Genomic DNA, 50,248 nt, shown 5'->3' on the forward strand with positions numbered 1-50,248 from the left:
CCTGCTCGGGGCATTATTGAAACAATTAGAAAGTTTTAGATAAAGAGGAATCCCGTTAAATCAGCGTTTAAAGGGATTCCTCTTTTTTTCGTATCCATAGAAAAACATAGGAAAATGATTTTTCTTTACACTTTTTTTGCACTGTCCTGTGCGGTGTAATCCTTTAGACTCGTGATTTTGTCGAGAGCAATTTCAATTTCATTATCAGTTTTTGCACGATACTCGTCGATGAGGTATGAGTAGATTCGAGTGGTGGTCCCGAGGTCAGAATGTCCAAGTCGCTTAGAGATAGCATAAATGTCGACACCCTCAGCGAGTAAATAGGCCACATGAGTGTGTCTAAGGGAATGAAAGTGAAAGCCATTTCGGGCAATATCAAGATCACTTAGGAGCCTTCTCAGTGTCTGATTCACCGCATTAGATGTTGGAATGGTCCCGTATTGATTAGTAAAGACGTATTCATCGCGCTTGTGTTCCTGCATATCTTTTAAAACGTTAGTAAGTTGCTGATTGATCCGAATCACTCGGACGGACGATGCTGTCTTAGTGGGAATCTGCTTTTTGGTGGATTCGTTCCAGGCGTGGTTGACAGAAATTGCCTTGAAGTTCAAATTTATATCTTTCCACTGTAATCCCTGAATCTCTCCCAGTCGCATTCCAGTGAGTATCGCTGTTAGAATCATGGAACGTGAGGTGAAATTGTGACTGGGATTCTCTAAGATGGCTGCGGTCAGTGTCTGAGTCTCTTTCATGTTCAGGTAGTCAATCCTGTGGGTGCGACTGTCGTCCCATACTAGCTCAATTCCATCGGTAAAGTCCTTGACGATTAGTTCTTCATAGATGGCATTTTTAACACAAGCCCGTATTAAGGTGTTAACTTTGTGGACGGTATCCCGGGCATGTTTCTTGCCGTAAGTGGTCATGAATTTCTGATAGTCACGTCGAGTTACCTTTTCGATTTTTGTGGTCTTGAAGTATTTTTTGAGTTCACGGTAAGTGATCATGTATCGGTTTTGGGTCCGAGGGGAGACCTTAGCCAATTTGAAATCCCGGAACCACTTCAGAAAGTACTCTGAGAAGAGGTGAGACGCTTTTTCACCCTTTAAAGGCTCTCCTCGTGATATTTTTCCTTCCCAATCTGCCGCCAGTAATTGGGCGGCTTTTTTGGTGGCTAGGCCGCCTTGATTAGCAGTTTTATACTTTCCGTCCTTATCCTTATAGGATACGCGTATTTGCCATTTACCGTAGCGCTTGGTAATACTTGCCATTTTCACTCCTCCAAACAAACGTGTGTTCTTTGTGACGATTAAAGAAAAGCCCTGAACGGGCCCAAGTACATATTTATCTTTTAATGTCACTATTTTTGGGACAATGCTTCTCCCGGAATCGAACCGAGGGGAGTCACCAGACAGAAGCTGTTAATGTCGTGTAAACCATTTAGAACTGTTCGTTCGTGCATAATATAGTTTTGATCCGTGGCCGTTTACTTTCAAGAAATAGCCGTCCTTTCCCATGTGATAGAAGGGCGCAACATGGATAGTTTTTCCATAATGTAATTTTAGATGATGACCCAGGCGATTAGTTGCATAGCAATCACCTCGGATGAATTTATATACGGTAATGTTGCGAGTGACATACGCACGTTTATAGTGACTGGCATTTGCTGAGGTACTGATAAACATGGTTAAAGCAATTGCTGAAACGAGGGTGATCCAGATTTTTTTCATAATTTCCTCCCGATAGATGTATTTGATTAATCTAAACTAGTAGCTCGTGAATCATCCTTTAAAACGGTTACTACCAGTTTCATAATGCTTGTTGTTTACGTATTTGCGACCATATACTTTCCAATTCGTATAGGTTCCATTTTTTATGTGGATAATTTGGCCACGGTGAAGCTTAAAACTACGAACGCGATGAGATGGCGTATACATGGTACCCTTAGTGTACTGATAGATTCGGATAGATTTTGTAACAATGGCAGTATAGGTACTGACAGAATAGCTGTCAGACATTGGGATTGTTAGATGATTTGTAAACTTTCACATTACGAGTGAGAGTTACCCAGCGTTCATGACCGGTTGGAATAGATGAAGCAGAAGCACTATCACTAGTTGCAAATACTATAATTAGTGAGAAAAGTACCAGAAATGCAGTAATGATATTTCGATTTTTCATAAATTAGTAGCCCCCGTTAGCGTAGCGGTAGTAGTGCGCTTTTGTAACTTTGTGCATCGATGCCATACCAACTAAACGCACCTTATGGTAGCCCGTTTTTCTAATTTTAATGGTCGGATAAATTGTATTTCCTAATGTGAAACTAGTTCGGAATTTATAAGTATTACCACTTTTTGAGACGCTACGAATATGGTACGAATACACATCGGCCTGTGGAGCTCCTTCATGTAGTGACTTCTTGGTTACCCATAAAAGGTGATTATCACCTATATAATAGCCACGAAGACTAGATGGTGAGGTAGATGCTGCATGAGCAGTCAAGCTTACTGCTGATACAGAAACGAAAGCAATTGTTGTAACTATAAGAGATAGGATCCTATGTTCCTTCATAATTTCCTCCCGTGGTATGTAGTCAGCTTTTAACGTCATCGGGTGTGGACACAGTAATTAAACAATGCTTTAACCGTGCGTAGCATTGCCAATACTATTTTCTAATGCTAGGGTTTCACGATACTCATTCGCTTCAGGCTTTTCTCTGAAGTCAACTGTCATATCTTTATATTTTTTAAGCTCGTTCTCTACCTCTCCGATGGTTATAGAGAAATATTCTTTTCTGTTGTTTACTTTATTGACACGATTACCTGTGAATTTGTTATGAAGTTCCGATTCTAATTTGTAAGCATCTTCACTGAAAATTAAAGCGTGCACATCGAACTTAAAAGGGACTGACGCGCTGCTTAGTTCATTAATCCTGTCCATAGGTTCTAATCGACGTGTCACACCAATTTTAAAAATGTTTCTACCAAACGATCCGATATTGGAGATAATGTAGACATACCCGGCAGTTGCATGCTGCTCGCGGTAGTCAACTTCAGTCTTTTGGTTCTGCTGTGCTTCTAGTTCGTTTTTAAGCTTTTGAATTTCTGCAAGCAAGTTTTGGTTAGAGGGTTCTTCTTTAGACTTTTCTTCTAGTTCTTGAATTGCTTGAGTATAATGTTTGATTTCTTTGTCGATTTTCTTACGTTTTGAAGCAATTTCGCGTTGCAATGCTTTTTCTTCACGCTCTTGGGCACGTTGCTCACGTAAAATTTCTTTTTCTTCCTGGGATTTCTGGCGATAAGCAAAAGCAAGGTTCAATTCATCTAGCTTCAAGTTAAGATAATCAATCTTTATAGCGACGTCATCAACGCTGTACATCTTATTGTGTTGTTCAAACGATCTCGTGATACGCCTACTTATTCTATCGTAGTTAGAATAGGTTGCTTTATTAATAGCCTCAGTGCATTCGTTATTAAAACTTCTAAGAATGGACTTTATGCTATTTCGAGTCATTTTTCTGCCTTCGGCTTTGCTATCGTTGACTATCCAATTCGGATTATAAGTAACCGCTGTCTTATCTTTAATCATAGCCTTCTGTTGCTCACGCAAATTTATAAGCGTGTCTTTGTATTCTAACGACGTTGAAAAATCGTATTGTGGCCTGTATAAGCCGTACGAACTCATTTCTAAATCAGGCTCAAGGTCGCTAATATCTGCCCGAATATTTTCTTTTTGATCAATTAGCTGACCAATCTCATTTTTAAGCTCCTTAACTTCGGACTTATTTGTTGCAATGATTTTTTGGAAGGTAGATTGCAACTTTTTTTCGCCTTCAGATAATTTAGACAGCTTTGCAGTTTTTAGAGTTATAATTTTATCAAGTTTTATTGGTTCAGCTTCGTGAAGAGATAGCTTGAGGCTGGCCTTTTCAGACAGCTCTTTATTTTTCTGAAGAGCTGTCTGAATTTGTGACTTTAAGTGGGTGCTATTCATAAGCATTTCTTTTTTTGACTGTTCCAGTTCTAAGTTGTTCTTTGATAAAGCTTCGTTAGCTTCTTTTAAATGAATGATCTGTTTTTTGAATTCAGATATTCGAAAAATATCCCTTATTGACATCTCGTAGTCCCTTCAATCTAAAACATGTTTGTAGTGCAGTCCATATGCAAGACCAACTTCATGCAGGTATGGCAGTTCAACGCCAACATCATCGGCCGCTGGATAGTCGGACTCCTCACACGCATATTCGCGACGTAAACGGTCCATGTCAGCCCGTGTCAGCAAGTGAGTAAATCCCCAAACACGAGCCCGTCGTTCCTGTTTCATATTCTCTAACGATCTATAATCGGTAATGTCGCCAACCGAAGTTTCAACATGACCAATTTCCTCTAGTATCCATTGACATAGTTGGTCGGGTGTTTTTCTTTCGTTAAGGGCGACCTCATCACCGATTGCCAGGCCGCTCAGGCGCACTGGTAACCTCTTGAAGCTAAAAGCAATTTCCGAATATTGCGCCATTAAGGTTTCAAGTCTATTCAATAAACTCAGTCCTTTTCATGACGCTTTTTGTACTGCGCCTTTTTGAACTCAATATAGTCTCTTATTTCTTGGCGTTCTTCTTCGGTTAAATCAGCTAGATCGCCATCAATATGGGCGGCAACGGGCACATCACCGAGGTCAACTTTGTGACCTAAAAGATAGTCAGTTGTTACTCCATAGTAGTTAGCTAGCTTTATAAGCATTGTGTTGTCGGGCTCGTTGCGTCCATTTTCCAAATGAGAATATGCAGCCCTACTAGTTCCAATAGCTTTTGCTACATCATCTTGCGTTCGATCGAGTTGATTGCGCAAGTACTTCAAACGAGTTCCAAAAGTAGAAGAAGCCATTAATAGTCCTCCTTAATTGATATTATACGTATCATTATAGATACAAAAAGTATCTGGTTCAATAAAAGATACAAAAAGTACCTTTTTTCTATTGACGATACGTAATGTATCGTGTATCATTATGATTGTTGATACGTTATGTATCGGAATTGAGGCGAAAAAAATGATTCGAAAATGTCTAAAAAGTTCTCGTGTAGAAGCTTGTCTTACTCAGGAAGAACTTGCTAACGAACTTGGTATTGCTGAAATAACAGTTAGAAAAATTGAAAACGGTGCAACGAATCCGAGCGCTAAATTAGCTGTTAAATATGCTAATTTCTTTGAAAAGGATTTAGCAATCCTATTTCCTGATATATTTTTGCTTAATTTTGATACAAATAGTATCAAAAAGCCTGAGGAGGTGAGCTGATGAAGAAACATGAAGTGATTCATTTTTACAAGTCAGGTGGTTTTAATCACTTGGTAAATGTCTCTGTTGATGATAATTTGTTTGCCGCAGTTACCTTTACTGATAGTGAGATGAAACGAATTGAACAAAAATATCCACTAGCAAAGGATAATCTGTTTGCACTAGTGGACGGTGTAGAAATTAAATTAAAAAGCTAAAGACCGAATTTGTTTTCAATTAGCTTAGCTGCAACTGAGCTAAAAATGTTTAATGAAGCAGAACCCATCTTAGAAGCAATTGTAGATTTGGTTTCCTCCCAATTCGTGTTATCTCGGATATTGTCGAGAAATTCATGACCTTTGTACGTAATCTTCGTAAAGGCATAAGCATCAGGCATCTGTTGATACTTTCTGCCATCAACGAAGCCACCATCTATCAGTTCGATAAAAGTATAGTAAAACGTATCTAGGTCAAAAAGATCAGAGATATTAGAGGATTCAATTACTTGCTGCAAGTCCGATTCCGAGCCGCCGTCATAAGGAACGAGTTCTAATAGTAAGAGCAAATCTCTGACACATTCATGATTAAGTTTCATAATTTATCACCTCCTTCAAGTATCAATTGTACCAGAGAAGGTGAGTGATATCGGTAGCCTGAGGAGGTGAGCTGATGAAGAAAGAAGAATTCCAAAGTGCAGTTCTTACAGAACTTCGTAGCTTAAATAAAACGCTCAAGGTTATCGCTAGTAACCAAGAGCGTCACGAAACGTCATTGTCATCGGATGAATTGTCCAAAATAGTCAAAAATGACATCCGGCAAAGCATGAGAAGCGTAGAGAAAGAATTACTTAGCTGATGTGTCGTCAACTAAGAACTCTTCTAGAAGGTTATGAACTGCTCGAAGAGTGGATACTTGAAAGCTGCTGCTAACTTTAGTGGCGATCTTTGATGCTATGAGATTACTATCCGAATTATTGTTAATGATTTCGGTTACGGAATCTCCAATTGTTGATACAAACTTTTCAGTATTCTGGTCGTCCAAGGCAGTTTTAACAATTTTGTTGAAGCGCTCTTCAAATTCTGCTTTTTCCATGATTATCACCTCCTTACGCACTAATTGTACCAAAAGAGGTGACTAATATTATTTTTTCCAAAGAACGGGGGTGACACTATGCTCCAAGTTCTAGCAGCAGGATTACTAATTCTTGTGATTGGAAACTACTCATCAAACTAATAGGAGGTGTCAAAATGACACGGCAAGAAAAAATTGAAATGGTAGCTGGCACGTCAAATCATCCAGCTAAGTTCATTGAAGAACTAACAGCTGATAACGATCAGCTATTAGAAAACTTAGTTGTGGTTGCTAAGGCACAAATTGCTAATGAGACAGCTGACCAAGTCTTTGAAGCTATGGCTTAAGTATAACGATTATGGCTGTCAAATGCCTTACATCAAATTGACAGTTAGAAGGAAGTGACAGCATGCAGAATAAATTTGCCGAACAATTAACTTTGGATCTGGCAGGAGTGGTGCGTAGGGACGTCGCTCAAAAAGTTCATATCTCCGATGGTCAACTGACCCGTTTAGCGAATGGGCAGCGTACTGGCGACAAGGGGATGCGAGCTGGGTTGGCACACGCGCTGCATAGTATCTTGTTGGCATTCTCTGGCGCCCGTAAGGATTACGGTGTTCTTTCTTTCTTGAAGAGCAGCAAACGTTATGACGATGTTATGGCAACACTCTTCCAGCAACGCAAAGAAGAGGACGATCGGCGTGAATTAGAAGAAGCGTTCGATCAGGCCATGACGACTAAACCGGAAGCTCGGTCGTCACAGCAAATCTTACTCATACGAGACTATTTTAAAGAGTATGCCGAAGAGATCATGTCTGAAAACACCGATATTGTAGCCAAAGCAGAATATGCTGGAATCGATATCCATCAAGTTTTTGACGAAGCCAATGCACGAGTAGGAGGGTGACAAGATGAAAGCACCACAGGTAATTGAATTTAAGGCTCGGGCGGTGGTACCAGATAGCTTAGAGCTAGTTGAACGGGATGAACTTGATAGTCTTCGCAGTCAGGCACTTACAGGTCGAACTTGGACCATGCAGGATTTACGTGAATGGGCCGGGAAAAAGTCAACGGACTGGATTAAGGACAACGTTTTATACAATCCCCATTATTCACGCGAAATTCAAGACATGATTGACCGACATGAGATTCATGAGGCTACAGGAAAAGGCTCACGTTGGCTGTTCAAGGCTGGTCCCATGGCAGATTTCTTAGATCGTCACTGGGAAGAATTACCGTGGTAAGGAGGAAGAAAAATGATTTTGCAAAGCATTTACGATTTTTGGTGCTTCTATTTTGGTGAAGCAGCCACGTGGATCGGCAGTATTGTGGGCCTTTTCTACGCCGGTTACCGCTTCCGTAAACACGTTGAGACGGTCGGTGGCTGGAAGTCTTGGCGTAATGACTATTTTGGATTGGAGGACAAAAAATGAAAATTTGGCATAAAAAAAGAGCCCTGACCTGGCCGTCAGAACTCGAAGATAAAAAGTATCTCTCATACTTCTTTAGCGTTAATTCTACTCCGAAAGGTGGCGTATGGCAATGGCTTTAGGAGGTACCTCGTACATGTATGACCGTAAGTTTGGTCAGCAAGCTGTCACACGAATTAACCAGCCAGACCCAAGCATCCAACGCATCGACACGGATGAAGGCTTTATGAAACGTGTTAAAAAGCAAGTCGTAAGCACGGCCCTACGAAAATCGGAGGTAATCTCATGGACATGATGACAAATGTGCCAGGAACTTTTATGCCAAAGCCAATTGGCGTTTCTAACCTATCAGAGCTGGCGGATATTAAATCCGAACTTTTTCAAGAGGTTCAGCGGTTAGCCGAAGACAATCGGCTGGACGATGAAGAAATTGACCGGCTTTATAGTATCAATGACAAGCTGGTTGCTTGGCAGCCAGAGCTTGAGGAGGAAAAATAATGGACCAAGTAAAAGAAAGACCACGTCCCAAGGTCGAGATGACCTACAAAATGAATCGTTACCAGTGGTTGGAACATCGCCGCAAAGGCATCGGCGGTTCTGATGCCTCAGCTATCCTAGGATTCAACAGCTGGCGGTCTCCATATGAAGTATGGGCTGATAAGACTGGTCGATTGCCTATCGATGATACTGGAAACGAGTTTACTCATTGGGGAAACATCATGGAACCTATCTTAGCTCAGGAGTTTCAGCGCCAAACCGGCAAGAAGGTACACCGTCAAAACAAAACGTTTGTTGACCCTGAGTATGACTTCCTTCGGGCAGACATCGATCGGGATATCGTTGGCGAACCCGGATTCTTGGAAATCAAAACAGCTATGGAGTTCAAGTCTTCAGAGTGGACGGACGACGAAGTTCCACCCGCTTACCTGCTACAAGTTCAACATTACATGATGGTTCTTAATCGTCCTTACTGCTACTTTGCCACGTTAATTGGCGGTCACCACTTCTTGACTAAGCGAATTGACCGGGACGACCAATTAATTGCTACTATGCGTCAGCAACTTATTGACTGGTGGGAGAAGCATATCATCCAAGGCATTCCGCCAGAGATTGATGGTTCCGATTCAACTACCAACGTCTTAAATAAGCTTCATCACGAGACTGAGGGCCAACCAGTCATCTTAGACGATGATTTGGACAAGCTACTTACTCAACGTGAACAGCTCAAAGAAGGGCTTAAAACCTACACCAACGACATCAAAACTACTGAAAACAAGGTCCGAGCGGCAATGCTTGCGACCGAGGTTGGTACATCGACTAACTTCGTTGTGACCAATCGGATGAACAAGCGCGGCAACCGCGTGTTGCGGATTAAGGAGAGATAAGAATGGCTACTAACAATACTTTAAACCAGGCTTTAAACACTCAGCCTCAAAAAGTTAATGCTAAGAATGCATCAATCAAGGTTCTACTTGAATCACCGACGATTCAAGCCAAGTTTCAAAACGTCTTGAAAGATAAGTCTTCAGGTTTCGTTAGTTCGGTTCTTAACGTCGTCAATTCCAACGGATACCTAGCGGATGCTCAACCAATGTCTATCATGACGAGTGCAATGGTCGCCGCAACGTTGGACCTTCCTATTGACCCCAATCTTGGGTATGCCTATATCGTCCCATTTAAAGCCAAGAATAAAGAAACGGGACACTACGAGAAAAAGGCACAACTCATCATCGGGTATAAGGGATATATTCAACTGGCGCAACGCTCAGGTCAGTATCACAAGCTGAACGTTGCTCCAATTCCCGAAGGCGCCTTTATCTCATGGGACCCGCTGGCAGAAGAACTCAAGTATGACTTTTCTAAGCAGACATCAGATAAAGTCGTTGGTTACGCTGGCTACTTTGAACTACTGAACGGTTTCACCAAGACTGTTTACTGGACGCGTGATCAGGTTGAAGCTCATCGAATCGCCAATAATAAGGCCAAGGACAAGCGAGCACTTGCTGGTGTATGGCGTGACCACTACGATGCAATGGCTACTAAAACTGTTCTACGGAGCATGCTAGGCCGCTGGGGTATCTTATCTATCGAAATGCAAAACGCTGTCAGCAAGGACGAGAAGCCGCAAGAGCTGTCAGATGATGGTCAGTTAGTAGAAGACCGGTTAGACATTACGGATGATGCCACAAGTGATGACAGCGATGGTGCTAAATCAGAAGACAAGCCCACGCCTGTCAAGCATACCAAAAAGTCAGATAGCGAAAATACTGATTTGACTAGTCAGGAGCAGCAAGATATCTTCAATGCCGTCAACGGTAAGAAGTAAATAGATTATAAGCGGTGGGTGGGCGGCGTAAGGAGGTGGCAAATTGAATTATTTGGTTCAGATAAAGGCATTCTATGATCGGCTCGAAGTCGAACCCCTCAAATCATCGGAAATTGCTTTATGGTACTCACTAATGTCCATAAACAATAAGACCGCATGGTCTGAAACGTTCACGGTAGCCTCATCAGTGTTATGCCAAAAATCTGGAATTAAAGAAGCCAACTTCTATAAAGCACGTAATCTTCTTCAGCAGAAGGGGTACATCGATTGGAAATCTCGAACAGGTAATCAAGCTGCAATTTACCATCTTCCTAAGCTGTATGAACAACTGCCTACAAATAGTATAGACAATCACACAGACAACTGGGGAGACAGTAGTAGAGACACCTCTATAGGCAGTAGTAGAGCATTAACTAAACTAAACAAGACTAAACAAAAAGATGTAGATGATGACGTGGTTGCTCGCTCGAACGTGTTCGACAAGTGGACGGCCCTCTGGGGATTTCCAAATGCCATCGCCTTACCAGAGCTTAACGGGTGGCTTGAGCAACTGTCACCTGACATCATCGACTACGCTATCCAGATTGCTGGAGAGCACGATGTTCAGTCGCGTGGAGCGCTTAAATACCTGCGTGCAGTTATCGATGGATGGCAGCAGCGTAACATCACCACGCTTGAGCAGGCCAAGAAGGCGGCTGAGGAACACGACCAGCGTATGGCTAATGGTCGCCGCTCGAACACTAAGCCAGCGCACGCCAAGGAGACCTTGCCGGACTGGGCACAACGGGATAGTGGTCAGCCCAAGGCACCAGCTAAGAAGCTTAGTGCTGAGCAACAGGCGGAGTTAGATTCGCGGATTCAGAAACTTCGGCAACGAAATAAAAAGCAGGAGGCATAGTATGACAAGTTTACGAGATTTAATCACAGGCACCACTAGCGACAACGTCGCGGTTAACGCTCGAGGACTCCACGACTTCTTGGAAGTTGGCAAGGATTTCTCTAACTGGTTCAAAGATATGACTGACTACGGTTTTACCCAAGGTGAAGACTTTACGCCAATTTCGGCGAAAAGCCATGGTGGCCGGCCTCGCATCGAATATGCGATGACTTTAGACATGGCTAAAGAGCTCGCCATGATTCAACGGACTGAGAAAGGCCAGCAAGCACGACGGTACTTTATCTCAGCTGAAAAGCAGTTAGCTAAACAGGAATCAACGAACAAGTTACCAGTGACGCCGCGTGAACAGATTAAGTTACTGCTGCAGGGTAACGAGGATACCAATCAACGTGTGGATCACGTTGAAAGCCGTCTAACTGACCTAGAGAAGAATCAAAAGCTGGATCCTGGCGAGTATAACTGGTTGGGACGTCGTATCAACCGTGCGGTACGCGATTACATGGGGATGCACAACCTAGTACTGAGTAACTCGCAACGTTCAAAACTGTTCCGTGACATCAACAGGGGTGTCTGTGAGGTGGCTCACGTCAAGACGCGGACACAAATTCGTGAGGGATACTTCGACGACGTGTCGGACTACATCAGCGACTGGGTGCCATCTACCGCGACGCTGGCAGTCATCAAGCAAATGGGCAGCGACTTGCCAGTTGCTCAGGAGGCCTAGAGATGACTTTTGAAGAGGCACATAAGCTCCTGCAGGAGCAAAGTAATCGTGGAACCGATGTCTGGTATGGACCAAGCTTAGAAAAGCATAGTCGTGTTCGTGGTCAGCTGGAATGGGGAGCTGTCGAGTTAGTCCTCTATCAGCTAGAAAAGAGCTATGAACGCAAGGAGGCGCCACATGATTAAGTATCCTAGTGGTGGTATTCCACAAGGACGAAGCTATAGCCCTGATGGTGATAAGGAAATAGTCAAGCCACTCAAGCACAAAAAGCGTGGACCGGGTCCAGAACATGTCATTCAGACGCAAATCATCGCTATGCTGTCGATAAATGGATGTCAGGTATGGCGTATCAACGTCGGTAGGGTACCCATGAAAGACGGACGGTTCTTTAGCGCTGGCCCTGAGAAGGGTTTCCCGGACCTATGCGGATACCGCAAGTCAGATGGCAAGATGTTTTTCATCGAAGTCAAGACTGATAAGGGGAAGCGGCGCCCGGCACAAGAGTATTTTGCGAAGGAAGTTGCTATGGACCCGGTCATCTACGGAGTGGCCCGCAGCCCTGAAGAGGCGCTGATGATTGTGCAGCGGGGACTAAATCGAACGGAGGACAAAAAATGAAACCTGAAAATGTACGCCTGGCATTAGCCAAGCTGATGGACCTGAACAACAAGAAAAGTGAGCCATTTGACATCGATAGTGGCGGTAAGATTCGCAGCCTTAGTTTCGATGAGTTACGGGATGAGAACTTCGAGCTGCTGGCTGACATCGCCGACTTCTTGGGGATGGAAAACTTGTACCGCGACCCCGACTCAAGTGATCACTTTGCGAGTTAGATTGACGAGCAGCATGGGCTGTCACGAGTGTCAACTTTCATGGGCGAGGACCCACTATCTGGGGCATACACCTACATGGAAGGTGAAGGCAGCCTTGTGGCAACAGAAAAAGCCAGTCATCAATGGCTGGCATGTGGAGGTAATCAAAAGATGAAGTCTTACATGGTTAAAGGTAAGCGACAGTACCGCGAGTTAATGCAGCTACTGTCTGATGAGGGTTACTGTTGGCTACCTGGAACGGTACAGGAAACAGCTGAAAGCGAGCCGTTACCGGTAGACGGAGCCTATGTAATCGTTACAAGTGATAGTCACACAATCTGGTGGCGGCTGCCTGAGTGGGACCGGGTGCCTGGTGAAGGGCTGCCGATTCCTTATGAAGATTGGCACGCCATCACGCGTACCAAGTGGCTTAAGGCTAAGGAGGACAATCATGAGCAAACGGCCTGATATCACAGCGAAACTCAGCCAATTGGTTGAGAAACGGCTTGATTCACAAAACATGTACTGGTCACCTGAGGTAAACTTCGATGGCGGCAAAAAGCGGGTAGACTTCGTTGGGTTCCATTCGAAATTGGGTGCCCCGGAGGCGGTAGCAGTGGAATTAGGACAATTTGAGTTCTATGAGGTCAAGTCGAGTATGGCAGATTTCACATCTGGACATGGGCTGACCTTCTACGGTGATAAAAATTTTCTGGTGTGTTTGCCCGAACTGGCCCAGCAGCTGGTGGAGCAGCAAGCTATTCCGGAAAGAGTCGATATGATCCTTTGCCCCGACAAGAGCTGGAAACGGTTAGTACCTAAGATTGACCGCATGAGAGTTGGACTGCATCGAGAACGAACCGCAGCGGAAATACTGTGGGCGATTGTGAAAACTCACAGAGAAAGTGAGGAGGTATTTGATGAGTAAGCAACGGAAGCACACGAAAAAGTCCACCATGCGCAAGAAGAAGCGTCGTATGGCGGAACACGCGCGGGAACACCAAGCTGAGGCTAAGGAAGGTAAACAAAAATGATTAAAAAATCAGGAGAAATCACGTTCAAAATTGTTGATAAGGAGTAAAAGTTATGTCACTAAACAAGAAAATGGCAGCTGAAATTAGAGCTGCTTACGCCAATTATGGTGATGATCCAGATAAGTGGCCGGAAAATGTTAAAAAAGAAATCCGCGGTCAAACTGAGGAAGGACACACGGCAGAAAACAAGATCCTACGCCACATGATTTTACACGGATTCACCAACAAATATATTTCACAAGAACGGTCCAGGACACCTCAATATATCCAGAAATTACGTGGCAGAATGCGAAGACGTGACGAATTGGATTACCAAGCCACACCAGATGAATTAACACAGCTAAAATATAACGTCAAACACATGAATCGGCCTAACAATCAAGGAGTCGCTAGCGTTATGGGCCGCGACAAAGATTGGGTGCGCTGCATGCGAGTGAAGCTACGGGAGGCAGAACAGTGAAGTACGGCGATAAGGTATGCTACCACCGACACCATCACGTTAAGCAACCGGCCACATGGCTATGCTGGATTACTCGTGGTGATAGGCGGTTAGCGATGGTAAAAGTTAAAGGCAGTCATAGGCATATCGAGGTGGCACCGAGTGATGTTGAGATTGGGAGGGCGAATGATGGTACCAAAATTCAGAGTGTGGGACGAAACGCAGCATAAAATGCTACAAGTCGACTGTATAGATTTTATAGATGGCAAGGCTTACTGGGTTGAAGCTAGTCCTGCTGATGGTAATGTGCAAGGTGGAAATGATGGCCCTATTGGAGACAATAGACTGCTTAAATTGGAGCAATATACCGGCCTGAAAGATGCCAATGGCGATGATATTTATGAAAATGATTTGGTGTCACTTGATCCAGATGATGCACCTTATCAAGTTATTTTCGATGAAGGCAAATTTGAATTGGATAACGATTATTTGGGGATTGTTTACGATTTAAGTGAAACACATATGGATTGCGATATTGTCGGCAATGTGCATACGAACCCAGAACTATTGGAGGCACAGCATGACACACGAACAGATTGAGTATCGCAATTACGTGCTGCAAGGCATGGCAAGCTATGGTGGCGATGTGGCACAGGCGTTAGTGTGGTGTGGCAACCACTTTAACAATCTTAGCAACAGCAAACGCAACGCGATTAACAAGCTGTCGGCGAAAGAACGCAACCAGGTTATCCATGAGCTGACGATGTTTATGTAGGAGGACGTATGGATAAAAAACGCGACGCAATGAACGGTAACCAACGTATGCTGCTTCACTATCTGGAATCATTGGTACCAGAGGGCGATGTATTGATGGGGCTAGCCGAGTTTCAATCAAAATTAAGTGATCACAGCGTGCCTAAGGAAGTTTACATTGCTTTGGGTATGCTGAGCAATGCTGAGTTTAATAACGTGCTACACGAGCTTACACGGCCATTTTAGATAGCAAAAAAGGGCTGACGCAACAGCCCTCACCCAATTCGTTCTTACTCAATGGTCAACAAATTAATTATACCATTGATAGGGGCTGAAAGGGTTGGCTGAATTAGATTTTGACAATATGAACATGGGAAGTCTCTTCCCAGAGGTAGATGTTGGAGCAACTTTGCAAAACGTGACACACTTTTTATCCGTAGTATTGCCTAAGATGGTTCGTATCAGTGGACAATCAATGAGCGACTTAAAATCACCTAGCTATGATGGAATGCCAAAATCTCAGCCATCAGGTAATGCGACAGATTCAAGAATTGTGCGGCGACTATATGCCGAAGAAGTCGTTAAACGGACAATCCAAGCAATTAAACACTGTGATAAAGATTGCCAGAATATCTTAGATGAACTATATCTACAAGAACTATCAGATACCATGTGCTTTATGGACTTAGGATTTTCTGAGTCCAGCTATTTCCACGTTTGGAAGCCAAAAGCACTATTACAGTTTGCCGATTGCTACATGCTTGATGATCTCCATATTTTTAAAAAAAGCAGTTTTGATGCAGTTTGAATGCAGTTTTTGTGCAGTCAGTCTGCAGGCACTAGCCATATTTAAGGGTTATTCTAGTATCATCGAAAGAATTAAGAAACACACGCATAGCTCAATAGCAGAGCAGACAGTAATTGCCTGACGCGGGTTCGAATCCCGCTGCGTGCATTGGCGAGCATTACAAATTGGGAGGCGACTCCCCTTCATTTAAACGCATGTTCAGCTCGCCAAACTCCTGCATAAAATTGGCCGGCCTGCATAACCGGTCTTTTGGACCTTTAACTCAGTCGGCTAGAGTAGACGGCTCATAACCGTTCGGTCGTAGGTTCGAATCCTACAAGGTCCATTGACCCTAAACAAATTTTTGCTTAACACTGGGCCATAAAAACTAATCTGAAAAGAGGTGAAAACTTCTCTCAGTTAGTTTGAAATTAGTCTGAGGAGCCGCCCTACCACAAACGGCTCCTTTTTTGTACATATATGAGGTGACTGAGATAAAGAGTTATTGAAGTGAGTAGCGTGCCATATACTCTTGAAAATAAAAACAGTAATATGGTATTCTGTTTTTCGAGGAGGAGATATCTTTGAATAAACTTGATGATAAGGATATTCGCGCGGTATTAAGAAAGATGGTTTCGGCGTACAAGAACGCGAGAGTCTTTGATGAATATACAACATATTCTGGAAAATCTAGAGCGGACTTAGTGGCAATAAATGGTCATGTCAATGCTTTTGAAATTAAAAGCGATTACGACTCGTTGAATAGATTAGAAAATCAAGTTAGAGAATATGACCTTAACTTTGAAAGAAATTGCATAGTTGCAGGCGAAAAGTATATAGAAGAAGTCTCCAAAATAGTGCCCGATCATTGGGGAATAATCATGGCAAGACGAAACAGAGAAAATAAAGTTAGCTTAAATTACAAAAGAGTGGCCAAGTTGAATCCCAATCTTGATTTTGTTTCATTTACTGGCCTATTAGAATCATCCAAATTGAGAAAAATAATTCTCGATAACAATTTTTATGCAAAAGCAGGACTAAATAGGGATGCGGTCAATGGTATGTTTAAATATGATCTGATTGCTTATCTAGATAGCAAACTTAGTAAATATCAAAAAAGCACTCTAAAGGGAGTTATTCGTGCCAAACTAAAAGAGGAGTAATACGCAATCGACCGTTGCATATTGCTCCTCTTCTAATTTACTCAGCGCACAAAACAATGTGATGCTCTATCCCTAAAGAGGCCCAGGTAGAAGGGTTGCCACGATTGGTGTCAGTTGAGTCGCGTAAATCGGCTATATATCTATCTGCCCAACAATGTGTTTTACTGAAGTTAGCAAAGTTAACTATTTCGTCACATACTTCTGAAAGATTATAGTTTCCCTTTCTTTGACCATTGCGAACTAAGATGTATCTGTCAGACGTTGTATATTTTATCTGAACATTAGATATAATTTTTTTATCGGTATAATCTATTTGTATTGGCGATACAGTTGTGTAGTCTCCAAAATTAATTTCTAAATTAGATAGTTCGAAATCTCTTGAACAATCTCTTGAAATAGATTTAAATAGTTCATAATCAAAACGGGGGCATTCATAATTTTCGGTAGATTTTGTTGGGATTATTGCAGGAATAGAACCACTTAAAATAAACACTCTTTTAGAAGCATGTTTAAAAATAGTAAGAAACGACGTAACAAGCTCTATATCTTCTTGTAGATAATTACTATCAACATATCCGAGATCTAAAATTATATTATTAGGTATTTGGGATATGTGAGATTTAAGCCAACTGAGAAAAAAAGGATTCTCAAGATAGTCTTTATTAACTTCAATATAATCAATTGAACCCATTTCAGATAACACGTCTTCTGATTCCAGCAACGATGCAGGAAAGGCAATTTCTATTTTATCAAATTCAGTATTGTCTGAAATCAGTTGGTGCAAATATTTAATGTCAGATCCCTCTAATTCACGGGTATCAATAAGAAATTTGCCATTATATTTAGATGATATTTTTGTTAAAACATCTTCAGTGGCTTCGTTTATTTGGAGCAACGGAAGAATGTTTTGAATATCATCTAGTTCGGCTTGTTGTAAAGCTCTCAGCTCGCCTTGTTTATTTTTTAGTGCTGGCATGTACATTAGTATCTCCTCCTTATATGTGTATTATCGTGTGATAATACATATTAAGCAAGGATTTGGTATCGCTTTCTTTTTAGCTGCTTGACTATCAAAAATACGGATATATCACGAGACAAGAAATAGAGATTGAGGATCGCCTAGATAAGTGAAGCGTCGTGCTAGATAGCATGGCGTTTTTATTTTGCCTAAAATAAAAAGACCAGCCAAAGCCAGTCTGCCAGTCTTTGGGTACCTAATCATCCATGTTTACGACAGTCACGTTGGCTTTAGCCTTACGTACAACATAGGCAGTTGTAGAACCTAAGACTAGACGTGAAAGAGCATCACGTCCTGTTTTACCAATAACAATTAAATCAATATCATATTCGTTAGGAATTGTTGTAGCAATTTGTTCCTTAACAGATCCAGAAGCTTGAATGGTCGTTGCATCAATGCCTAGATCCATTGCTTGATTCTTGGCGTGATTTAAAATAATGCTACTTTGTTTTTGAAAGTTAGAAACCAGGTCTTTAACTGCACTAGATGTGGTAGCTTGTGGATAGTTGAAGACACCATTCATGTCGATAACATGCGCTAGGATGAGTTTACTACCGCTTAACTTTGCCAATTCAATTGCATGTTTTAAAGCACGCTGAGAGTTCTCTGAACCATCTACAGGTACAAGGATATTTTTATACATAACCATTTGCCCCTTTATTAATAATTTATACAACTAAATTATATCACTATTACAGTAGGAGGTGGCCAGCATGGGCCAGATGGTAAATACAAAATTTGGCCTTGTCAGCCGCACAAAAATAGGCACCCCAGGGGGCGCCTATTTGGATTGATGAACTATTGACCAGGAATAGCAATGTAATCTGTATCGTCATCTGGTGATTGTTTCTTCCACACACCATTAATTAAAAATATTTCGCATTGGCTAATGATTTCCTTATTTTTATCTTTGGATATGAATTCGATAATCGATGTGCAACCTTTTTCACGTAGACAAAGCGGAATGTTGTCGATTACTTTTATTTCAGTTGTTAATTCTTCCATATAGAAAAAACCTCCCTTAATATTGAATAATTTATCATCATAAGAATACCACTTTTTATGATTTTATAAAGTATGTAGAGATGACGTAATTATGGATACCTGTGTTGCAAAGGAAAACTGATGGTGCAAATTTATGATGTTGCTTAGACCATTAGCAACATAATGATTTTTCTAAATAGATAGAAGGAGGGATGCCCAATGTGGCAACGAAGTGTTGAAGATTTGATAGTGGGACTTACGGCGCTTGCTGTGGGTATCCTGATAGGGTGGTTGGCCTGCTTATGGTAAAACACAACCAAACACCCATGTATTGGCAAAACGGCTCATATGCGTCTAAAACGGGCCATAAAATTGAACGCGATTTGGACCCGTGGGTCAGAGAGCAGTATGCAAAGCATCACTCGCAAAAGAGTGGTGCTTTTTCTGTTGAAGAAAGATTGGGAAAGGATGCCCAAAAGGTAAAAGCATCATCAGATGGAGACCAATAGTAATTACAAAACAACACGGATGTGGGGAGGTGGTGAGCACGGTTGTCAAGACTAAGAAATCCAGACCGGGACAAGGCTAAATCGATTTGGCTGGAATCCGGGAAACAGGAGCCGCTTAAAGATATTGCCGCAGAGCTGGGTGTGTCCGCTTCGACGGTCCGTAAGTGGAAATCGACGGACCATTGGGACGAGAACGCGAAAAGGAGCGCTCCGATTCAAACGGAGCGTTACGATTCACTCCACGAGAATCATAATGCAGTTGGTAACCATGGCGGGGCGCCGCCGCACAATCATAATGCGGTCACTCATGGCCTGTTCGCTAAGTGGCTCCCTGATGATACCAGCGATATTCTGCAGGTTGTGGAGCAACAATCGCCGGCAGATATTATCTGGCAAAACATCACGCTGCAGTACACGGCAATTATCAGGGCACAGCAAATTATGTACGTTAACGATCACAATGATCTAAGCGATGAGATTTCTGGTTCAGGCATGGGAACAACCTATGACGTGCAGTATGCATGGGACAAACAGGCTACTTTTATGGCGGCACAGTCCCGGGCAATGGGTACGCTGGGCAATTTGATCAAGCAGTTCGTAGCGATTGCTGATGAAAACGACATCCGCCGCAAGCGTATCACGTTGATGGAGGCCCAAGTTGACAAGGCTAAAGCAGAAGTTGCTCAGCTTAAGCGTGACAGCGACCGCGATAACCTACCACTACCGACATTCGTTGATGACGTACCGGAAGATGATGAAGAGATTGGAGGGAATGCCGATGGTAATGACAGCTAAGCAGCCGAAGATAAAGATTAAGTACCTGATTGGTCATGGCTACAATGAATTTTGGCGTGATCGGCACTTTTATCGAGTGGTCAAAGGTTCTCGTGGATCTAAGAAGTCTCGGACGACTGCACTGAACTTCATCTATAGGCTGATGAAGTACCCTTGGGCAAATCTCTTAGTTGTTCGCCGTTACTCCAATACTAATCACGATTCTACTTACACAGTTTTAAAATGGGCGATTAACCGACTTGGGGTTAGTCGCCTTTTCAAATGCAACGAAGGAAAACCAGAGATTACGTACCTACCTACCGGCCAGAAGATTATTTTCCGTGGACTAGATGATCCACTGAAGGTCACCTCAGTGGACGTGGATACGGGAATTCTCAGCTGGGCTTGGTTTGAAGAAGCCTACGAGATAGAGAACAGCGACAAGTTTGAAACCGTCGTTGAGTCAATCCGTGGGAGTTTAGATGATCCCTACGCTGAGCACCAGTACGTCCCAGCTGACGAGCTAATCAAGCGGGAGAAGTGGAAGAAGGAGTTCTTCAAGCAAATCACGCTAACCTTTAACCCTTGGTCGGAACGGCATTGGTTGAAACCAATGTTCTTTGACCCGGAGACACGTAAGCCAGATGTCTTTGCTCGAACGACTACCTTTAGGGTCAACGAGTGGCTTGATAAGCAAGATAGGCAAAGATACCTAGACTTGTATCGAACTAACCCTAGACGGGCTCAGATTGTCTGTGACGGCAAATGGGGAGTTGCTGAGGGACTTGTATTTGAAAACTGGGTTGTTGAAGACTTTGACGTCAATAAGGTAGTAGCAGAGTCGGATGGCGTGGGGCATGGAATGGACTTTGGGTTCACTCATGACCCCACGACCTTTGCTGAAGCTGCTATTAATCGTGAGACCAAGGATATCTGGATTTTTAAAGAGCTGTATCAGAAGGCCATGACGACACAGGACATCTTCGATTGGTTGGACGATAACCACTATCTGAAATCAGACATTGGCGCTGACTGCGCTGAACTCCGTTTGATTGATGAGTTACAGGCTAAAGGCGTGCGGCGTATGCATGCGTCGATTAAAGGCCCTGATTCAATCGACTATGGAATCAACTTCTTGCAGGGCTATCGAATCCATATCCTGCCTAGTTGTGTGCATGCGATTGAAGAGTTTAACACGTACGTTTTTGACCGTGATAAGGACGGAAACTGGTTGAATAAGCCGGTAGACGCCAATAATCACTTTATTGATGCACTTAGATACGGACTAGAAAAGTACATTATTCAATACGAATCACTAGAGAAGCGCTTCGGCGTTGTATAAGCAAGGAGGTGAGTGAATGAGCAAAGATATTGTGGGACTTGATGGTAACCCGTTGATTATGGACTTTATGCAGACCAAGCAGGCACCAACGACAGGAACACGACACCCAGACCCCTTCCGCATGCAGCAACCGGGGATAGGACACCATTTGGGCAACTACGAGTTGGAGCAACTGTATCGGGGTAATTCGATGGCCCGAAACATCGTGGACATTCCCGCTGAGGATATGACCCGTAATGGCTGGCATATCAAGATGGACGACAATGCCCTAGCAGCTAAGTATGAGGCACGATTAAATGAACTGAATGCTCAGAAACGATTCAAGGACCTTTACCGATACTCACGGCTTTACCGAGCGGGGTATATTGCTATCAGTACGACCGAGAGCTGGAATTATGGACTTGAGGACCCTTTGAACCCGGACAGACTGTTGCGAATCCCATTTCTTACGGCGTTTAGCTCCAAGAAGGTCAACGAGACCAAGTTCGATGATGACGTCTTCTCACCAACTTACGGGCAAGCTCTAAGTTATCAGATCAACAACGGAACCGCTGACGTGCAAGGGTCAAATTATTATGGGGTACAGCAGGTAGATAAGTCGCGTTTGCTTCGCCAACAAGAACTGCGGTTCGAAGATGAAACGGAAGGTGTCTCGCTATTGGAGACCATTTACGACATCTTAATGACGATGGATACAGGGCTCTACTCGGTTGGTGAGATTCTTTACGACTACGTTTTCAAAGTCTTCAAGTCTCCATCGGTTGACGACACGAGCCCCGATAAGCTGTTGCAGGTCGGGGCGGCTGCTTCGTCCAAGTTTAGAACTGAGTCCACCGCATTAATTAGTGACAAGGACGAGTTGACCAAGGAGTCAACCAACGTCGGTGGCATTGACAGCCTACTTGATTTCTTGTGGGAATACCTTAGCGGCGCGGCCCGCATGCCTAAGTCGGTTCTTAAAGGCCAAGAGGCCGGGACACTGACTGGGGCACAGTATGATGTGATGAACTACTATAGCCGCATTGCTTCGGACCAAGAGAACAAGATGCGACCACAGCTGGAATATTTGCTCAAATTGCTTATGCGAGCCAGTGATGAGTGCGGCGGATCGCTAGACCCCGACACCGTTAACTGGTCCATCGAATTTAACCCGCTATGGTCGGTTGATTCGCAAACCGATTCGCAGATTCGCTTAGCAAACGCTCAGGCCGACCAAATTTACATCCAGAACGGCGTACAAGGACCTGAAGAGGTTCGAGAGGCACGTTTTGGTTCCAGTGGCATGGACCCGGATGGTTCCGTTGATATGGACAGTATGAGTGATGACGAGCGCCGGGCGGTAGTTGAGGCTTATCGCAAAGAACATGGCGGTGATTAGCCATGAGAGTGCCACACACGCGTTATCCACTAAGAATTGAGAAATCATACGCACATACTGTCGGTAAGGCTGTAGGCCAAGTTGAGAGCACTACACTACTGTTGCTTAAGTCAGAGGTCAAGCCAGTAATTGACCGAGGAACTGTCAACGACTCGCTTTACAACGACGACATGATCGACTGGGTTGAATCCCTAATTGACCGGTTAAAGGAGCTGATTCTTGGTTCTTTTACAGATACTGACGCGAAGCAAATGGTTGAGCGGTTTATGTCGGCTATCAACACCAGTAATCGTGCCAACGTGTCGTCACAGATTCAGGCTCACGAGTTGGTGAAGCATGCAACGTTGCTTCCTAGTGGTAAGCCAGTAATCATGGCAATTAATCCAGTCGCAGGGGATGCGCAGCTTGACGGCTACGTCAAAGGTAAGATTGCCGAAAATGCCAGTTACATCAAGGGTATCCGCGATGATTATGCGACGAAGATTGAGCAGATTATCTACCGTGGCGTCACAAAGGGGCAGTCTTATGGTGAGATGGCGGAAGCAATCCGTCACCAAGGCAAGATGAGTCGCAATCGCGCCGCTTTCATTGCCCGGGACCAGTCCGGGACCATCTACAGTCAGATGACCCGTACTAGGCACCAATCAGCTGGAATTAACCACTTTCAATGGCGTGGAATGATGGACGAGCGTGAACGTGCCAGTCATGTGGCACGTGAAGGCATTATCTACAACTACGACACGGCTGACTTGCTACCCGGAGAAGATTATGGGTGCCGTTGTACTGGTGATCCGGTTTTTGATGACGAATTAGATGACTCAGAAGAATAACGAAACGAAGGGAGGTGAAAGTATGGCAGATACAAATTCATCTAGTGCCGCAAGTACGTCAAGCTCTGCAACACCTAGCTCTAAAATCGCTACTAGCATGTATGCTTCGAGTACGACACCAGCAGCACCAGCAACTGAGCCTAAGAGTACGGTCAAAACCGTGACCTTAAAAGAAGGCGACAAGCTATGGCGGGTTGCCACTGATGCTGGTATTTCACTGGACACACTTGTAAATATTAATGGCTTGAAGAACTACTCGGTTAAGCCCGGTAAGGTTCTGCAATTGCCATAGGAGGTGATTGCATGAAATTTTATGATCGTGCTGAGCTTGGCAAGTATACTGAAACGCCCGAAGGTTACTTACATGGGGAGTTTCCCATCACAAGACCGGGTGTTTTCCCATACTTACGCCCCAATGGTCAAAATGGGGATGGCTTGTCGATGGTGGCGAAGCTCCCTGATGAGGTTTTCTCAAAGGAAACCATCGAATCTGCCAACAATAAGCCATTGACTAATGACCACCCAAACGTGGGTGTCGATGTGCGGAACTTCAAGACATTATCTGTAGGGATGACCGACAGTGACGCCCACGTTGAGGACAATAAGCTGGTAGTTGGGGCGACCATTACAGACCCAGACATGATTGCTCAGGTTAAGTCGGGTAAGCGGGAACTTTCTATTGGCTTCAATGCCGATGTTCCCACGGAGTCCGGGGAGTACGGCGGAGCCCAGTATGACGCCGCTCAGCGCAATATCAAAATTAATCATATTGCTATCGTAGATAGAGGCCGCGCAGGTCATGGAATCTCAATCCATGACAGTGCGGCCTTTGTTATGGGCGATAGCGATACAAATACAGGAGGAAAACACATGGCGAATTTAATCATCGATAGCCAACAGTTCGAAGTGGACCAGCATGTTGCAGATGCCCACGACGACTTAAAGAAGCAAGTGGCCGCTAAAGAGGCTGAACTTGCAAAGCTAAAGAAGCAATTGAATGGGGCGAATGATGAAGCAGCAAGCTCTAAGAAGGAAGCCGACTCACTCAAGGGTGAACGGGATGCCTTGAAGACTCAGCTTAAGGATGCTCAAGATAAGCAACTTGACCAAGACACCTTAGACAAGCGCATTGACGCACGGCTTGCACTTCAGACTAGCGCAGCTCGTTTTGTTGGTGATAGCTTCGACTTCAAGGGGAAGACCGACCGGGAAGTTAAGGTAGCTGCTATCAAGACCACCAATGATTCCTTCGATGAGAAGGACAAGTCCGACGACTATATCAATGCATTCTACGATTCTGCGGTTTCCTTGGCAGATAAGAAAGGGTTCACTCACACGTTGGGTGGCCAAGGTGGGAATCAAAACGAAACTGACTCGGTAGATAAGCTCAAAGGCGACCGAGCCAACGCCTACAAGTAAAGGAGGGATAACTCATGGGATTAATTCCACGACCACAAATGTACATGGACCCCAACATTGGGTTGGGCAAGATTGCCGACATTCGGCATACAGAAGTTGACTCAGCGGTTGCTGCAGGAGTAGTAGCTGCCGGGGCCGCCGTTCAAATGAGTTCGGGGGCTGTTACGACCGTTAGTGATGGTAAGTTCTATGGCGTTGCAGTAGCCAAGGACTACGTCGATAACTTGGATGATTCACCACAAACGTCTAAGTACAAGGCTAAGCAAATGGTTCCTGTTTTGCGTAAGGGGACCATCAACGTTGCCATCACGGCCGATGTTACGGAAGGTCAACCAGCTGCTGTTGACGGAACGACTGGGAACTTCAAGCCAGCCGCAGGCGCTGACACGATTGTGGGGACGTTTAAGACGGCGGGTAAGTTTGTTGCCGACGACGCCACTGCGGGCTCAACGGCCCAACTTCAAATTAACTTGCCATAAGGAGGCGACAGTAGATGCCACAAGAATTAGCGATGATTGAAAATCGCGACTTAATCGCGATGGAAAAGACGGTGCTTAAGGCACCACAAGAAGAATTGATTGGTCGGTCACTGTTTCCGACAATTCCGGGGGTAAATCCCGGGGCAGAGACCTACGGGTACAGCCTGATGACCCGGCACGGTGCTGCCAAGGTTATTGCCAACGGGGCCGATGATTTGCCAATGGTCGACGAAGACGTTAAGCGATCTTATCAGCCAATCTACACCATTGCCGCTGGTATTCACTTCACGTATCAGGAAGTATTTGCCGCTCAAATGGCCGGACAACCGCTTCAAACGGATAAAGCTGAAACGGTCCGCCGGGCAATCTCTGAAAAGGAAAATGACATCATCTTCAACGGGGAATCAAAGGTTGGTATCACTGGTCTGACAAACCTTGAAGGTATTCAGGCAATGAACGCTGACAAGAAGTTTTCAGAATCTACTGGGGCAGAGATGCAAGAGACTTTGCGTAAGGCTAAGTCCTTAATCACTGTAATTCCAGGGTTCAATCAAGCACGGTTGAAGCTAGTCTTAGCACCAGCTCAGTATGAGTCCTTGAACTCACGCTACAGTGACTACGACTCTCGTACCATTCTGGAAGTCATCAAGGCCGCCGGCTGGTTTAATTCCATCGAAACAACCTCTGCTTTAGTTGGTAAGGGGTTGGATAACTCAGAATGTGCGATGATCTTTGATTCCACGGCACAGACTGGCGGTTTTTTGCTCCCTCGTGACGTCACGCAGTTCCCACAAGAAGCGCACTATCCTAACACGATTGTGCCTTATGATGAACGGACCGGTGGCCTGGTAATCAAGACGCCGTACGCCATCGTTAAGCTGTCAGGAATTTAAGGAGGACGCCATGTTAGTTAAAAATAAGGGTAAATTCATTCACAACGTTGGTGGGGTGCAACTGGTCCCCGGTTCTAACCAACTCACCAAGAAGCAATCCGAAGCATTCAACGCGGCTATCAAGTCGAACAAGTTGAATGCTTTTTTAATTGAAAAGGGCACCTTATCTGCTGTTGAAGGTAAAGGTGGCAAGGACGTGCAAAGCGTTACTGACATGACCCTTGACCAAGCGCTGCCTGAAATTGCTGACACCGTATCGGTTGAGACACTGACCAAGTGGTTAGCCGATGAACAACGCGGTGCCGGTCGTAAGAAGATGGTGGACACGTTGAAGGCTCGGATTGCTGAATTGAAGACCCCAGAAGATGAATAGAGGTGGTCTAAGTGGATGAAGCGGATAAGAGCACCATCCAGAATGTTCGATTGATTCGGTCGGATTTATCGAAGGTAAGCGATGATACTATTCAACTCGCGATTGATGACGCTTGGACCGAGGTTCAGAACCGCGGCTTCCCCGCACAGTATCAGGAGCAAGCATGCCGTTATCTAGCAGCAAGCCTGATCAGTCGTGAGGATGATCGTGTTTCTCTGAAGCAAGTTGGGGATTTGAAGAAGCAATATTTCAAGGGTGTCAACGCTTGGGCCGACCGGTACAAATACTTGTTGAGCCAGTTCGGTGATGGTGGCCCCCTCAGAATTGTGGTGATTTGATGGAAGATTTTGACAGAATCCCAGATGTCGAACGGGAGATGGCAGAGTTAAGTCATCTACAGTTGCAGGTTGGGATATTTGGTGATGACGGGTCGTTTATGCAAATGATTGCGTCTGCAAACGAATACGGTGCTGATATTGAGCCGAAGAATGGTAAATGGCTGACAATTCCCACCGAAAATGCACCCAAAGGAGCCAAGGCTCAAGACATTGAGGGCCTTTTTCGACCAAAGGACAAAAATATTCTTGCTGTCAGTGATGGTAAAGGTGGACTTATCCCGATGTTCTATCTGGCAAAGAAAGTTCATATCCCAGAGCGTTCCTTCATTCGGTCGACTTTTGATGAAAATGTTGATGATTGGGTTGAGTATCTTGTTGATCAAGTTATCGAGCTGGGGATGGGTGATAGCGGTATTACAGCTAGAAAAATCATGGAATCTTTAGGTAATCGCATTCAACGGAGTATCGTGCAAAAAATACGCTCCATTGAATCACCTGCCAATTCCCCCATAACTATTGCTCGTAAAGGTTCTAACTCACCACTGGAAGATACAGGTCATCTTATTGATGCTGTGAGATATAAGGTGGTGAACGTCTGATGTATGAAGAGTTTGCCGACATGCTAGTGGAATTTGGAATCCCACTGCTAGTGTATCTACCTGCCAATGGCGAGGGTGGTCACTTAGAGCATGGAACTTGGGTTAAGGACCCTGAATCGCCACCAGTTGAGGTCAGTGAGCCACTGGTGGTGCCATCCAAGACATCACTGTACAGCATGGAGGTTCAGCATAACGCGGGTGGGGAGACGCAATCTTACGATGCTGTTTGGTATTCAACGATGGAGGCCGCTAAGGGAACAGTTGTTGAAAATAAGCGGACCGGTCGAAAATACGTTGTTGACCACGAGCGGGATTATACGGATTACTCTGACGTGCACGAGTACGACCTGAAGGGGGCAAGTAACCATGACTGACGGTTCTTTTGAGTATGGAGAACTAGCCGACGTTCTAATAGATGAAGTTAAGTCTTTAGTGGGATGTGACCTAGTTGAACAGGATTTTTCTGGGCCGCAACGCGCTTACCCTTTCTTCACTTATAAGATCACTACGCCTTACATCAAGGACATGGAGCAAATGAATAACGGCGAGATGTTCGATTTGACGGTCTCAATGACTTGCTGTAGTGACAACAGCATTAAGGCTCAATACCTCGCTATGAAGCTCTTTAAGAATCTCAAATCTGATAACGTGCGTCGCAAACTTCGAACGGATCACGATATCGTCATTGCCGATGTTGATTCTTTCGACAACCGAAGCGTTTTTCAGTCCGTCAATTATGAACGGCGCGTTGGGTTTGATTTACACCTTCGAGTAGTGGATGGCTTCCATGAAGATATTCCAACCATCGATAAGATTAACTTAGACAATACAAATTAAGGAGGTAGCTAAATGACTGTAGCTACGAAGATTGGTGACATCACTGTTACGATCGATGTCAACCACCCGGTAATCCCTGTTGGGTTAGGGGTCCCGGGTCTTTTTATTAAGGGAGATGCCCAGAATGATCAAGTTTATTCAAGTCTGGACGCCTTAGAAATTGATTACGCAGAAGGCACTGATATCTACAAGGTAGCAGCTGCTTACTACGCACAACCGAACGCGGGGACCACTATCGAAGTGATCACCTACACAGAATCTACAACCGACACGGAAACCAAGGCAACAACGGGTGGAATTTCCGCCGCCGCTGCGGCTTACTTCTTTAGCGTTTGGCATTTTGCCGTTGTTATCGGTGACAATGACGCGGATCAGCTGGAACTTAGCAACTACATCGAAGAACAGAACTTTAAGTTCTTAGTTGCGGAGTTCCCCACGCCTGACGCAGCGAAGGCTTACACCAATAAGCGGACCATTAACCTCATTCATAAGGCCACGACGGATAACTTTCCAGTGGCCTTTTTAGGTCGAGTAGCTAACCAGACGGTCGGTTCCGTGACGTGGAAAGGCAAGGGCGATTTAGTAGGTGTTGAAACTGACGACTTATCTTATCCCGAGTATGCAGCAATTGAGGCGGCTCATGGTATTTGCTATGTAGTCAAGGGGACTAAGGCCGTTAGCTCTAATGGCTGGACAGCTTCCGGAGACTGGATCGATGTTCTGCATGGTAGTGATTGGGTCAAGGTCAATATTGAGTCAGCACTCCAAGACTTGTTGAACACGCAAGATAAGATCACTTTCGATGATCTTGGATTTGCTCAACTTCAAGCAGTTGTTGAGAAGGTTCTCTCTACAGCCTATGCCAACGGGATTATTGCTTACAATGCCACAACTAAGGCAGCGGACTATTCAGTTACGGCTGATAAGTATGCCGACCTGTCTGTTGAGGACATCAAGAATCGTCAATACAACGGGATTCACTGGTCTTACACGCCTGCGGATGCTGTGCATGGCATGAAGGTCGGCGGGACTCTCGATTTTCCATACTAAAGGGGTGATAAATAATGGCTAAATGGAATTACGATGCAACTGATGTCAAGGTCATTGCTGATAATGAACCGATGTACGGGTATCAGCCCGGCGATATGGTCTCCGGTGAACGAGCCAACAACACCGAAGATTATGATGTTGATGCTCAAGGCTGGGGTGTTTTTAGTACAAATAATGATATTCATGGAACTATCACGATTAACTTGTCTGCTGGTTCACCAGCAAACCTTAAGTTGATGGCTCTCGCTAATGCTCATAAAGAATTTACGTTGAGTGTTACGACGCCACACGAACGGGTTTACTCGAATCAGGCCAAAATCCAAAAGGTACCATCATTTGGTGCGGGGACCAAGACCGGCGTTAAAGCATGGGTAATCTTGTGCATTGACTACAACGATGAAATGAACGAATAAAACTAGACGCTTAGGGTTCGACTCCCTGAGCGTTTTTTGTACCAAAAATTTATATAAAGGGTGATTACAAATGACTGTAGCAAAGAAAACTGTATCGCAAGACACTAAGGCAACTAGTGAGGTTGCGAAGGCGCGGCAAAAGCGTGATGAAGTGGAACGGATGCCGCTTAAGCGAATGGGTAAGACTGAAACCATCACGGTTGATGATTACGATGGCCCCAAAGACTACACGTTCTTTTTCCCTGGTTTAAAGAAGGCCCATAACCTCGTAGACTTTGCGCGCCTGGGGAACGGAGTTATTGATAATACCACGTACAATGAAGGCCTTATGAAAACGGTAATTGTGGAACCTAAGACGGATTGGGATTACTGGGACGAACATGACGGCTATGGTGAGGTCATGGACGAAGCTGATCGGTTTCTTGGCAAATGGTTGCAAAAGTAATCGAAAAGGAATGCAATTGGAGCTTGCCTATCGGAATAATCGGCAGTATGAGTGGCCGGTTGAGATGGGGATTGCTACGCGCGAAGAGGTTGAGTTGGCGACCTTTGATGAACTAGAAATGTTTAACTATCAAGCCGATAAAAAATTTGAGTTGATGCAAGGAATGGACCCAGAAGAATAGCGAGGTAAAAAAGTATGGCAATCAAGCACACGACAATCGATATCGACTGGAAAGTGGATGATAGTGGACTACGGTCTGCGGAAGGTAGCGTCAAAACACTAGAAACGGCAACTAAGTCGGCAACAACGGCAAGTGCCAGTTTCTCAGCCAGTCAACGAGCTTCAGCAGCTGCTCAGCGAGAGTCTACATCAGCTACCAAGTCTTATACCGAGGCCCAACGCAATTCTGGACGACAGGATCGAGAGTCTGCGCAAGATAGGGCCAAGCTTAAAGAGCAGGTCAAGGAATACGAGACGGCTCTTAAATCCTCTCAACGTACTATTGAGCTAACCAAAAAGGCTGACGCTTCCTATACGGAGATGCTGAAGGTCCAAGGTCATGCACATGCTGCCAACAGTGACCATATTCGATCACTGCGCGGTACATACGCGAGCCTACAGACTCAGTACGGCAAAGAGGTAACTCAGCTTCAGCGTGTAAAGACAGCTAGTGGCTCAACTTCAGAGGCCTATCAGGCACAGCGAAAGCGTGTTAATGATCTGGGCCTACAGATGGCTAAGACTTCTAACGAACTCAACGGATTCAATCGGGCACAGAAGTCCATGAAGACGGCGTCTGAGTCTGCTAACCGTGTTTATGATAAGACCAAGGCATTGAGTCTAGGTGTCGGTGCAGCGTTTGTCTATGGAGCTAAGAAGGCCATTGAGCTTCAGCATGAGTATAAGGTCACCAATAACTTGCTGACGACCGGCGGTGAGAGTGCCAGAACTTCACTTAAGGCCACTAAGCAAATGCAGGCTGATGGTGCTAAATACTCTATCCAGTATGGCAAGTCCCAAAAGTCAATTGCTGAGGGGTATCAAGAGCTAACCAAGCGTGGTTACACCTCTGAGCAGTCTCTTGGTTCTATGAAGTCCATGCTAAAGGCATCTGTAGCTTCTGGGGACAGTTTCTCAGACGTTGTGCATGATTCAACAGCAGCCTTAGAGTCCTTTGGGATGCGGGCAAATTCAACTTCTGGCATGATCCGAAACACTAAAAAGGTCACCAATGAGATGGCATATGCCGCCGATTTGACGGCTACGGACTTCCATTCGATGGGGATCGCTCTTAGTTATTCTGGTGTCAGCGCTAAGCAAGCTGGATTAAGTCTGTCCGAAACTGCCAGTGCAATCGGTATTTTATCTAACAATGGTCTTGAAGCTGATAAAGCTGGGACTGGGTTACGTAAGACGCTGACCAGTTTACAGTCGCCTTCAAAAGCAGCACAAGGTGCGCTTGATAAATTAGGACTTTCAACCAAAGATTTCACCAAGAAAAATGGTGATATGAAGTCTATGGCTGACACTTTTAGCCTAATTCAAAAGCATAGTGCCAAGCTAGGAGCAACGGAAAAAGCTTCCGTATTTCATAATCTGTTTGGGGCAACAGGGCAACAAGCTGGAGCCATCTTAGCTGAGAATGCTGATCAGCTTGGCAAGTTAAACGAGAAGGTCAAGGATTCAGCTAAGAATGACTATACCGGCAAACTGTCGGCCAAAAACATGCAGTCTGCTCAGAACCAAATCAACAAATTTAAGCAGGCTGCGTCAGGATTAGCTATCACTTTTGCACAAACGGTCCTTCCATCGATTACTAAGCTGGCAATTGGTATGGGTGGCTTGCTGGAGAAGTTCGGCAAACTCGATAAGTCACAAAAGACCATGCTGACGTGGACTGCCATAACGGTTGCTGCATTGGCACCGGCAGCGAAAGTTGTTAGTGTTATCACAACGCTAGGTAGCGCGGCTATCAAGACGGCCAAACTCATTAAAGGATTGGCTGTATCTCAAGATGTATTAGCTGCGTCCTCAACAGCATTGGCAGAATCCGAAGGAGCGGCTAGTGCCGCAAGCTCGGTCTCTTCGGCAACTACCGGCAAAGTTGGGAAACTATCTGCTTCTAGTTTAGTCTCTAAACTTGCTTATGCTGGTATTGGTTTAAGTGTTGGTAGCGATGTTGTTAAAGCAATTCATTCTGGTGTTGATAGCAAGCAAGGCGGCAAGGAGTTATGGCACGGCGCTGGTTCCGCAGTCGGCGGTGGAGTTGCGGCCGCTCTAAGTGGTGGAAATCCACTTGTTGCCACAATTGGTGCAGCTGTTGGTGGGGCCATAGGCAATGCAATTGCTGATAGTCCCATTGTTAAACAAGTAAATAAGACAGAACACAAAAATATTCATAGTTACGATGCCAGCGCTAAAAAGAGTGGCTCAGCGAGTCACCAAACGCTACGAACTAATCCTTACGGTTCCGGTGCTGGTAATGATATTTCTGGCTTATCTGTGGGTAGTTTTAAGAAAAAGGACACAAAAAGTCCGTACGATAAATTACCTAGTTACGCTAAGAAAGCCATGGCTGATGTTAGCCAGACATTCAACCAAGGTCGCGCCCGATTAATTCAGGCAACTGAATCTGGGAGTAAGTCAGAGTCCAAGTCCCTACTAGCTCAAAATGCTAAGACCTACTCAGGGCTTAGCAAGAGCGTTAAGGAATATGGCCGTACTCGTGTTCGCGAATCTGCTAGTAGCTTAGACACACTCGTGAAAAACGGGTTAATGACTAAGAAACAAGAGAAGTCGATTCTTGATAGCGAGAAAAAGTCCAATTCAAAGCGCGAAGCTTCAGCAAAAAAGGCCATATCCGAAGTTACGAAATCTGAGGCTAACGGTGGTAAGGGTCGTCAAAGGGCCGTTGCCAACGCTAATGCCAAAATTGCTTCACTGATGTCTCAAGGCAGTGCTAAGCAGAAGGTTATTCTGGGAAAGCTCAGCGACAGTACCAAAAAACTGTCTGCTAAGCAGGGAGCTGCAGTAGTTCAATCATCGTACAAGGCCATGCGGAGTACGATAAAAAATGCTAACACCACCTATACCAAGTCTAAATCGGCAGCAGATAAGAAGTACAAAGCCGTTATGTCGGCGGCCGATCATGAACGGTATGTCACGGGGACCCTATCTAAGAAGCAGTATGAGGCTATCAAGGAAAAGGCCGAAAAAACACGTGACAAATCAGTTGGTGCTGCCAAAGATCGTCGTGATAAGACTGTTGCTGCCGCACAGGATGAGCACGAGAAGGTCGTTCGCGAAGCACGTGCTCAGACCAAAGGACACTTGAAACAAGTTGACCAAGAGACCGGACAGGCTGTTGGGCTATTTCAGTCAATGGTGGACAGTATTAATTCAATTCTCACGGGAATTAAATGGCCTGATATGGACCATCTAACATCCAATGAGATTGACAAGGTAAGTAAGAGTACCGCCAAAGGTGCAGCAGCACAGAATAAGACACTTAGAAATATGGATGCCGGGAAGAAACATCCGGCAGCTACCAAGTCTAAGGCTACTTTCCGTACTGCGCCTAAGCTTAATACCGGCTTTGCTGTTGGTGGATCAATCCGTAAGACCGGTATGGCAATGGTTGGGGAAAATGGCTCCGAGGTCTTACAACGCGGGAAGCAATTCAGCGTTGTGGGTGCTAAGGGTGCGCAACTTCTACAGGTACGGTCAGGTGATCGTATCTACAACCACGCAGATGTTACCAAGATGGTGCGAGGTTCCTTTGGACAACGACTCCCTAACTTTGCTGCTGGCACGACCCAGTTAACTAGCTTTGCAGCCGGTAGTTGGTCCACTATGCCGGGACTGAGCAAGAAGACCTCTAAGGACTCAATTTCGGAATCTAAAAAGATGTCGAAATCAGTCACCAAGAACTATGGTGACATGTCTAAGAAGTCTGCTTCATCGCTGAAACGGCTCAACAAGAAGAACGCCTCATTGTGGCATGATACTCGCACTGATGCGGAATCTGAGACCACGAAACTGCATAAGCAGGCGGTCAAGAAGTTTGACGACGTCAAAGATGATACGGTTGCCTCACTGAAGTCAATGCACAAGCAGTTTAACAGCGTCACAACGGACCTAGTTAGCGATTTTGGGTCCATTTTTGGCAAGTTAAAAGGCCAAGCCCATGACGGAATGGCCGGTGCAATTTCATCAATGAATTCGGGTATCAGTAGCATTGATACCACATTGGCACAGTTTGGTGGGAACAAGTCTGTTTTGAAGCCAATTCACTATGCAACTGGGTCTAAGGGTCCAATCGCTAGTGATCAATTGGCTGTCCTTAACGACGCAACGAGTGGCCCTCGACAAGAACTAGTGGCCCGTGGCAGTCAACTTTTGAAGCCTATTGGTAAGGATGTCATTACGCCCCTGAAAAAGGGTGATGAAGTCTTCAACGGATCACAGGTTGAGAATGCTAAACCATACCTACCACACTTCAAGAAGGGGACTGGTGCGTCTGATGACAAGCTGATCAGTCTGGCTTCTAAGAATCATAAGAACCCAGACGCTGCTTGGAAACGTGACTTTGATGACAAGACGACTAAGTCTAAGGGGTCTGACCTGAAACGTGGGTTGGCCACTACGGCCAAGGGGGCAACGGATTCTGTTGGCCCTAATTGGTACAAGGCTGGTTGGAATGTCATCAATGATGCAATTAATGGTGGCAGTGGAGCTGGTGGCAACTGGGCCCACTCACCTGGTCTCACTAAGAAGGATGGGTTTGGAACCTCTCGTGCCCAGTACTATGGTGCTGGTGCCGCTCATGATGGTGTTGATTTCAGTGGACCATTGGGATCAGCTATCAGAGCCATTCATGGTGGAACTGTTTCGAGAATTGGTGGCGTTGGAATTCCTGACTTAGGTAAGGTCATCATTGTTAAAAGTGATGATGGCTTTCAAGAAATTTATCAGGAATTCGGTGGCATGGGTAATATTAAAGTTGGCATTGGTGACACGATAAAAACGGGACAGCGTATTGCGACGCTAGGAAAGCTGGTCGGTACAGGCTCTGGTTCTCACGTTCATATCGGTGTTACTAAAGGAAATCCGCTGAAGAAGAACATGCTGTCTACTAGTGGCTGGTACGATGTCACCAAGATGCATGGCAAGAGCTCTGGTGTGGAGAAGAGTAAGTCTAAGGATGCTGGCGTTGAAAAGCTCTTCAAGCAAGAGATTGGCAAGTCAGCGTTAGCTTGGATTTCTAAGAACCTTCAAAATGACTCAGCCGGTGGTTCTATAGGCAACCCCGGAGGATCTGGCGTTGGTCGCTGGAAGTCTGCGGTTGTTAAGGCTCTAAAGGCTAATCATTTTTCTGCTAGCGATTCTCAAATTTCAGCTTGGTTGCAGGTTATCAAACGTGAATCTGGTGGTAACCCTAAAGCTAAGCAGCCTGGAAGAGACCCAGACGGTGATGGTTCTGGGCCAGCCTTAGGACTTGTCCAAACTAAGCGAATGACCTTTAATGGGGCCAAATTTAAAGGACACGACGATATCTTTAATGGGTATGATGATCTGCTTGCAGGGATTCGCTATGCTGCACGGAGATATGGTCGTGGATCTTCAATGTTTTCTCGTGTCGCCGCAAGAGGCTATGCCAAAGGCGGACGTCCAAAGGTTGGTGAATGGTCAATTGTTGGTGAGAAGGGGCCAGAACTCTTCAAGCCAGACTCAGCCGGGACCATTTATCCACACGAGAAATCGAAGCAGATTGCAAACCAATCCATTCCTTCAAATTCACGACACAGTAGTAAACCCAAGATTGATTTTCACCCAACGATTAACATCAACATCAAGGGTGACGCTGGTGGCAATGTTACAAAACAACAAATTTTGAAGTGGGTCAAGGAAGCGATGGGCGAAAGCTTTGAACAGCTACAAGACCTGTTAGGAGGAGCTTAATGGTAAAACCTGTATACAAGCGAACTCGGGATGGGACTTCCGAGTTTTTTGGTGCATATATGCACGAATACGGAAAGAATAAAGTGTCTCAACGAATCGGCATTCACGCTAAGACTGAGGATGATGATTCTGCTTCAGAGGTAACTCAGTATGCGATTGAGAAGGGCGAACCTATCACTGATCATTCGCGGCCAACAAGTAAGACAATCACCCTTTCAATCTTGATTCAAGAAGATACGATGGCTAAGGCCAATAAGGTTTGGTCCAAGTTGAATAAGTGGCGGTTCGATGGCACACAAGTGGTTTTTAAGGGTGCTGTTGTCTACTACAAACACCTTCAAATTGAGGACTTAACCCGTCATGGCGAAAAGTACACTTCGACAATTGAAGCAACAATGAGCTTGAAGTTTGTACATTTTGCTAAGACTTCCCGAATCAAAAAGAAGGGTAAAAAAAGTAACGGTAATAAGAAACCTACTGGTAGTACCAAGTCTGCTCAGACTAAGGGCACTTATCGTAAGACTAAGGCCGGTGATACTTACTGGGGTTTCCATCAGAGCTTTGGGACGTCAATTGCAACGTTGCGTAAGTGGAACAAGTACCCGGATCGCAAGATACCAATTGGCGTCCGGATTAGGGTTAAGTGAGGTGAGTGGTGATGTCGCAACGCGACTATATTCCGATAGATGTTGATGATTTGCCGGAAATTTTTGAAATTGAATTAGCAGATATCACCTTCAACTTTGGAGTGTCCTACAACGCTGTTGGTGATTTTTTTACGGTCGATTTATACGACGAGGACCTCAACCCAATCATTTTGGGTGAAAAATTGGTGTTGAATCACCGACTATGGGCCTATGTCAATGATGACCGGCTGCCAGCGGTTGACTTGGTACCAATGGATGAGTCCGGACAAGCCACAGCCGTCAATGCTGAGACTTTTGGGCGGACAGTGTTCTTGATGATCGATGATATTGACCCAACAGATGATCTTAGTAGCGATGACTATGTTGGAATTGGCGAAGATGGGGGTGATGATGATGGCAGCTAAGTATCAAGTGGATCGGCGAGTCAAGTTGGTTCTGGATACAGGTAAGGAAAAAGTGACGCTTGAAAATATCAATCGGCTGAATCACTTACTAGAGATTCAGTTTAGTGTGCCATTTTCTAGCGAGCCCACACCAGATGTTGCGACAGTGACCATCATGAACCTATCTAAGAAGACACGGGCTCTTTTTAAAAAAGGAGAGCACGTCACACTTTACGCAGGATATAAAGGTGATGTTGGAGTTCTGACGGAGGGTAACATCAACAAAATTCCGCCTCTGCTATGGTCCGGGGTTGACTCGCAGTTCGGCTTTACCTTCATCCAGGGCGCCGACTACTCAAAAAAGAAAGATGTTTCAATCACCTTTAAGAAACAATCGGATGCTGAACAAGTTATCAAGACGATTGCCAAAAAGTCTGGTATTCCGCTGAAATCCATCAAGTTACAGATTCCAAAGAAATTTAAAAGGGGCTATACGGCTGATGGTCAGCCGTTGGAACTGATTGAGTCTATCGCTAAGAAATGCGGCTCGGTTCTCCGAATTGTGCGTGGAAAATACTGTGTAGTCTATGACACCAGTGCCAGTGACTTGCAGAAAATCGTACGGACACGGCGTACTGCAGTCCGGTCGGCTCATAACCACTATCTGACCAAGTTGAAACAGCAGGGGACGGCAGCTAAGTATCGGTCGTCTACGACAGCTACAATCTCTAAGGACCGAGAGCTTTACAAGAAAAATTTGTCTGCCGCTCAGGGACGGATGAAGAAGGCTAAGACTAAGAGTGGTAAAGAGGCGGCTAAAAAAGCAATCGCGCACTGGCAAAAGCGTATCAGTGAGGTTGGAAGCTTGAAATCTCACAAGAATGCTGTTGAGTCATACACCAACCGGACCAAAGAGGTCAAGGATGCCAAGGATGCATGGATCGACGCTAAAAAGTTGCTGGCTAAGGCTGAAAAAGCTTTACGAAAAGCCGGAGGGGCCAAGAAGAATAGTACAGCAACCAAGCCTGCTGAGTTCTTACTCTCAAACGAAACCGGACTCACTGATGAGCCTGCCTACAGTGAAGATGACGATGGTGAATCTTGGAGTTTTAGTTGTCTACTGCAGCATCGAATAACGACTGATGCGGTGATCAAGGTTAAGAGTCGAAATCTTAATCGTACGATGGTCGTCGATAACGGTGAGCACGCTTATGATGGGTCGTCCTTCCTAACAACGGGGGTGCTGAAGTAATGGCAAACAAAAGACCAGAACTAAAATTTTTTCGTTTCTTTGCACGAAAAGTAAAGCGTGAGACACATGTCCACCTACTTTGTCGAGTGGTTTCGGTAGAGTCGGATCATACCTGCACCGTACAACCACAAGACCTTGCGTCTGATGGCGATAAGCGAGGGATGATTCTGAGTGTACGAATTCCTAAACATGCTCGAGACGATGTCAAAAAGGATGTCAGCGTTAGTGTGGGCTTCTTTGATCGCGACGTTTCAGAAGCAGATGTAGGCGATACAGGGGATATTTCAAACGCTTCAGACCGTTTGCATAGCTTGAACGATGCTTTTATCGAGGCGGTGTTTTAATGGAACTACGAGATTTAAAACAAGATGAGAACGGCGATTTAGTCATCGAAAATGGCGAGATGCAGACAGTTATTGGTAAAGAGGAGTTGGCTCAAGGAATTCGCACCATCATCAGTAATCAGCTGGGGGACGCACCACTAGAACCCGATTTGGGAATGGACTATGAAAATCTTATCGGTGAAGACTTTAATGAAGCCTTTGCCCAAGCTGATTTTGAGGATGCAATTTTGGAGCAGGAACCCCGAGTGGTAGCCATCACAGATACCACTTTTAATTTGGACCATAAAACGCGAATTTTGTCAGTAAATTTGAAAATGACCGTTGATATGAACCAAACAGGTATTGAAGATGATCAAGAGGAAATAGAACAGGAGGTGACGATTGATGGCGGAAACTGATGCTGAGTACGGACTAACGCCGCAAGGTTATGTAGCGGAGCCAGAGGATGCAATTCAAATTGACCTATTTGAGCTTGCTGGTAGTCTGATGGGTTCTAATATCGGGACGGCTGAAAAGTCTATCTTAGGTAGTTTTATCCGTATCGTGGCTCACCGATTTGCTAAGTACGAGCAAACTATTGGGAACGTTTGGGACTCGTGGTTTTTCGATACCGCAACAGGGATTACCTTAGATAAGGTTGTTGCCTTACTCGGACTAACCCGAAATAAATCACAACCAGCTTACGTGTCGTTAACTTTCATCGGAAAAGCAGGAGCTGTGATTGATGCTGATGAGATGTTTGAGACCGAAGATGGACAAACCTTCATACTTGAAGATGCAGTTATTTTGGATGCCGATGGCAATGGTTCCGGCATTGCTGTCTCTATGGATGAGTCAGCTGATGCGAATGTCGCAGCAGGTACGATTACTAAGCAAACCATGCCAGTTGAAGAGATTACTTCGGTCACTAATCCGGTGGCAGCGACTGGTGGTATGACTACCGAGGATGATGAGACTTTTAAGGACCGGGTAAAAGTCTTCGAAGAATCACTTTCGGGGGCTACTCGTGACGGAATCAGATCATCAGTGGCTAACGTGGCCGGAGTCGATCAAGTGGAGGTCAACGTCAATGATACCAATGAAGTTGACAAAAATAGTGACCCACCAAAATCAATTCACGTCTATGTTGCAGGTGGCATCGATGGTGATGTAGCTCAAGCTATTAGCGATACTCTTGCTGGTGGGACTCAGACAGTAGGGTCAACGGTTTGCAAGGTGCTGGACCGTGGCGGGCACCCGCAAGAGATTCACTTTGACCGTCCAACAGGCGTGCCAATCTTTATGACGGTCACGCTTGATACTGATAGTACCTTATTTGAGACAGATGGAATTGACCAAATTAAAGCCAACATCAAAACGTATCTTAACTCTCTAACGATGGGAGATAAGGTGCGTTTTACTTATCTCTACACTTTGGTTTATGGAGTGGTCGGCGTGACTGATGCGGAGATCAAGATTGGGCGCACAACTGATACTTTAGCAGCGTCCGATATCCAGCTAGAGACCTTTGAGTCAGCAACTTATGCTCCGGGCAATATCGAGGTGGTAACTAATGCAAATTGATCCAACAATTAAGGGCTTACCGCCATCTTTTGATCGGTCTACTGGGTCGAACAATTGGAAGATGATGCAGTTGGTCGAACAGCCGATAGGTGCTGGTGAGAAGCGATTGGATATGCTGTTGAAAATGCGGTCACTAGACACTGCTGAGGGCGGATTCCTAGACAGAATAGGTAACCTCATTGGAGTTTATCGAGGACAGATGGATGACGACTTCTATCGGCGAATGATTTACGCACGTCTTGCGCGACGTCATACCGATGGGACCATCAACCAGATTTATGATGTCGTCTCGGTAATCCTCTCTGCGGACCCACACGAATTTTGGGTACGCCCTCTTTGGAACGTAACTGGTGAACCAATGGCCATTGAGGTCTTGAATGTCCCAGCAATATACATTGATTCGCAGGAGAAGGAAGCGATGCTGCTTGACCAGGTCCGAGCATCCGTTGCAGCACCGACCAGAGTGGCAACAATTCAATTTAGAACGACAGTCAAAAGTAATCTCTATATGACCTCTTATACTATGGTTCACCAGAACATTCGGTCAACTATGAACGTCGCGCAGGACCGCCATATCTCAATGCAAGGACAAGCAGGGCTAGCTAGTGTCACCAAAATTAGACAAACGATTAAAGCAAAGGAGGGGTAATAGTGGCAAGTAATGACGAACAGAGAAGTGCAACGACTATCTTCACGACTGCCGCCCAGTCAATAGCCGCACGGCTTATCGCCAATAAGACGACGGCAAAATTTACCAAAGCAGAAATCAGTACCACTAATCTTTTTAATCAGTCGGTTACCGAGCTACAAGTCCTAACGTCGCTGGATAACGTTCAGCAAACGGCTGACATTAATACCGTGACAGTCATCAATGACAGCACGGTGGATGTAAATATCGCAATCGACCAAACAAAAGCACCAAATGATTATCAAATGAATTCGGTTGGATTGTTCGCTGTCGATGGCGATGGTAAGGAGGTGCTGTACAGTGTCACCGTGTTAAAAGATCCCGTTTATATCCATCAAGATGCAATGGGGTCGGCTTTAGGAATTGATCTGGAAACTGTAGTGGGTCAATCCAGTAACGTCGACCTATCAATCAACCCAGCTGGTGCAGTGACCAACGAGGAATTGAAGGTGACCTTGGCCGATTACGTCAAAATGGACGATGTAAAAAGCCTTATCCCTGCCACCGTCATCGATGGTAGCAAGCCGGCGGATTTCAAGGAATCCGTCACGCTGGAAAAGGGTGCGGTGGATGGTGCTGGTAATACGATCGCGACCACCAAGGATGTATCCGATGGTGACGCGGAAACACTCACATCGGCGAAGGCATACGCGGACGCGAAGATTAGTGGCAAAGCTGACGATAGTACGGTTGTCCATACAGCAGATATGCGTAAGCCTGCTAGCGATGTAGCGGGAATTGAAGAAGTTAACGCCAAACAAGATAAAATTGGTTACACACCTGCTGACGATTCAAAAGTTGTCCATACCGCTGATATGCGTAAACCAGCCAGTGCTGTTGCAGGGATTGAGGAAGTTAATGCCAAGCAAGATAAGCTAACTATCACACCTGCGGATGATTCCAAAGTAGCTCACCTATCTGGTGCTAACAACTTTGACACTGTCCCAACGGTCAACAACAATCCGTTACTTCTCGCAAGCAGTTTACCGTCTGATTTAGCTAGACTTAGCCAAGATGCCAACTTTACCGCAAAACTCCAGCAGAATGGTCAAGATGTCGCACTTGCCAATAATACGATTGCCCGCAACCCTAACACTGGGGTTGTTTCTGAACCTGTTGATTTCACCAATCTCACTGTGAACGGAGGTAAATCAGTCGCTACCAGCGACGATTTGAAAAGCCTTCAGCTAAAGATGTGGCATGAAATCAAATTACCCGATAGGTTTGTGGGAGGTCCGATTCTTATGAAATACAATCCAGATGATAGAACTACGATGATAGTGGGTAACAAGAAAGCAACACTAAAAGACGGTGCTTCGTGGACTGGAGCGCTATTCACTTTGCCAGAAGGTTTTCATTGGATAGCAACTGATTCTAAAATGATGGGTTTAGACAATATGGATCACTACAATGATAATGTTTCTGGCAGACTATATAATACAAAGCTATCCAGAAATGGGTCGTCTTATAGAGGTTCTGCTTTTGATGTGTGTTTTTCGTCTATGGCAATCGATGGCGGCGCTCCATATACAACAGTTAGATCAATCCAACCAGATTAAGGAGGATTCAAAATGCCAATTTATTACGTAAAACCAGATTCAGATAACCAGTTTCCAGATAAGGATACCACACCCGTGCTTGAGCCAGCAGATGGCTTACGAGCGGTGAATATCCCGACCACCTCGATTCAATATTTCACTCGCTACTGGTGGATGTACGCATTCAAGGATGATGATTCGCAAAAAGTCACAGCTCCGGGTAACTTACCCAACTTGGATATCGACTATCTGCAAGGATTGATTGACCAGCAGGGTGAGCAAATTGAGCAACAGACGAAAAACATTGAGTCATTGCAAACTGAAAATAAAAGCCTTGAGTCAGCCAATGAGTTAACGCAGCAAGGGTTGATGGAAGCTGTCGATTACTTGTCTTCACAACTATCACCGGCTAGCACCACGACTGGCGCTGACTCAACTGCAACAAGTTCAGCGGCTCCAGCCAGTTCAGCAGCGAGTGAATCCTAGGAGGTGATGGAAATGGAATATTCTGCATTGGCACAGATTTACGCGCAAGCAATTATTGATGGCACACGGACTATTGAAGCCGTACCAGTCCCGTTTCGGTCTGACACCCAAGCGGCTTTGACTCAACTACAATCAAACAAATAAGGAGATAATCAATTATGTTAAACTTTAAATTTTCAGCTTTAGCCGCTATCTATGCCGCCAACGTTTTGGACGGTGGTCGTACTATTGAAGAAGTCCCAGCTTACTTGCAGGACGATGTGAAGAATGTCCTTGGCTCCGCAAAAAACTCTACCAGCACCGACTCATCTTCTACGCCTGTGGCTTAGGATTGATGATTGGTGCTTTTTTGATGGGATTTTTTGTGGGAAAGGGGTGAAGCAAGTGTGCAAAGTAATGTCAGGAAAAATAGATTTTTGCTGGTAACGGCGCTCGAGACAATTCTCTTGGGTGCTTATTTTATCGCCAGCTCGTTCCGTTTTGGTGCCCCCGACCTTTTTAACACGGTAGCCAGTCATATTGACGATCCACCGTTTGCGGCGGCTGATATCGTAGTTGGAACTGTGATACTTGTGGCGGCCTTGTACGATATCCGACCGCTAATCAAGTGGTGCTATGTGGCCGCAACTTGTGTGTGGACACTTTACGCCATGGCGTTTTTGCTACAAAACATCGAGATGATGGGGCACCCATTTGCACACCTAGATTGCTGGTTGATGTTTGCTGTGGCCGGAAGAACAATTTTAGAAGCGTGGGCGGGTGACGCCAATTGAAAGATTATGCGGGATATATCTTCACGGCTATAGTTAGCGTGTTGGCATCGTGGTTTACGCTCAAAGGTACCAGATCAAGTTCACGGGCGGCCACAGAAACGGCTTACGCCCAGTCTATGCCAGAGATGATTGGCAAAGTCCAAGACCTATTAGAACAGCTTGAATCTAAGAATGGAAAAATTGCGGAACTCACATCACAGGTTGAGTCCCAATCACATACAATTGATGCGTTAACTCAGCAAGTGGGGCAAATGCAGCGACAGATTAATAAGTTAACAGGAGGAAACGAGCATGAATGAATTTACGAAGATTATTAAATTGTTCAATGACACCGGTATCTTAGGTGTCTTAATTTTTGCCCTGGTTGGCTGGTTTACCCGGATCAATCCGGCATTGAAGACCAAGATTGCGGCGAACAAGTCCGCTACTCAGCGCGAAGTATTGGGACTGTTAGACACACTGGCTTTCAGTGCTGTCAACAAGGCGGCCACTAATTATGAAATGCCAGGGGAAGAAAAGCGTGAGCAGGCGATTGCTGATGTAACAGGCCAGATGAAAGTATTTGGTCATGATAGTCTGGCACCGGAAATTATTTCAGCAGCCATCGAAAAAGCATATCAGTCGATGACAACAACAGATACGAAAGCCCAAGCAAAACAGGCTGAATACAATGCCGCTCTGGCGGACACAGAGCAAGCGTTCGCTGATAAGCAAGCACAACTGGACAAGCAAGCTACGACAGTGCCCGCTGACCCAGCACCCTTAGATATACCCGAAAAGACGGCCACTACGGAGGGAGATGCAAAGTAATGCCGCATTATGATGTTGTGGATACGTCCAATAACAATGGAATCATGACCGTTGCCAATTGGCGTTCAATGAAAAAATATGGGGTAAAAGCCATGATAGCCAAGCTATCCGAAGGCACGTATTTCACTGACCAAACGGCCAAGCAAAGCATTCGTAACGCGGTATCTGCTGGCTTACACGTCAACGGTTATCACTTTGCGCGATTCACGACAGTGGCTGGGGCTAAGGCCGAAGCACAAATGGCAGCCCGAAGTGCGTTTAAGGCAGGATTGGGAAAGAACAGTGTGATCGTACTTGACTTTGAAGCCACCAACTCTGGTTGGAATCAGAACTCCAAAATTGTTAAGGCTTGGATTAACGAAGTCCATCGCATGGGTTATCCTAAGACAGACGTCTATACGATGGGCAGCTGGATTAATTCGGTACCATTGAACAACTCGGGCCGTGGTGGTTGGGTAGCTAACTATCCTTATAACCCGTCCGGGTTTAAGCTTTATACCGGATATAATGGCTGGCAATGGACGTCAAGCAGGCACTTCCCTGGGTGTTATGGTGGTTTCGATGTGTCCCAAATGTACTCAAACTACTACTATGGCACTACCACTCATGTAGCTAAGCCGAAGAAGGCCATCTACTACCGATACAATCCCAAGATGATCTATGCCCGGACGCCAATTAATCGCTACAAGGACGTTGCCTTCAAACACAAAGTAGACAACTTCCCAGCCGGCACCGTATTTGCGATTGCTAAAGTGGTAACCTATGGTAAAATTACCCGGTTCCAGTTGGCAAACGGCTATTACATCACGTCTAACCAAGCCAACGTTAATCGCTTATACTATTCTGTTGATGGCGGTGTCAAGCGAGTAAAGTCTGTACGCGGTACTCACCGGTACAAAGATAAGGCCCTTAAGCATGTTGTTGACTGGCAACCAGCTGGGACTGAGTTTGATGTTGCTAAGATCGTCAAGTACGGGGACACAACTCGAATCCAACTGGCTAACGGATACTATATCAGTGGAAACAAGAAGATTAACAGTTTTATCAAGTAACACACGAAGGCGCTCACTCCTAACGGGGTGGGCGCTTTTTTTGATGTTGACATTTTTTTAATAAAATGGCAAACTATTAACATAGCATGTGTGAGGTAAAGGAGGAAAGCAATATGTATCAACTTGAAGGCCTATTGAAAAGCCAATGTGATCCAAAGTTATCCGGCGTTATGTCGATGACAATTAAGCACGCCTCAAAGGCATTTAATGAGTTCATTAGTGGTAACCCGGTTCTGAAAGAGAACGATTTTAGAAACTCATATGGGTATTTACGTCATAGCTTCGTTGACTATAGTATGAAGTGGGCAGTAAGAGAAGGCTTAATCGATGGAGATATCCTAAGTGGTACTTCTAGTAAATATTCTAACGGGCATACCTATCTCTCTCTTAAAGTAAAGGGAGCAGTTATAAGCCCAGTGAAAACGCGAGGTCCAAAAGCTATCCCGCGCAAAGCATTATATCGGCAGAAGCTTGGACTTATGAATCAACAAATTAGTCTTTTCGATGATCCTAATGATCCATTAAATAGTCAAGTTGACATTAATGCACCGGCCTTTCTTTTGTTAACATATGGTGGGAGAGACTATGGACTGGATTACATCGAGCTTGGTTTGCCGGATGTAGACACTGGAAAATGGATTGGTCAAGTTAGCATATTGCATGCTCCAATGGTTATTTCTAGTGCAGAGCAGACTAAAGCAGCTGATAAATTAGACCTTAGCCTCACATCTATGTCCAAGAAACTATTGGAGGATGGAAAAAATGGAGAATACTCGGTTTAATCCAGTTCAGCTAAGACGGGCTCGGATTGCTCGTGGAAAAACTATGACAGTTTTAGCGAAGGAAACAGGAATATCAAGACAAATGATTTCCAATTATGAGTTGGGTAAAACGATTCCAAGTGGGAACTATCTAGTGAAGCTTATATCTAATCTTAATTTTCCAAAAAGCTATTTTTCATCTGGGCAGGCCAGCAATTTACATGGAGCGACTTTTTTCCGTAGTCAAAGTGCTGCGACAAAACGGGCGCGTGATATGCAAAGTGTTCGTCTATCATTTCAAAATGATATTTATTCGGTGTTAAGTCGCTATGTTAATTTTCCTAAAGTTGATATACCTGAGCCTCTAGATATGAATGTGAGGGAAATGACTGATGAAATTGTAAAATCGATGGCAATGCAAATACGTGAGCGTTGGGGATTAGGAACTAGCACACCGGTCGATGATGTGATTAGAACTGCAGAAGTGCACGGAATCATCGTTGTAAAAACAAACATGACCAATGATAAACTGGATGCTGTCTCTGAAGTGATTGGGGGTAGGCCTTTCATCATGCTAACCGATAATGGTGAATCATCGGTTAGACGAAGATTTAATGTGGCTCACGAGCTGGGACACTTGGTCTTGCATGCAGGAGTTGAAAGCATACATGATTTTACTACCCAGCAGTTAAAAAATACGATTGAACGACAAGCTAATCTTTTTGCATCAACTTTTTTGATGCCAGATGAGGCATTTACCGAAAGTTTGCTTTCAACCTCGTTGGAATATTATGTAAAGATGAAAAAGTATTGGAAGACATCAATACAGTCTATGGTGTATAAGACGTATCAACTTCATTTAATCAATGACGATCAGAAACTCTATCTAAACAAAAGAATCTCATGGAATAAGTGGAGAAGAGTTGAGCCTCTTGATGATATGTTGAAGGTGGAAGAACCTACACTTTTCCAAAAGGTGTTCAGAATGATTGTTGATAATGGCATCATGTCAGAAGCTGATTTACTTTCAGAATTAAAATTACCATTTGATGAACTAGAGTGCTCTCTTGGAATCAAGTTAAACAATAAAATGGCAGTTAGTGAACCCAAGTTGCGTTTACTATAAGTATGAAAAGGGCCACTCATCTCTTAGGAGGTGGGTGGCTTTTTGTTTTGTTAAGTGTTTATTATCCATAAGTATCTACTAAATATAGGGGATTGAATAAATATAACGGGGATAGGATAATGACTTTTAGAAAATTAGTTTTCTATAGAAATAAAGGGATCCACTGAGTTATGCTGGTTGGCAAAATTTTTTGTTTATTTTTGTCAAAAACGAAGTTTAACAATTCATTTATATCGTATTTTTCAATCGATATATTTGAGCTTTTTCTGAACAAACGTTCTATGCGGCTTGATGATTTTTTGTTGTCAATTGTCCCCAGCGTAGAGATTAGCCATATTTCTTCATTTTCTAAAAGTAATGAACTATAGTCATTAGTGTTTAAATTAACGTTACCGTTTTTAACTTGTATATATATTTTTTTATGATTTATATATTTTCCACTATCATCAATAGAAGTATCTACCAATGCAAATTCATATTTTTCGGTACTGATTTTGTTAGTTGACGGAATAGTAACATATCCAAAACGATCATAAAGCCACAGGGCAACCAAGTCTTCTGCAGCGGCATAGCCGATTAAGTGAAAAAACTCCATTTTATTGGTAATTTTGTGTTTCTTCATCAAGTTCTGTGATGGTTTTAAGCAAAGAGCTGAAAAAAGGCTAGTTGGTGTATAAGGGCATGCTTGATTAATTGTTTCTTCATGGCTATCTATGCGAACTAAAGATCCAAAACCGGGATAAAACGAAACGGATCCAGGTACACTGTCTTCTTTTCCTACTTTAACCCATTCGATATTTTTTAGTTGTGCAGAACAATCATTATCAGTAGCTTCAAGGCTAGTATCAAAGTAAAATAGATTTTTAGGATCATCTGTAATCTCTGCGACAAAATACTCTCCTGAATCTCTTGTCCAAAGAAAATCACCTTTTTTAATATTATCAAATAGTTGATGAACACCTTGATTATTCCATTTCTTTTTCCAATGTTTTTCTTTTATCTGTTTATGCCAAAATACTTTATAATCATCTAATGTTTTGATAGATGATCTATCAGGAATATCTTCAAATGACCATCCACACGAGGCACATTGATGATCAATAAAAAAACGATGTGAATTTAAGTTATGTAATTTTCCACCATTACCTTTTATTTTCCACGCTCTATTTGTATGCAAGTGAAAACATCTCCCTAAATAAAAACAAAGTTAATGATATCACAACTGATTTTAAACATAAATAATATGCTTCTAATGTGATGAATTGATTATTAAAAAAGGTGGAAGACTTAGGATTATTTTCAATATGTGTATCTCATATATGATTACGCAGAATAACGTTTTGAAAAGGCAAATAAACATCGTTATTTTAGGATAACCGTAGCCAAATTCGTAGCCAGAAAAAATAATAAGCGTCGATTAATGGCTATAATAGGGTGATATAGCTGTTTTTGATGACAATAGATTTAAGACCTGTACTCTCCTTCAATTAAGTGTGTTAATTATCACGGAACCCCGTAAAACGTTGATTTGACGGGGGGGTTATTTTTGATTAAACGGTGAAAATCGGTGGAAATTGATATAATGGTGCATGTTTTGGTACACATTAGCTATTTTTACTCTTAAATTAGCCGTTTAGTCGTGTACTTTCGTGCACTTTCAGATACTGGGTATCATCACCAGCCGCTGATGTCTTTTGAATAGGTCGCAAGTCTGATGGCCACTTTTCGCCGACAAAATCAGTATAAGTGATGGTCAGTTGGGTGTGCGCTCGAATCTGCTTGATTAGCGATTCCAGATAGACAAGATCATCTGTCTCTACAGTGTGCAAGGGGATTGAGCGAGAACGCTTCTTAGGATGGGCCACATACATAAGAAAGTTGAACGTGTTGGAGTAGTGATTGAAAACCACATTAATCTGATAGCGCGTGTTGATGAGCCGTTTGAAATTTTGGTCGGTTCGTTTATTGATAATCTTTGCATCGTTCTCTATTTGTATCACTAAATATCACCCCATCATCATTATGCTGTAGTCACAGTTGTAGCGCAGAATGCGTATTTGGTGATCACAAACTGTTTTTTACTATTGTAATGACCAAACAGTGCAACAGTTGATCCTTTCTCTGCACGATAAAGAAAATCCAAAGCGTGGGCATGTACCAAACAATTGATTAGCTCGTTTGTCTTGGAGTCGCGTATCTTTACATAAAGGAGCAGGGGGCTTAGTTTGATAGTCCGGGGGTCGCTTTCAAGGGTTCCATTAAGTGGTTGTTGTTCCATAACTATCACCTCAGCTTTTATTATACGAACGTTTGTTCGCTTAATCAATGAAAATATATAATTTTGAATGCTTAGAAATGGATTTTTTACTAGGTGAGGGAATAAAACGGATTTATAAAAAGAAAAACGTTTGCACTTTTTTTGCACTGCACGGCTTTAATCATTGATATAGCACGATCAAGTATGCCTGCTCGGGGCAT

73 protein-coding genes and 2 tRNA genes are annotated in these 50,248 nt (G+C 44.3%); 62 read left to right on the plus strand and 13 right to left on the minus strand.

All coding sequences use genetic code 11. The annotated features are described in order from the left end of the window. Nucleotides 1–125 precede the first annotated feature (125 nt). The 5 genes from EKM84_RS12505 to EKM84_RS12525 form a co-directional block, all read right to left on the minus strand. Nucleotides 126–1,268, minus strand: coding sequence for a tyrosine-type recombinase/integrase (locus EKM84_RS12505; protein ID WP_087612876.1), 1,143 nt, complete (start codon nucleotides 1,266–1,268; stop codon nucleotides 126–128). A gap of 913 nt (nucleotides 1,269–2,181) precedes the next feature. After that, nucleotides 2,182–2,568 carry a hypothetical protein gene (locus EKM84_RS12510; RefSeq protein ID WP_125766057.1) on the minus strand — a complete coding sequence of 129 codons (387 nt, stop codon included), beginning with the start codon at nucleotides 2,566–2,568 and terminating at the stop codon, nucleotides 2,182–2,184. 69 nt (nucleotides 2,569–2,637) lie between these two features. Beyond that, entirely contained in the window at nucleotides 2,638–4,113 is a 1,476-nt protein-coding gene (locus tag EKM84_RS12515; protein ID WP_125766058.1) for a DUF4041 domain-containing protein, read from the minus strand. 12 nt (nucleotides 4,114–4,125) lie between these two features. Further along, nucleotides 4,126–4,533: an ImmA/IrrE family metallo-endopeptidase gene (locus EKM84_RS12520; RefSeq protein WP_164511401.1), complete on the minus strand. Its 408-nt coding sequence runs from the start codon at nucleotides 4,531–4,533 to the stop codon at nucleotides 4,126–4,128. A gap of 5 nt (nucleotides 4,534–4,538) precedes the next feature. Next, nucleotides 4,539–4,880 (minus strand): helix-turn-helix domain-containing protein, encoded by a 342-nt coding sequence (locus EKM84_RS12525; RefSeq protein WP_043022771.1) that lies wholly within the window; start codon nucleotides 4,878–4,880, stop codon nucleotides 4,539–4,541. A 121-nt stretch (nucleotides 4,881–5,001) separates the two neighbouring features. Between EKM84_RS12525 and EKM84_RS12530 the strand changes: the two genes are divergently transcribed. Together EKM84_RS12530 and EKM84_RS12535 are read left to right on the plus strand one after the other, a co-directional pair. Further along, complete coding sequence (locus EKM84_RS12530; protein WP_263853639.1) at nucleotides 5,002–5,289, plus strand: helix-turn-helix transcriptional regulator; 288 nt, start codon at nucleotides 5,002–5,004, stop codon at nucleotides 5,287–5,289. Further along, nucleotides 5,289–5,486: a hypothetical protein gene (locus EKM84_RS12535; RefSeq protein WP_041815519.1), complete on the plus strand. Its 198-nt coding sequence runs from the start codon at nucleotides 5,289–5,291 to the stop codon at nucleotides 5,484–5,486. Before EKM84_RS12530 ends, EKM84_RS12535 begins: the two co-directional genes overlap by 1 nt. Here EKM84_RS12535 and EKM84_RS12540 read toward each other — a convergent pair. Beyond that, the gene (locus EKM84_RS12540; RefSeq protein WP_125692866.1) at nucleotides 5,483–5,863 is read right to left on the minus strand and encodes a DUF2513 domain-containing protein; all 381 of its coding nucleotides are present in this window, start codon (nucleotides 5,861–5,863) and stop codon (nucleotides 5,483–5,485) included. The two genes, EKM84_RS12535 and EKM84_RS12540, sit on opposite strands and share 4 nt — an antisense overlap. A 74-nt stretch (nucleotides 5,864–5,937) precedes the next feature. Here EKM84_RS12540 and EKM84_RS12545 point away from each other — a divergent pair, with 74 nt between their 5' ends. Next, nucleotides 5,938–6,123, plus strand: a complete 186-nt coding sequence (locus tag EKM84_RS12545; RefSeq protein WP_125766060.1) for a hypothetical protein — start codon at nucleotides 5,938–5,940, stop codon at nucleotides 6,121–6,123. On the opposite strand, the gene EKM84_RS12550 is transcribed toward EKM84_RS12545, so the two are convergent. Then, a complete protein-coding gene (locus EKM84_RS12550) occupies nucleotides 6,112–6,360 on the minus strand; it encodes a hypothetical protein (RefSeq protein WP_086231641.1) in 249 nt (82 codons plus the stop codon). The two genes, EKM84_RS12545 and EKM84_RS12550, sit on opposite strands and share 12 nt — an antisense overlap. Before the next feature lie 155 nt (nucleotides 6,361–6,515). On the opposite strand from EKM84_RS12550, the gene EKM84_RS14230 reads away from it, so the two are divergent. The 23 genes from EKM84_RS14230 (at nucleotide 6,516) to EKM84_RS12650 (ending at nucleotide 16,705) form a co-directional block, all read left to right on the plus strand. Beyond that, entirely contained in the window at nucleotides 6,516–6,686 is a 171-nt protein-coding gene (locus EKM84_RS14230) for a hypothetical protein (protein WP_164511402.1), read from the plus strand. A gap of 62 nt (nucleotides 6,687–6,748) precedes the next feature. Beyond that, nucleotides 6,749–7,246 carry a transcriptional regulator gene (locus tag EKM84_RS12555; RefSeq protein WP_125766061.1) on the plus strand — a complete coding sequence of 166 codons (498 nt, stop codon included), beginning with the start codon at nucleotides 6,749–6,751 and terminating at the stop codon, nucleotides 7,244–7,246. A gap of 4 nt (nucleotides 7,247–7,250) precedes the next feature. Further along, nucleotides 7,251–7,583 carry a DUF771 domain-containing protein gene (locus tag EKM84_RS12560; protein ID WP_086231639.1) on the plus strand — a complete coding sequence of 111 codons (333 nt, stop codon included), beginning with the start codon at nucleotides 7,251–7,253 and terminating at the stop codon, nucleotides 7,581–7,583. Nucleotides 7,584–7,595: 12 nt separating this feature from the next. Beyond that, entirely contained in the window at nucleotides 7,596–7,772 is a 177-nt protein-coding gene (locus EKM84_RS14235) for a hypothetical protein (RefSeq protein ID WP_159074711.1), read from the plus strand. Next, on the plus strand, nucleotides 7,769–7,891 hold the full coding sequence (locus EKM84_RS14455; RefSeq protein WP_263853640.1) for a hypothetical protein: 123 nt from the start codon (nucleotides 7,769–7,771) through the stop codon (nucleotides 7,889–7,891). Before EKM84_RS14235 ends, EKM84_RS14455 begins: the two co-directional genes overlap by 4 nt. Before the next feature lie 163 nt (nucleotides 7,892–8,054). Then, nucleotides 8,055–8,267: a hypothetical protein gene (locus EKM84_RS12565; protein ID WP_125766062.1), complete on the plus strand. Its 213-nt coding sequence runs from the start codon at nucleotides 8,055–8,057 to the stop codon at nucleotides 8,265–8,267. After that, nucleotides 8,267–9,154, plus strand: coding sequence for a YqaJ viral recombinase family nuclease (locus EKM84_RS12570; protein WP_125766063.1), 888 nt, complete (start codon nucleotides 8,267–8,269; stop codon nucleotides 9,152–9,154). Before EKM84_RS12565 ends, EKM84_RS12570 begins: the two co-directional genes overlap by 1 nt. Before the next feature lie 2 nt (nucleotides 9,155–9,156). Next, nucleotides 9,157–10,095 (plus strand): recombinase RecT, encoded by a 939-nt coding sequence (locus tag EKM84_RS12575; protein WP_125766064.1) that lies wholly within the window; start codon nucleotides 9,157–9,159, stop codon nucleotides 10,093–10,095. A gap of 43 nt (nucleotides 10,096–10,138) precedes the next feature. Further along, on the plus strand, nucleotides 10,139–10,993 hold the full coding sequence (locus EKM84_RS12580) for a DnaD domain protein (RefSeq protein ID WP_125766065.1): 855 nt from the start codon (nucleotides 10,139–10,141) through the stop codon (nucleotides 10,991–10,993). Nucleotide 10,994: 1 nt separating this feature from the next. Then, nucleotides 10,995–11,717: an antA/AntB antirepressor family protein gene (locus EKM84_RS12585; protein WP_125766066.1), complete on the plus strand. Its 723-nt coding sequence runs from the start codon at nucleotides 10,995–10,997 to the stop codon at nucleotides 11,715–11,717. A 2-nt stretch (nucleotides 11,718–11,719) separates the two neighbouring features. Further along, entirely contained in the window at nucleotides 11,720–11,902 is a 183-nt protein-coding gene (locus EKM84_RS12590) for a hypothetical protein (protein WP_125766067.1), read from the plus strand. Next, nucleotides 11,895–12,335, plus strand: a complete 441-nt coding sequence (locus EKM84_RS12595) for a VRR-NUC domain-containing protein (protein WP_308439874.1) — start codon at nucleotides 11,895–11,897, stop codon at nucleotides 12,333–12,335. Before EKM84_RS12590 ends, EKM84_RS12595 begins: the two co-directional genes overlap by 8 nt. After that, complete coding sequence (locus tag EKM84_RS12600) at nucleotides 12,332–12,550, plus strand: hypothetical protein (protein WP_125766068.1); 219 nt, start codon at nucleotides 12,332–12,334, stop codon at nucleotides 12,548–12,550. Before EKM84_RS12595 ends, EKM84_RS12600 begins: the two co-directional genes overlap by 4 nt. Nucleotides 12,551–12,700: 150 nt before the next feature. Continuing rightward, nucleotides 12,701–12,997, plus strand: coding sequence for a hypothetical protein (locus EKM84_RS12605; RefSeq protein WP_125766069.1), 297 nt, complete (start codon nucleotides 12,701–12,703; stop codon nucleotides 12,995–12,997). Further along, the gene (locus tag EKM84_RS12610) at nucleotides 12,981–13,457 is read left to right on the plus strand and encodes a hypothetical protein (RefSeq protein WP_125766070.1); all 477 of its coding nucleotides are present in this window, start codon (nucleotides 12,981–12,983) and stop codon (nucleotides 13,455–13,457) included. Before EKM84_RS12605 ends, EKM84_RS12610 begins: the two co-directional genes overlap by 17 nt. 158 nt (nucleotides 13,458–13,615) lie before the next feature. Then, nucleotides 13,616–14,023 (plus strand): hypothetical protein, encoded by a 408-nt coding sequence (locus EKM84_RS12615; protein WP_125766071.1) that lies wholly within the window; start codon nucleotides 13,616–13,618, stop codon nucleotides 14,021–14,023. A 168-nt stretch (nucleotides 14,024–14,191) separates the two neighbouring features. Next, entirely contained in the window at nucleotides 14,192–14,602 is a 411-nt protein-coding gene (locus tag EKM84_RS12620; protein ID WP_225418203.1) for a YopX family protein, read from the plus strand. Next, nucleotides 14,583–14,777 carry a hypothetical protein gene (locus EKM84_RS12625; protein ID WP_125766073.1) on the plus strand — a complete coding sequence of 65 codons (195 nt, stop codon included), beginning with the start codon at nucleotides 14,583–14,585 and terminating at the stop codon, nucleotides 14,775–14,777. The genes EKM84_RS12620 and EKM84_RS12625 overlap by 20 nt, the downstream gene beginning before the upstream one ends. A gap of 8 nt (nucleotides 14,778–14,785) precedes the next feature. After that, nucleotides 14,786–15,001, plus strand: coding sequence for a hypothetical protein (locus tag EKM84_RS12630; protein WP_125766074.1), 216 nt, complete (start codon nucleotides 14,786–14,788; stop codon nucleotides 14,999–15,001). 94 nt (nucleotides 15,002–15,095) lie between these two features. Further along, a complete protein-coding gene (locus tag EKM84_RS12635; RefSeq protein ID WP_097545830.1) occupies nucleotides 15,096–15,563 on the plus strand; it encodes an ArpU family phage packaging/lysis transcriptional regulator in 468 nt (155 codons plus the stop codon). A gap of 81 nt (nucleotides 15,564–15,644) precedes the next feature. After that, a tRNA-OTHER gene (locus EKM84_RS12640) sits at nucleotides 15,645–15,710 on the plus strand. Between the two features lie 104 nt (nucleotides 15,711–15,814). Then, nucleotides 15,815–15,888, plus strand: a tRNA-Ile gene (locus tag EKM84_RS12645). 238 nt (nucleotides 15,889–16,126) lie between these two features. Next, nucleotides 16,127–16,705 carry a sce7726 family protein gene (locus EKM84_RS12650; RefSeq protein WP_125766075.1) on the plus strand — a complete coding sequence of 193 codons (579 nt, stop codon included), beginning with the start codon at nucleotides 16,127–16,129 and terminating at the stop codon, nucleotides 16,703–16,705. 37 nt (nucleotides 16,706–16,742) lie between these two features. On the opposite strand, the gene EKM84_RS12655 is transcribed toward EKM84_RS12650, so the two are convergent. From EKM84_RS12655 to EKM84_RS12665, 3 genes are all read right to left on the minus strand, one after another. Further along, on the minus strand, nucleotides 16,743–17,687 hold the full coding sequence (locus EKM84_RS12655) for a beta family protein (RefSeq protein WP_015474111.1): 945 nt from the start codon (nucleotides 17,685–17,687) through the stop codon (nucleotides 16,743–16,745). Nucleotides 17,688–17,919: 232 nt separating this feature from the next. Then, nucleotides 17,920–18,366 (minus strand): universal stress protein, encoded by a 447-nt coding sequence (locus EKM84_RS12660; protein WP_069360247.1) that lies wholly within the window; start codon nucleotides 18,364–18,366, stop codon nucleotides 17,920–17,922. Between the two features lie 155 nt (nucleotides 18,367–18,521). Then, nucleotides 18,522–18,728 (minus strand): hypothetical protein, encoded by a 207-nt coding sequence (locus EKM84_RS12665; protein ID WP_086231924.1) that lies wholly within the window; start codon nucleotides 18,726–18,728, stop codon nucleotides 18,522–18,524. A gap of 281 nt (nucleotides 18,729–19,009) precedes the next feature. Between EKM84_RS12665 and EKM84_RS12670 the strand changes: the two genes are divergently transcribed. The 36 genes from EKM84_RS12670 to EKM84_RS12830 all read left to right on the plus strand — a co-directional run bounded on the left by EKM84_RS12670 (nucleotide 19,010) and on the right by EKM84_RS12830 (nucleotide 47,770). Further along, nucleotides 19,010–19,216 carry a hypothetical protein gene (locus EKM84_RS12670; protein WP_125766076.1) on the plus strand — a complete coding sequence of 69 codons (207 nt, stop codon included), beginning with the start codon at nucleotides 19,010–19,012 and terminating at the stop codon, nucleotides 19,214–19,216. Between the two features lie 42 nt (nucleotides 19,217–19,258). Continuing rightward, entirely contained in the window at nucleotides 19,259–20,011 is a 753-nt protein-coding gene (gene terS / locus EKM84_RS12675) for a phage terminase small subunit (RefSeq protein WP_125766077.1), read from the plus strand. Continuing rightward, nucleotides 19,995–21,332 carry a PBSX family phage terminase large subunit gene (locus tag EKM84_RS12680; RefSeq protein WP_225418204.1) on the plus strand — a complete coding sequence of 446 codons (1,338 nt, stop codon included), beginning with the start codon at nucleotides 19,995–19,997 and terminating at the stop codon, nucleotides 21,330–21,332. Before terS ends, EKM84_RS12680 begins: the two co-directional genes overlap by 17 nt. A 16-nt stretch (nucleotides 21,333–21,348) precedes the next feature. Beyond that, nucleotides 21,349–22,710 carry an anti-CBASS protein Acb1 family protein gene (locus EKM84_RS12685; RefSeq protein WP_125766078.1) on the plus strand — a complete coding sequence of 454 codons (1,362 nt, stop codon included), beginning with the start codon at nucleotides 21,349–21,351 and terminating at the stop codon, nucleotides 22,708–22,710. 2 nt (nucleotides 22,711–22,712) lie between these two features. Next, complete coding sequence (locus EKM84_RS12690) at nucleotides 22,713–23,540, plus strand: phage head morphogenesis protein (protein ID WP_125766079.1); 828 nt, start codon at nucleotides 22,713–22,715, stop codon at nucleotides 23,538–23,540. Nucleotides 23,541–23,562: 22 nt separating this feature from the next. Further along, nucleotides 23,563–23,832: a LysM peptidoglycan-binding domain-containing protein gene (locus EKM84_RS12695; protein ID WP_164511403.1), complete on the plus strand. Its 270-nt coding sequence runs from the start codon at nucleotides 23,563–23,565 to the stop codon at nucleotides 23,830–23,832. Nucleotides 23,833–23,843: 11 nt separating this feature from the next. Beyond that, the gene (locus EKM84_RS12700) at nucleotides 23,844–24,959 is read left to right on the plus strand and encodes a DUF2213 domain-containing protein (RefSeq protein ID WP_125766081.1); all 1,116 of its coding nucleotides are present in this window, start codon (nucleotides 23,844–23,846) and stop codon (nucleotides 24,957–24,959) included. Between the two features lie 14 nt (nucleotides 24,960–24,973). Continuing rightward, nucleotides 24,974–25,438: a structural cement protein Gp24 gene (locus EKM84_RS12705; protein WP_042750533.1), complete on the plus strand. Its 465-nt coding sequence runs from the start codon at nucleotides 24,974–24,976 to the stop codon at nucleotides 25,436–25,438. Between the two features lie 14 nt (nucleotides 25,439–25,452). Continuing rightward, the gene (locus tag EKM84_RS12710; protein ID WP_125766082.1) at nucleotides 25,453–26,331 is read left to right on the plus strand and encodes a DUF2184 domain-containing protein; all 879 of its coding nucleotides are present in this window, start codon (nucleotides 25,453–25,455) and stop codon (nucleotides 26,329–26,331) included. Nucleotides 26,332–26,341: 10 nt separating this feature from the next. Further along, nucleotides 26,342–26,704 carry a hypothetical protein gene (locus tag EKM84_RS12715; RefSeq protein WP_015474101.1) on the plus strand — a complete coding sequence of 121 codons (363 nt, stop codon included), beginning with the start codon at nucleotides 26,342–26,344 and terminating at the stop codon, nucleotides 26,702–26,704. Between the two features lie 11 nt (nucleotides 26,705–26,715). After that, the gene (locus EKM84_RS12720) at nucleotides 26,716–27,042 is read left to right on the plus strand and encodes a DUF4054 domain-containing protein (protein ID WP_125766083.1); all 327 of its coding nucleotides are present in this window, start codon (nucleotides 26,716–26,718) and stop codon (nucleotides 27,040–27,042) included. Further along, nucleotides 27,042–27,641 carry a hypothetical protein gene (locus EKM84_RS12725; protein WP_225418205.1) on the plus strand — a complete coding sequence of 200 codons (600 nt, stop codon included), beginning with the start codon at nucleotides 27,042–27,044 and terminating at the stop codon, nucleotides 27,639–27,641. The genes EKM84_RS12720 and EKM84_RS12725 overlap by 1 nt, the downstream gene beginning before the upstream one ends. Beyond that, nucleotides 27,641–28,015 (plus strand): hypothetical protein, encoded by a 375-nt coding sequence (locus EKM84_RS12730; RefSeq protein ID WP_125766085.1) that lies wholly within the window; start codon nucleotides 27,641–27,643, stop codon nucleotides 28,013–28,015. Before EKM84_RS12725 ends, EKM84_RS12730 begins: the two co-directional genes overlap by 1 nt. After that, entirely contained in the window at nucleotides 28,008–28,478 is a 471-nt protein-coding gene (locus EKM84_RS12735) for a phage neck terminator protein (RefSeq protein ID WP_125766086.1), read from the plus strand. The genes EKM84_RS12730 and EKM84_RS12735 overlap by 8 nt, the downstream gene beginning before the upstream one ends. Before the next feature lie 12 nt (nucleotides 28,479–28,490). Beyond that, the gene (locus tag EKM84_RS12740; protein ID WP_125766087.1) at nucleotides 28,491–29,528 is read left to right on the plus strand and encodes a DUF3383 family protein; all 1,038 of its coding nucleotides are present in this window, start codon (nucleotides 28,491–28,493) and stop codon (nucleotides 29,526–29,528) included. A gap of 14 nt (nucleotides 29,529–29,542) precedes the next feature. Beyond that, entirely contained in the window at nucleotides 29,543–29,941 is a 399-nt protein-coding gene (locus EKM84_RS12745; protein WP_087612853.1) for a hypothetical protein, read from the plus strand. 70 nt (nucleotides 29,942–30,011) lie between these two features. Beyond that, on the plus strand, nucleotides 30,012–30,386 hold the full coding sequence (locus EKM84_RS12750; protein WP_125766088.1) for a hypothetical protein: 375 nt from the start codon (nucleotides 30,012–30,014) through the stop codon (nucleotides 30,384–30,386). A gap of 16 nt (nucleotides 30,387–30,402) precedes the next feature. After that, the gene (locus EKM84_RS14240; protein WP_164511404.1) at nucleotides 30,403–30,567 is read left to right on the plus strand and encodes a hypothetical protein; all 165 of its coding nucleotides are present in this window, start codon (nucleotides 30,403–30,405) and stop codon (nucleotides 30,565–30,567) included. Nucleotides 30,568–30,581: 14 nt separating this feature from the next. Then, nucleotides 30,582–36,347: a phage tail tape measure protein gene (locus EKM84_RS12755; protein ID WP_125766089.1), complete on the plus strand. Its 5,766-nt coding sequence runs from the start codon at nucleotides 30,582–30,584 to the stop codon at nucleotides 36,345–36,347. Continuing rightward, nucleotides 36,347–36,994, plus strand: coding sequence for a LysM peptidoglycan-binding domain-containing protein (locus tag EKM84_RS12760; protein ID WP_125766090.1), 648 nt, complete (start codon nucleotides 36,347–36,349; stop codon nucleotides 36,992–36,994). Before EKM84_RS12755 ends, EKM84_RS12760 begins: the two co-directional genes overlap by 1 nt. 11 nt (nucleotides 36,995–37,005) lie before the next feature. Then, complete coding sequence (locus EKM84_RS12765; protein WP_041815494.1) at nucleotides 37,006–37,398, plus strand: phage baseplate plug family protein; 393 nt, start codon at nucleotides 37,006–37,008, stop codon at nucleotides 37,396–37,398. Then, nucleotides 37,388–38,629, plus strand: a complete 1,242-nt coding sequence (locus EKM84_RS12770; RefSeq protein WP_164511405.1) for a hypothetical protein — start codon at nucleotides 37,388–37,390, stop codon at nucleotides 38,627–38,629. Before EKM84_RS12765 ends, EKM84_RS12770 begins: the two co-directional genes overlap by 11 nt. Beyond that, nucleotides 38,629–38,973: a hypothetical protein gene (locus tag EKM84_RS12775; protein ID WP_043022744.1), complete on the plus strand. Its 345-nt coding sequence runs from the start codon at nucleotides 38,629–38,631 to the stop codon at nucleotides 38,971–38,973. Before EKM84_RS12770 ends, EKM84_RS12775 begins: the two co-directional genes overlap by 1 nt. Next, nucleotides 38,973–39,371 carry a GPW/gp25 family protein gene (locus EKM84_RS12780; RefSeq protein ID WP_125766092.1) on the plus strand — a complete coding sequence of 133 codons (399 nt, stop codon included), beginning with the start codon at nucleotides 38,973–38,975 and terminating at the stop codon, nucleotides 39,369–39,371. The genes EKM84_RS12775 and EKM84_RS12780 overlap by 1 nt, the downstream gene beginning before the upstream one ends. Continuing rightward, nucleotides 39,358–40,536, plus strand: coding sequence for a baseplate J/gp47 family protein (locus EKM84_RS12785; protein WP_125766093.1), 1,179 nt, complete (start codon nucleotides 39,358–39,360; stop codon nucleotides 40,534–40,536). Before EKM84_RS12780 ends, EKM84_RS12785 begins: the two co-directional genes overlap by 14 nt. Next, nucleotides 40,526–41,185: a hypothetical protein gene (locus tag EKM84_RS12790; RefSeq protein ID WP_125766094.1), complete on the plus strand. Its 660-nt coding sequence runs from the start codon at nucleotides 40,526–40,528 to the stop codon at nucleotides 41,183–41,185. The genes EKM84_RS12785 and EKM84_RS12790 overlap by 11 nt, the downstream gene beginning before the upstream one ends. A 2-nt stretch (nucleotides 41,186–41,187) precedes the next feature. Further along, entirely contained in the window at nucleotides 41,188–42,783 is a 1,596-nt protein-coding gene (locus EKM84_RS12795; protein WP_125766095.1) for a lipocalin/fatty acid-binding family protein, read from the plus strand. Between the two features lie 12 nt (nucleotides 42,784–42,795). Next, nucleotides 42,796–43,248 carry a hypothetical protein gene (locus tag EKM84_RS12800; protein ID WP_125766096.1) on the plus strand — a complete coding sequence of 151 codons (453 nt, stop codon included), beginning with the start codon at nucleotides 42,796–42,798 and terminating at the stop codon, nucleotides 43,246–43,248. 12 nt (nucleotides 43,249–43,260) lie between these two features. Further along, on the plus strand, nucleotides 43,261–43,392 hold the full coding sequence (locus EKM84_RS14460) for a CD1375 family protein (RefSeq protein ID WP_251948884.1): 132 nt from the start codon (nucleotides 43,261–43,263) through the stop codon (nucleotides 43,390–43,392). A gap of 14 nt (nucleotides 43,393–43,406) precedes the next feature. After that, nucleotides 43,407–43,577, plus strand: a complete 171-nt coding sequence (locus EKM84_RS14245; protein WP_011667838.1) for a CD1375 family protein — start codon at nucleotides 43,407–43,409, stop codon at nucleotides 43,575–43,577. Nucleotides 43,578–43,634: 57 nt separating this feature from the next. Further along, entirely contained in the window at nucleotides 43,635–44,021 is a 387-nt protein-coding gene (locus tag EKM84_RS12805; RefSeq protein ID WP_125766097.1) for a hypothetical protein, read from the plus strand. After that, nucleotides 44,018–44,320, plus strand: coding sequence for a hypothetical protein (locus EKM84_RS12810; protein WP_125766098.1), 303 nt, complete (start codon nucleotides 44,018–44,020; stop codon nucleotides 44,318–44,320). Before EKM84_RS12805 ends, EKM84_RS12810 begins: the two co-directional genes overlap by 4 nt. Further along, the gene (locus EKM84_RS12815; RefSeq protein WP_125766099.1) at nucleotides 44,313–44,831 is read left to right on the plus strand and encodes a phage holin family protein; all 519 of its coding nucleotides are present in this window, start codon (nucleotides 44,313–44,315) and stop codon (nucleotides 44,829–44,831) included. Before EKM84_RS12810 ends, EKM84_RS12815 begins: the two co-directional genes overlap by 8 nt. Beyond that, nucleotides 44,831–45,883, plus strand: coding sequence for a GH25 family lysozyme (locus tag EKM84_RS12820; protein ID WP_125766100.1), 1,053 nt, complete (start codon nucleotides 44,831–44,833; stop codon nucleotides 45,881–45,883). The genes EKM84_RS12815 and EKM84_RS12820 overlap by 1 nt, the downstream gene beginning before the upstream one ends. A gap of 113 nt (nucleotides 45,884–45,996) precedes the next feature. Beyond that, on the plus strand, nucleotides 45,997–46,665 hold the full coding sequence (locus EKM84_RS12825) for a hypothetical protein (RefSeq protein WP_125766101.1): 669 nt from the start codon (nucleotides 45,997–45,999) through the stop codon (nucleotides 46,663–46,665). Beyond that, nucleotides 46,646–47,770 carry an XRE family transcriptional regulator gene (locus tag EKM84_RS12830; protein ID WP_125692940.1) on the plus strand — a complete coding sequence of 375 codons (1,125 nt, stop codon included), beginning with the start codon at nucleotides 46,646–46,648 and terminating at the stop codon, nucleotides 47,768–47,770. The genes EKM84_RS12825 and EKM84_RS12830 overlap by 20 nt, the downstream gene beginning before the upstream one ends. 142 nt (nucleotides 47,771–47,912) lie before the next feature. Here the strand turns inward: EKM84_RS12830 and EKM84_RS12835 are convergent, their stop codons facing one another. The 3 genes from EKM84_RS12835 to EKM84_RS12845 all read right to left on the minus strand — a co-directional run bounded on the left by EKM84_RS12835 (nucleotide 47,913) and on the right by EKM84_RS12845 (nucleotide 50,048). Beyond that, the gene (locus tag EKM84_RS12835) at nucleotides 47,913–48,947 is read right to left on the minus strand and encodes a hypothetical protein (protein ID WP_125692942.1); all 1,035 of its coding nucleotides are present in this window, start codon (nucleotides 48,945–48,947) and stop codon (nucleotides 47,913–47,915) included. Between the two features lie 448 nt (nucleotides 48,948–49,395). Next, nucleotides 49,396–49,770: an acetyl-CoA carboxylase gene (locus EKM84_RS12840; protein ID WP_125766102.1), complete on the minus strand. Its 375-nt coding sequence runs from the start codon at nucleotides 49,768–49,770 to the stop codon at nucleotides 49,396–49,398. 20 nt (nucleotides 49,771–49,790) lie between these two features. Further along, nucleotides 49,791–50,048 (minus strand): hypothetical protein, encoded by a 258-nt coding sequence (locus tag EKM84_RS12845; RefSeq protein ID WP_125766103.1) that lies wholly within the window; start codon nucleotides 50,046–50,048, stop codon nucleotides 49,791–49,793. Nucleotides 50,049–50,248: the final 200 nt, after the last annotated feature.

This window comes from Levilactobacillus mulengensis (assembly GCF_003946045.1).
Taxonomy (GTDB): Bacteria; Bacillota; Bacilli; order Lactobacillales; family Lactobacillaceae; genus Levilactobacillus; species Levilactobacillus mulengensis.

Excerpts from the sequence above, each read along its gene's own strand:
- EKM84_RS12770 (WP_164511405.1), top strand. The coding sequence starts at position 37,388 with ATGGCAGCTAAGTATCAAGTGGATCGGCGAGTCAAGTTGGTTCTGGAT.
- EKM84_RS12705 (WP_042750533.1), top strand. The coding sequence starts at position 24,974 with ATGGGATTAATTCCACGACCACAAATGTACATGGACCCCAACATTGGG.
- EKM84_RS12785 (WP_125766093.1), top strand. The coding sequence starts at position 39,358 with ATGGCGGAAACTGATGCTGAGTACGGACTAACGCCGCAAGGTTATGTA.
- EKM84_RS12750 (WP_125766088.1), top strand. The coding sequence starts at position 30,012 with ATGACTGTAGCAAAGAAAACTGTATCGCAAGACACTAAGGCAACTAGT.
- EKM84_RS12775 (WP_043022744.1), top strand. The coding sequence starts at position 38,629 with ATGGCAAACAAAAGACCAGAACTAAAATTTTTTCGTTTCTTTGCACGA.
- EKM84_RS12740 (WP_125766087.1), top strand. The coding sequence starts at position 28,491 with ATGACTGTAGCTACGAAGATTGGTGACATCACTGTTACGATCGATGTC.
- EKM84_RS12560 (WP_086231639.1), top strand. The coding sequence starts at position 7,251 with ATGAAAGCACCACAGGTAATTGAATTTAAGGCTCGGGCGGTGGTACCA.
- EKM84_RS12710 (WP_125766082.1), top strand. The coding sequence starts at position 25,453 with ATGCCACAAGAATTAGCGATGATTGAAAATCGCGACTTAATCGCGATG.
- EKM84_RS12630 (WP_125766074.1), top strand. The coding sequence starts at position 14,786 with ATGGATAAAAAACGCGACGCAATGAACGGTAACCAACGTATGCTGCTT.
- EKM84_RS12525 (WP_043022771.1), bottom strand. The coding sequence starts at position 4,880 with ATGGCTTCTTCTACTTTTGGAACTCGTTTGAAGTACTTGCGCAATCAA.
- EKM84_RS12595 (WP_308439874.1), top strand. The coding sequence starts at position 11,895 with ATGATTAAGTATCCTAGTGGTGGTATTCCACAAGGACGAAGCTATAGC.
- EKM84_RS12760 (WP_125766090.1), top strand. The coding sequence starts at position 36,347 with ATGGTAAAACCTGTATACAAGCGAACTCGGGATGGGACTTCCGAGTTT.
- EKM84_RS12830 (WP_125692940.1), top strand. The coding sequence starts at position 46,646 with ATGGAGAATACTCGGTTTAATCCAGTTCAGCTAAGACGGGCTCGGATT.
- EKM84_RS12610 (WP_125766070.1), top strand. The coding sequence starts at position 12,981 with ATGAGCAAACGGCCTGATATCACAGCGAAACTCAGCCAATTGGTTGAG.
- EKM84_RS12665 (WP_086231924.1), bottom strand. The coding sequence starts at position 18,728 with ATGGAAGAATTAACAACTGAAATAAAAGTAATCGACAACATTCCGCTT.
- EKM84_RS12685 (WP_125766078.1), top strand. The coding sequence starts at position 21,349 with ATGAGCAAAGATATTGTGGGACTTGATGGTAACCCGTTGATTATGGAC.
- EKM84_RS12600 (WP_125766068.1), top strand. The coding sequence starts at position 12,332 with ATGAAACCTGAAAATGTACGCCTGGCATTAGCCAAGCTGATGGACCTG.
- EKM84_RS12615 (WP_125766071.1), top strand. The coding sequence starts at position 13,616 with ATGTCACTAAACAAGAAAATGGCAGCTGAAATTAGAGCTGCTTACGCC.
- EKM84_RS12550 (WP_086231641.1), bottom strand. The coding sequence starts at position 6,360 with ATGGAAAAAGCAGAATTTGAAGAGCGCTTCAACAAAATTGTTAAAACT.
- EKM84_RS14245 (WP_011667838.1), top strand. The coding sequence starts at position 43,407 with ATGTTAAACTTTAAATTTTCAGCTTTAGCCGCTATCTATGCCGCCAAC.
- EKM84_RS12815 (WP_125766099.1), top strand. The coding sequence starts at position 44,313 with ATGAATGAATTTACGAAGATTATTAAATTGTTCAATGACACCGGTATC.
- EKM84_RS12625 (WP_125766073.1), top strand. The coding sequence starts at position 14,583 with ATGACACACGAACAGATTGAGTATCGCAATTACGTGCTGCAAGGCATG.
- EKM84_RS12565 (WP_125766062.1), top strand. The coding sequence starts at position 8,055 with ATGGACATGATGACAAATGTGCCAGGAACTTTTATGCCAAAGCCAATT.
- EKM84_RS12590 (WP_125766067.1), top strand. The coding sequence starts at position 11,720 with ATGACTTTTGAAGAGGCACATAAGCTCCTGCAGGAGCAAAGTAATCGT.
- EKM84_RS12820 (WP_125766100.1), top strand. The coding sequence starts at position 44,831 with ATGCCGCATTATGATGTTGTGGATACGTCCAATAACAATGGAATCATG.
- EKM84_RS12660 (WP_069360247.1), bottom strand. The coding sequence starts at position 18,366 with ATGTATAAAAATATCCTTGTACCTGTAGATGGTTCAGAGAACTCTCAG.
- EKM84_RS12845 (WP_125766103.1), bottom strand. The coding sequence starts at position 50,048 with ATGGAACAACAACCACTTAATGGAACCCTTGAAAGCGACCCCCGGACT.
- EKM84_RS12745 (WP_087612853.1), top strand. The coding sequence starts at position 29,543 with ATGGCTAAATGGAATTACGATGCAACTGATGTCAAGGTCATTGCTGAT.
- EKM84_RS12790 (WP_125766094.1), top strand. The coding sequence starts at position 40,526 with ATGCAAATTGATCCAACAATTAAGGGCTTACCGCCATCTTTTGATCGG.
- EKM84_RS12535 (WP_041815519.1), top strand. The coding sequence starts at position 5,289 with ATGAAGAAACATGAAGTGATTCATTTTTACAAGTCAGGTGGTTTTAAT.
- EKM84_RS14230 (WP_164511402.1), top strand. The coding sequence starts at position 6,516 with ATGACACGGCAAGAAAAAATTGAAATGGTAGCTGGCACGTCAAATCAT.
- EKM84_RS12655 (WP_015474111.1), bottom strand. The coding sequence starts at position 17,687 with ATGTACATGCCAGCACTAAAAAATAAACAAGGCGAGCTGAGAGCTTTA.
- EKM84_RS12825 (WP_125766101.1), top strand. The coding sequence starts at position 45,997 with ATGTATCAACTTGAAGGCCTATTGAAAAGCCAATGTGATCCAAAGTTA.
- EKM84_RS12730 (WP_125766085.1), top strand. The coding sequence starts at position 27,641 with ATGTATGAAGAGTTTGCCGACATGCTAGTGGAATTTGGAATCCCACTG.
- EKM84_RS14235 (WP_159074711.1), top strand. The coding sequence starts at position 7,596 with ATGATTTTGCAAAGCATTTACGATTTTTGGTGCTTCTATTTTGGTGAA.
- EKM84_RS12690 (WP_125766079.1), top strand. The coding sequence starts at position 22,713 with ATGAGAGTGCCACACACGCGTTATCCACTAAGAATTGAGAAATCATAC.
- EKM84_RS12725 (WP_225418205.1), top strand. The coding sequence starts at position 27,042 with ATGGAAGATTTTGACAGAATCCCAGATGTCGAACGGGAGATGGCAGAG.
- EKM84_RS12570 (WP_125766063.1), top strand. The coding sequence starts at position 8,267 with ATGGACCAAGTAAAAGAAAGACCACGTCCCAAGGTCGAGATGACCTAC.
- EKM84_RS12545 (WP_125766060.1), top strand. The coding sequence starts at position 5,938 with ATGAAGAAAGAAGAATTCCAAAGTGCAGTTCTTACAGAACTTCGTAGC.
- EKM84_RS12735 (WP_125766086.1), top strand. The coding sequence starts at position 28,008 with ATGACTGACGGTTCTTTTGAGTATGGAGAACTAGCCGACGTTCTAATA.
- EKM84_RS12755 (WP_125766089.1), top strand. The coding sequence starts at position 30,582 with ATGGCAATCAAGCACACGACAATCGATATCGACTGGAAAGTGGATGAT.
- EKM84_RS12540 (WP_125692866.1), bottom strand. The coding sequence starts at position 5,863 with ATGAAACTTAATCATGAATGTGTCAGAGATTTGCTCTTACTATTAGAA.
- EKM84_RS12505 (WP_087612876.1), bottom strand. The coding sequence starts at position 1,268 with ATGGCAAGTATTACCAAGCGCTACGGTAAATGGCAAATACGCGTATCC.
- EKM84_RS12530 (WP_263853639.1), top strand. The coding sequence starts at position 5,002 with ATGATTGTTGATACGTTATGTATCGGAATTGAGGCGAAAAAAATGATT.
- EKM84_RS12605 (WP_125766069.1), top strand. The coding sequence starts at position 12,701 with ATGAAGTCTTACATGGTTAAAGGTAAGCGACAGTACCGCGAGTTAATG.
- EKM84_RS12715 (WP_015474101.1), top strand. The coding sequence starts at position 26,342 with ATGTTAGTTAAAAATAAGGGTAAATTCATTCACAACGTTGGTGGGGTG.
- EKM84_RS12780 (WP_125766092.1), top strand. The coding sequence starts at position 38,973 with ATGGAACTACGAGATTTAAAACAAGATGAGAACGGCGATTTAGTCATC.
- EKM84_RS12670 (WP_125766076.1), top strand. The coding sequence starts at position 19,010 with ATGGTAAAACACAACCAAACACCCATGTATTGGCAAAACGGCTCATAT.
- EKM84_RS14460 (WP_251948884.1), top strand. The coding sequence starts at position 43,261 with ATGGAATATTCTGCATTGGCACAGATTTACGCGCAAGCAATTATTGAT.
- EKM84_RS12620 (WP_225418203.1), top strand. The coding sequence starts at position 14,192 with ATGGTACCAAAATTCAGAGTGTGGGACGAAACGCAGCATAAAATGCTA.
- EKM84_RS12765 (WP_041815494.1), top strand. The coding sequence starts at position 37,006 with ATGTCGCAACGCGACTATATTCCGATAGATGTTGATGATTTGCCGGAA.
- EKM84_RS12680 (WP_225418204.1), top strand. The coding sequence starts at position 19,995 with ATGGTAATGACAGCTAAGCAGCCGAAGATAAAGATTAAGTACCTGATT.
- EKM84_RS12585 (WP_125766066.1), top strand. The coding sequence starts at position 10,995 with ATGACAAGTTTACGAGATTTAATCACAGGCACCACTAGCGACAACGTC.
- EKM84_RS12695 (WP_164511403.1), top strand. The coding sequence starts at position 23,563 with ATGGCAGATACAAATTCATCTAGTGCCGCAAGTACGTCAAGCTCTGCA.
- EKM84_RS12700 (WP_125766081.1), top strand. The coding sequence starts at position 23,844 with ATGAAATTTTATGATCGTGCTGAGCTTGGCAAGTATACTGAAACGCCC.
- EKM84_RS12555 (WP_125766061.1), top strand. The coding sequence starts at position 6,749 with ATGCAGAATAAATTTGCCGAACAATTAACTTTGGATCTGGCAGGAGTG.
- EKM84_RS12800 (WP_125766096.1), top strand. The coding sequence starts at position 42,796 with ATGCCAATTTATTACGTAAAACCAGATTCAGATAACCAGTTTCCAGAT.
- EKM84_RS12575 (WP_125766064.1), top strand. The coding sequence starts at position 9,157 with ATGGCTACTAACAATACTTTAAACCAGGCTTTAAACACTCAGCCTCAA.
- EKM84_RS12515 (WP_125766058.1), bottom strand. The coding sequence starts at position 4,113 with ATGTCAATAAGGGATATTTTTCGAATATCTGAATTCAAAAAACAGATC.
- EKM84_RS14455 (WP_263853640.1), top strand. The coding sequence starts at position 7,769 with ATGAAAATTTGGCATAAAAAAAGAGCCCTGACCTGGCCGTCAGAACTC.
- EKM84_RS12510 (WP_125766057.1), bottom strand. The coding sequence starts at position 2,568 with ATGAAGGAACATAGGATCCTATCTCTTATAGTTACAACAATTGCTTTC.